The following is a 49,859-nucleotide window of genomic DNA, read 5'->3' on the forward strand; positions in this document are numbered from 1 at the left end:
AACGCTTGTGCCTTACTTTTTGCAAGAACATAAGAATATTCTAGAAGCTTGGGTAAATTCTTTGCCAGAAATCTCCTAAGTGTTCTCTCCCTTTTTACCCCTTTGAAAAAACAAAGTCTATACTCTGGCAAAGTATAAAAATGAAAATCGGCTGAGAATGAACTAAAAGTTTTCTTGCTGAAATATCAGCATTTCAGACTGAGATTCATAGAAATTAATCATTTTGAGATCGCGCCTTCCGGCAACAATCGTCTTTGTGGCCAACAAGAATGGATGCCAAGGAGAACTCTCATGTCACTTGAAGGTAAAGTTGCACTGATTACGGGCAGTAGTCAGGGAATTGGTCAGGGAATTGTTTTACGTTTGGCACAAGAAGGTGCTGATGTTGTCATCAACTATCGCTCTCATCCAGAAGGTGCCGAGGAAACTCTGGAAAAGGTGAAAGCGATCGGTGGCAAATGCTACATGGCAGAGTGCCCACACTCTCGTGGTCATACAATCCAAGCCGATTTAGGCAGTGTGGTGATGGTACGGGAGCTCATCACAGAAAGCATTGAGCATTTTGGCAAGCTAGATATTTTGGTGAACAATGCTGGCATCGAAAAACACGCGCCCTTCTGGGAAGTCACTGAAGCCGATTACGATGCGGTGCTGAATGTCAATTTGAAAGGCGTGTTTTTTGCCACGCAAACCTTTGTGCAGCATCTGCTTGCAACCAAACGCCCTGGAAAGGTGATCAATATCAGTTCCGTGCATGAGGATTTACCCTTTCCCAATTTCGCCGCGTACTGCGTTAGCAAGGGTGGCATGAAAATGTTTACCCGAAATCTGGCAGTGGAATTGGGTGCACTGGGCATCACGATTAACAATGTGGCACCTGGGGCAATTGAGACACCCATTAACACTAAACTGCTCAATGACCCTGAAAAGTTGGGTGCATTGCTCAAAAATATTCCGTTGGGTCGGTTGGGGCAACCACAGGATGTTGCTTCTCTGGTGTCATTCCTGGCTTCATCCAATGCTGATTACATCACAGGCAGCACGTTTTTTGTGGATGGTGGGTTGCTTTGGAATTATCAGGAGCAGTAGTCATGGCAAATGCTCCTTTGTTTATTCCTGTGATTCTTGGCACTCCTCGCCAAGGTCGCCAGAGTGAATATGTTGCTAACTTTCTCGTGGAGCAGATTAGTCTACGAGAAGATGTGGAAACCGAATTGATTGATATTCGTACGATCGCGATCGTCACCGATGATGCAGGCGAGTCAATCAAAGATCCCCAGTTCTCTGCCACGATGGAGCGAGCTGATGGCTTAATCATTGTTGTACCAGAGTACAACCACGGCTATCCTGGTTTGCTCAAGCATGTCCTCGATACTTGCCTAAAGGAATACATTCACAAAGCCGCTGGTTTGTGCGGCGTTTCCGCCGGTCCCTTTGGTGGTACGCGAGTGATTCAAAATCTGTTACCTGTGATGCGCGAGTTGGGGCTAATGACCATCTTCTATGACCTCAACTTCGGCAATGTGCAAAAGCTGTTTGATGAATCTGGCAATTTAATCGACAAGCCGACCTACATTCGTCGCATGGAACGGTTCATGGAAGAACTGGTTTGGATGTCCACGGTGCTTCGCTATGGACGACAGGAAGTGGATTTAAGTAAGAAGCCTGCTGAAACAACGATGATTCATCATGCCAATAAACCCTGTCCTGAGCTAGCTGCTCGCACGGGGCCTGATGCCATGGATACGGTGCTTCAAGTCAGCCAGTCTACCCAAACTGACAAGGTGGAAACTACGCCATGAATGTTTTACGCCGCCATTATCCGGAATATTTGATGGAAGCTGCGGGTTTGGGACTTTTCATGATTTCTGCAAGCGTGGTCACAGCCATCCTAGAGCATCCAGCTTCATTGGTTCATCAGGCAATTACTAACCCATTGTTGCGCCGTTTGATCATTGGGGTGGCGATGGGATTAACCGCGATCGCCATCATCTATTCCCCGTGGGGTAAACAATCTGGAGCACATATCAATTCAGTCGTAACCCTTACCTTCTTCCGACTGGGCAAGATTAAACCCATGGATGCCCTCTTCTATATCGTGGCGCAATTTTTCGGTGCCTTGCTGGGAGTGCTATTGGCAGCAAGAATTCTGGGAGATGCGATCGCCGATCCAAACGTGAGTTATGTTGTCACGGCTCCTGGGGCGGGCGGCGCAGGCATTGCCTTTCTGGCAGAACTCATCATTTCCTTTGGGGTCATGATGATGATTCTAGTGGTTTCCAACACACCCAAACTGGCTCGCTTCACTGGGGTATTTGCAGGGATACTCATTGCAACCTACATCACGTTGGAGGCTCCGCTGTCGGGTATGAGCATGAATCCAGCCCGGACACTAGCATCGGCAATTCCGGCTCACAACTGGACAGCCATCTGGGTCTACTTTACGGCACCGTTGTTGGGGATGTTGTCAGCGTCTGAGGTTTATGTTCGGTTGAGGGGATGGAGCGCAGTCCGGTGTGCCAAACTCCACCATCATAACAATAAACGCTGTATTTTCCGCTGCGGCTATCGAGCACAGAGTATGGGTAATGGCTCGCAGCTATTGAGCGACAAATTGGTGTAGAGGTTAGTCATTTGTCGCCTGTTCTTAAATTTTCCAATGATCACTGGATGACCACCAACCAAGTATTCATCAGGAGTGAAGTATGTTTGAAAGTCTGGGGAGCATTCAGAATCCATTCGCCAGAAGTTTAACCGCAGCATTTACAACTCTCTCAGTGATTACCCTCACTTCTGCGATCGCCATTGGCGTAACAAAGTCAAAAGATGAATCTGCTTATAAGGCAGCGTTATATTCTTCCTTAATTGGGGCAGGGTGCGGTGCAGTATTTGGTTTAGCGTATACAAATCGGGGGAATCAGCCAAAAACTGCACAAGCTTTACCGGACGAACAAGCGAATCAATTGGTTGAGAATACTACCTGGAGGGATTGGCGTAACTTTGTCGTTGTTCGCAAAGTCAAAGAAAGTGAGGAAATCACATCATTCTACTTAAAACCAGAAGATAAGGGTGAAATTCCAAACTTTCAACCAGGGCAATTTCTGACGATTAAGTTAGAGATTCCTGGACAGACAAGACCTGTCATTCGTACCTATTCATTATCGGACTATCCCGAACCTTGCGATTATTACCGTTTATCGATTAAACGAGAACCGATGCCTCCAGGCTTAGATGTGATGCCAGGAATTGCCTCAAATTTTATGCATGATCATGTTCATGAAGGTTCGGTGATTCCGGCAAAGCCATCCAGCGGTAAGTTTATTCTAGAAGTGCAAACGTCTATACCCGCAGTGCTCATCAGTAATGGTGTCGGTATTACACCGATGATGAGCATGGCAAAAGCGGTGACTCGTCTCAATCCACAGCGACCCCTTTGGTTTCTGCATGGGGCGCGGGATGGCAGCTTTCATGCCTTTCGAGATGAGGTCAGGGCGATCGCAGAGCAAAACCCAATTTAACCATTCATTTTGCCTACAGTCGTCCGAGAGAGGAAGATACTGGTCATTATCACCGCACTGGCTATGTGGATGTTGACTTAATTCAATCCTTGGTCATAGAAGAAGCAGAGTATTTCCTATGTGGTTCTCCCCCATTTCTAGAATCGATTCGCGCAGGCTTAAAAGATGCTGGTGTACCCGAAAGTCAAGTCTTTTTTGAGCTGTTTACAAAGGCAAGTAAGACAGCCAGCGATCGCCCAGATGCTGAAGTTAATGGTGACAACGTTAAAGTAGCGGAGATTGTCTTTGCCCAATCAAATCAAACCATTACCTGGCAAGCTGACACAGAAAGTCTTCTCGAATTTGCTGAAGCCAATGGTTTAAACCCTCCCTACAGTTGTCGTCAAGGAATCTGTGGCACCTGCGAGTGCAAACTTCTAGAGGGTGAAGTGGAGTACCAAACAACTCCCACAGCAACCGTTGAGGACGGTTCGGTACTGATTTGCATCTCTAAACCAAAAACCGCAAAAGTTGTCCTTGACCTATAGGAGCAGGTTTAGACATCTGAGCAAAACTCTCAGCCAGCCTTCAACTTTCAATCAGATAGATCAATCATACTGACCCATCATTTCCATCTTTACTCGTGATTCTCTTCAATATGGAGCACATAAAATGGCTACAAATAACCATTACGATATCATTATCATTGGGACTGGAGCAGGGGGCGGCACCCTGGCTTATCGCCTAGCTCAAAGCGGCAAAAAAATTCTCGTACTGGAACGCGGTCCCTTTTTGCCCAGAGAGAAAGAGAACTGGGACGTGAAAACTGTGTTTAATAGCGATCGCTATCATAACTCTGAAGTCTGGTATGACAGAGACGGAAACGAACTTCACCCCGGCATGAGTTACTTTGTGGGTGGCAACACAAAAGTCTATGGTGCAGCCTTGTTTCGGCTGCGGGAAAAAGACTTTGAAGCATTCCAGCACTGCGATGGCATTTCACCAGCATGGCCCCTAAAGTACAAAGATTTTGAACCCTACTATGTAGAAGCGGAGAAACTTTATCAGGTACATGGTAAGAGTGGGGAAGACCCCACTGAGCCCTTCCGCAGTGAAGAGTTTCCCTATCCCGCTGTCAGTCATGAAACACGCATTGAAGAAGTTTCAGAGGTCTTAAAGTCTAAAGGTCTGAAGCCTTACCATACGCCCGTTGGTATTCACTTGAATGAAGCACAGCGCTATCTCAGCCAGTGTATTCGATGCAATACCTGCGATGGGTTTCCGTGCCTGGTTCATGCTAAGTCAGATGCCGAAGTCAGTACGGTTCGTCCCGTTATGGGACAGGAGAATGTGACGCTACTGACAGAAGCAAGGGTGCTGAAACTGCACACTAGCGCTTCTGGACGCGAAATCTCTAGCGTTGAGGTAGAAGTCCGTGACCCCGAATCAAGGCAGGTACAGGTGCAGCAGTTTTCTGGTGATATTGTGGTGATCGCCTGTGGTGCGGTCAACTCCTCGGTTCTCTTGCTCAAATCTGCGAATGAACAGCATCCCCATGGACTCGCTAACAGTTCTGATCTGGTCGGACGCAATTTTATGAAACACGTCCTGGGTTCCATCATTGGTGTCAGTAAAAAACCGAACCCGACCAAGTTTCAAAAAACCCTCTCCATCAATGATTTTTACTGGGGTGAGAGCGATTATGAATATCCAATGGGACAAATTCAAACACTGGGTAAAGTCAGCAAAGAAGCCTTGGAAGGCAATGCAGCCGCCTACGCACCGCTGACTCCTGAAGAGGTTGCCACGCATTCAATCGATTGGTGGCTCACGGTGGAAGATTTGCCTGATCCCAACAATCGCATTCGGGTGGATGGTGACCAAATCATTTTGGAGTATACCGAAAATAATTCGGAATCCTACGATCGCTTAGAACAGCGCTGGATCGAAATCCTCAAGTCGATTGAATGCGGTCAGTCCATTATGCCAAACTGCTCTTACTTTGTAGATGCAGGTCAAACTTATACAGGCAGACTGCCACTCAGCGGCGTTGGACATCAGGTTGGCACCTGTCGCTTTGGCGACGATCCCACGACCTCAGTGCTGGATCTCAATTGCCGCACTCACGATATTGACAACCTCTACATTACAGACGGTAGCTTCTTCTGCTCCAGTGGTGCTGTCAACCCTACTCTAACAATCATTGCCAATGCGTTACGAGTGGGCGATCATCTGATCGATCGCATGCAATAGGACATCACGGTATGGCAATTGCTTTTGGTTGGCTTACAATTTTACAACATAGTATCCTTCTTGAACTTGCGGCTGAAACTACTGTTAGCCCAACGTTGGGTCTGACTCGTTCCTCAGAAAGCTTTTTACAGGAATTCGCACTGTTTTTAAAGATTGTTCTGGAATTCATTGCCATCCTGATTATTGCCGTTTCATTGGTGGTGGCACTCCAAAAGCTGATTCGCCAAAAGCAGAAACGGTTTCAATCGACGCAGCAGGCAATTCGCTTAGAGCTTGGCATCTCTCTAGCACTTTCGCTAGAGTTTCTTCTCGCCGCCGATATCGTGAGCACAGCGGTTTCGCCAAGTTGGGATGCGATCGCACGTCTGGCTGCGATTACAGGTATCCGTACATTTCTCAACTTCTTCCTACAGAAAGAAGTGAAGGAGCTACAGGCAATGGATCAACGGCTACTGCAACAGAAGCATGAGTTGAACGCGCAAGAAAATGGTTAATCAATGGAGTCATAACAATGAAAGCATGGCAGACGATCGCTAAAATTCCTCCTGATGCATTAGTCGAAAGTAGGCTGCAACTGCATTATGCCATTCAGTTTATTGCAGCTACAGGCACGGCATTGGCAGAACCACTCCCAGACTATAGCCATACCAGTTTGGCATGGCATCCGGTTTTAGAAGTGTTTGTTGGCTCTGCCATTCAAGCACCACAGCCGTTCCAAGTGGCACTTGATCCAGTGAGACTCAAATTAATCCTCTTGAATCAGCAGAGCGAAACGATCGCTGCTTTACCATTGCCTGGAAAAACAATGGCAGCAGGGTTGAACTGGCTTCAACAAGAGCTTTCTCAACTGGGTGTCGATGGCAACAAAATTGCGTTTCTGGATTATCCCCCTGATGACTTTCCTGATCATCCCCTTGCTTACGGTGCTTCCTTTGATATCCATCAGGCATTGGCGTTGGGTGAACTGGCAAATTACTACGCCAATACCGCTCCGCTCTTTGAGGCAATCATTGCTACGACCGAGGATGCGACTGCTACCCGTATTTGGCCGCATCACTTTGATATGGCAACGCTCATCATGCTTCCCGGTATTAAAAACGGCAGCCCACTCACAGTCGGAGTGGGCTTATCGCCTGGAGATACCAACTACAACGAACCGTATTGGTATGTATCTCCCTACCCGTATCCAGATACAGCCAGCCTTCCTGCCCTCGATCGTGATGGCTTTTGGCACACTCAGCATTGGGTGGGGGCTGTACTGCCTGCTTCTCGACTCGCTGAGTCTATCAGTGCTGAAGCCCAACAGCCACAGGTTGAGGCATTCTTACAGGCTGCATTGAGAACATCAATTGCCCTCCTGAAGTCCGAATCGCCTGCTGAGGTTTGACCATGCCGACACAATTCACTAAAACATTCAAACGATTGCTCCTCGCTGTGGTTGCCTTTGCCGTGATTGTTGCAGCACCGCAACTTGAGGCAGGCTCCCAGACGTCTCGGCAGAGCGCTGCCATTCCGACTCAATTAGCTCAACTACAGACAGTGCAGAACGCTGTCGTTGCTGTAGAGTCTGTGGGCATGACGGTTTCGGATATGGATCGGGCCGTTGATTTCTACTCAAATGTCTTGTCCTTCAAGAAGATCTCTGATGTGGAAGTTCTGGGCACAGAGTATGAGCAATTGCAAGGGCTATTTGGGGTGCGGCTGCGAGTGGTAAAACTGCAACTCGGCAATGAATTGATTGAGTTGACGGAATACCTGACACCGAAAGGGCGACCGATTCCCATTGACTCACGCAGTAACGATCGCTGGTTTCAACATATTGCGATCGCAGTGAGCGATATGGACAAAGCCTACCAACACTTACGCAAATACAAAGTACAATATGCGTCCACCGCTCCCCAGCGCATTCCTGATTCCAACAAAGCTGCCGCAGGCATTCGTGCGTTTTACTTTAAAGATCCAGACGGGCACAATTTAGAGATTATTTACTTTCCGCCTGGAAAGGGCGATCCGAAATGGCAGAAACCAACAAAGCAGATCTTTTTGGGCATTGACCACACGGCGATCGTGGTCTCCAACACAGCCGCCAGCCTCAAGTTCTACCGGGATTTGCTCGGTCTACAAGTGGCAGGGGAAAGCATGAATTACGGCACCGAGCAGGAACATCTCAACAATGTGCAAGGCGCACAATTACACATTACCGGGCTGCGCTCTCCCGCTGGACCCGGCATTGAGTTTTTGGAATACCTGGAACCAAAGGATGGGCGATCGCTCCCTATAGATGCCAAACCGAATGATTTGCTGCATTGGCAAACGACGTTGGTGGTGAAGGATATAGAGGCGATCGCCCAACGGTTACGCCTGAACCAATCCACTTTTGTTTCTCCCAGCATTGTCACTATTCCGGAAAAAGCCTTGGGTTTCAAAAAAGGAGTTCTCGTTAGAGACCCCGATGGTCATACGATGCGATTGGTTGAGAAGTAGAAAAAGGGGTTTTTCCAATAGGAAATGTCTGTCAAATGGCTTCTTCCTATTTAATATCAGCTTCTCATTCCTTCTTCAGCAAAGCTTTAGCTAATCCATTCTTGTTTTCAGGCGAGTTTCAGATAGTTGGAATTTAATCATAGTCAGACTTCAAGCAATACGCTCTTCCAAGGAGATGACTATGCAATTTCGCAACCTTGCCATTGGCACAGTTTTAGCGATCGCTACCGCCGTAGGCACCCAATCTGCTGCCTTATCCTTTAACTTCCGAGTACCCACTCATCCAACTTTATCTGAAGTTGCCGCACCGAGGGCAAACATGCCCCAGACAAGCAACGCCACTCGATTCAAAGTTCGCATTGAAAACATCTCAATCACGAATAGCTTTACCGCTTCCAACGGGGCAAAGTGGACACTCGACTTCTCTCCTGGGGTCTGGTTGATCTCAAACAACGATGCTCCGCTGTTTACAGTGGGTCAGAAAGACCGAGGACAGGGCATTGAAGCGATCGCGGAAGATGGCGATCCAACGAATCTGGCAAAAGCGTTACAGAGCCAAAAGGGTGTGCAATCCAGCGGTATCTTCAACACCGCAGTGGGTGCCGCAAAGGCGGGTGGCATCCGTCCTGGTCAAGTATTTGAGTTTACGGTCACAGCATCCCCAGGGCAAAAGCTATCGCTTGTCACTATGTTTGGACAATCCAATGATTGGTTCTACGCGCCACAATCAGGAATCGCGCTCTTTGATGCGAGCGGTAAACCCATTCAGGGTGACGTTACCCCCCAAATGAGTCTCTGGAATGCGGGCACCGAAGTGGATGAAGAACCTGGCATTGGACCCAATCAAGGTCCCCGTCAAAAGGCTCCCAATACAGGCGTAGATGAAAATGGCATGGTGCAAGCAGTACAGGATCAAGCTGCCTATGCACAGACGAGTCAAGTGATGCGGGTCACCATCACACCAGAACGCTAAGGAATGAGAATTAAATAAGATACGGATTTGTCGTAGGGGCGCACGGTTGTGCGCCCTCCGGCGAATCTAATTTGTGGAAGTTATTTAATTCGTGATCCTAAGCAATGCAGATTGATGAAGCTGGGCATTCTCGTGCGAGTACGACATAAGAATGCCCATGCACAGAGTTTGCATTCCCGAAGCTATTTAATTCAAACCTTTGATCATACCGAAATAGGAGCTATTCATCATGAAAACGCTGATTCATGGCATTGCAGTGGCACTGGCTTTGTCTACATTCGTTCCGACTATTCACGCTCAAGTGCTCAATAGTAGAGAAACAGCGATTGTGGCTCAGGCTCAAGTTGTCAATAAGAAGGCGCTGACCTTGGAAGGCGCGAAGACCGTGATTGCAGCTGCGATCGCGGCTGCCAAACAAAAGCAAGCACCCGGAGGCGCGATCGCCGTTGTTGATGATGGTGGAACCTTAGTTGCGCTAGAACGGCTAGACAACACCTTTGGAGCGGCAGCGAATGTTTCCATCGGCAAAGCCCGTACCGCTGCAATTTTCAAACACCCCACCAAGTTTTTTGAAGATGCCATCAGAAATGGTCGCACTTCACTGGTTGCGATGGCAGACTTCACACCATTGCAAGGGGGGGTGCTGATTGAAGTGGATGGTCAGATCATTGGCGCGATTGGAGTCAGTGGTACTGCCAGTGCTCAACAAGACGAAGACATCGCGATCGCTGGTGCCAATGCCATCAAGTAATCGTTGATCATGGGTCGCAATACATTTTTTGATTACTGGAGATTGATTATGAAACATCGAATTCCATTTCTCTTGCTTTCCATTATGACGGCATTGGTAGTTCAATCTGCTAGAACTGTTGCCCAAGTCACGGCTGATGTCCCGGCGGGAAATCCGGTCGCTGTGATTAATTTAGCAACATCCGCAGGCACGCAATTGATCAAAGGTCAGTGGCGTTATAGCGATGCCAACATCGTCCCGGCTGATTTCCGAGGTCCCGGTGCAGATCGCAAAGCATCAGGAGCACCGAATAAAACCTACGACATTACGCCTCATGCGGGTGTGATGAATTTTGATGATTCTCAATGGGAAGCGATCGCTCCTGATACCCTTGATCAGCGCCGCTGCGCTGGAAAACTCTGTTTCAATTGGTATCGCCTTAACCTGACCATTCCACAAAAAGTTGGCAACTTTGATCCCACAGGCGCTGATATCGTGTTTGAAATTGTGGTCGATGACTATGCCGAGGTCTGGGTCAACGGACAATTACCATTGGTCTTGGGGCAAACGGGTGGGTCACTAATCAAGGGCTACAATGCACCGAATCGAGTCTTGGTGGCACGTAATGTCAAGCCAGGACAGCAGTTTCAGCTTGCGGTGTTTGGTGCCAATGGTCCTCTTTCCAATCCACCAAGCAATTTCATCTGGATTCGATCGGCGACTCTAGATTTCTACAAGCCCTCGGTGATTGGCAAACTTCCAGACAATGCCAGCCTTAAAATTGATCGACTGGATCCGGCATTGGATGCGATCGTCCCCCCCAACACCAAGCTCGAAAAGCTCGCCACTGGCTTTCAATTCACCGAAGGTCCAGTTTGGATAAAGGATGGCGGCTACCTGCTGTTCAGTGATCCAAACGCGAACACGATTTATCGCTGGTTAACCGATGGTCAAGTTTCCGTCTTTCGCACCAAAAGCGGTTATACAGGGGTAGATATCGGTGAATATAAACAACCTGGCTCTAACGGGCTGACGCTCGACAAAGAGGGTCGGTTAACCATCAACGAACATGGCAATCGGCGCATCACCCGCTTGGAAAAGAATGGGGTGCTAACGGTACTTGCCGATCGCTACGAAGGAAAACGTCTCAACAGCCCGAATGATCTGGTTTATCGCTCAGATGGTGCCCTGTTCTTTACCGATCCACCGTTTGGCTTACCGAAAGTGTTTGAAGATTCCCGTAAGGAGCTACCTTACAGCGGTGTGTATTGCCTCAACAATGGCAAGCTCAAACGACTCACCAAAGAGTTGAATGGGCCCAACGGCATTGCCTTCTCACCCGATGAGAAGTATCTGTACGTGGGTAATTGGGATGAGAAGTTCAAGGTCGTCATGCGGTACGAGGTTAATCCCGATTGCAGTGTGTCCAACGGCAAGGTGTTCTATGACATGACGAAAGCGCCAGGGGAGGACGCGATCGATGGCATTAAAGTCGATCAGCAAGGCAACCTCTATGTTTCTGGACCTGGCGGCTTGTGGATTTTATCACCCCAAGGAAAGCATCTGGGCACGATCGTCGGTTCCGAACATCCTCACAACCTTACCTGGGGTGATGCCGATGGCAAAACGCTGTATTTAGCAGCCCAAACCAGCATCTACCGGATTCGGTTAAATATTCCCGGCATTCATCCCTAGAATGTCTTTAGAACAAATGTGAAGAGTGCTTGCTTTTCAGCAATCAATCAACAATATTGAGCTTGTCTAAGCTATAGAGCTTATCTGAGCCGGACTAAGCAATGGTTACGATCCCGGGCTATCAAGTTGTTGAGCAGTTGTATGAAAGTCCCCGATCGTTCATCTACCGGGGGGTGCGCGAATCCGATCGCCTCCCGGTGATCTTGAAGACACTGAAGCAAGAGTATCCCTCTCCAGAGGCGATCGCGCGCTTGCGGTTGGAATACACTATTACCCACAGCCTGGATCTGGCAGGGGTGGTTAAAGCCTATAGCTTGGAGTCTTACGCTCGTGGACTGGCGATCGTTTTGGAGGACTTTGGGGGTGTCGCTCTGAGTCACTTGCTACAGCAGCGATCGTTTACCCTGGTCGAGGTTCTCAACCTGGCGATTCAAACCACCCAAATCCTGGGTGACATCCACCCGAAAAACATCATCCACAAGGACATCAACCCATCTAACATTGCTTTCAATCTAACGACAGGACAGGTCAAAATCATTGATTTTGGCATTGCCGCTATCTTGTCGCGAGAAAACCCGACTTTGAGTAACCCTAAGGTGATCGAGGGCACCCTCGCCTATTATGTCTCCAGAGCAAACGGGTCGCATGAACCGGGTGATGGATTACCGCACGGATTTCTATTCCCTGGGAGCCATGCTGTATCAGTTGTTATGCGATCGCCTACCCTTTGTCACCAACGATGCCTTGGAAATGGTGCATTGTCACATTGCTAAACAGCCAATGCCACCCAAGACAATCAACCCCGCAATCCCGGTAGTGGTCTCTGACCTGGTGATGAGGCTCCTGGCAAAAGTTGCCGAAGATCGGTATCAGAGTGCCTGGGGCATTCAGGCAGATTTGCAACGTTGCTTGCAGCAGTTGCAAACTCACGGCAAGGTTGCTGCCTTTCCCCTGGCTGAGCACGATCGGTCTGACCGCTTCCAAATTCCCCAAAAGCTATATGGCAGAGAAGCAGACGTAAAGACGTTGTTGACAGCTTATGAGCGGATTGCCAACGGCAGTTGTGAACTGATCCTGGTATCTGGTCATGCAGGCATTGGCAAGTCAGCCTTAGTCCAGGAACTTTACCGACCCATGACCCAGCAACGGGGTTATTTGATCGCTGGAAAATTCGACCCGTTTCACCGCGACAAACCTTATACCTCCCTGATTGCAGCTTTTCGTGACCTGATTCGTCAACTCCTGTCTGAAACGGCAGAGGAGATTACCCGCTGGCGAGAGCACCTATTACTGGCTCTGGGAGACAATGGTCAGATCATCATCGACGCAATCCCTGAAGTGCAGCTCATTCTGGGTGAACAGCCTGCTGTGCCCGATCTGCCTCCAACCGCAGCCGAAAATCGCTTTAATCTTGCCTTACAAAATTTTGTCCGGGTGTTTACTCAACCCGATCATCCCCTAGTCATTTTTCTGGATGATGTACAGTGGGCTGATCTCGCCTCTCTCAAGTTGATTCAGCGCTTGATTACCGCTCCAGATCGTCAATACCTGATGGTGATTGGTGCCTATCGAGACAATGAAGTCACGGCAAGCCATCCCCTCATGACAACGCTGAATCAAGTCCAACAGGCAGGAGTTTCAAGCCATGCCATTACCCTTTCAGCATTGCAGATTGCCCATGTGAATCAACTGATTGCTGATACGGTCAACTGTGAATTAGCGGAGGCATTGCCTCTGGCAGAACTGCTGATGCAAAAGACGGATGGCAATCCATTTTTGTCGAATGAGCTACTGAAATCCCTTTACCAGGAAGAGTACCTTAATTTTGATCCACAGCAGGGGCGATGGTTGTGGGATCTGAATGCAATTCAGGCTGCCCAGCTAACAGATAATGTGGTGGAGTTGATGGTTGGTAAAATTCAAAAGCTACCATCCCTTGCTCAACAACGCCTGACGTTGGCGGCTTGCATTGGCTACCAGTTTGATTTAGGGACTCTAGCGATCGTCAGTGAACAGTCCCTCACGGAAGCGGCGGCTGATCTGTGGGACGCGCTACAAGCTGTTCTGATTGTGCCGATCGGGAATGATTACAGGCTCTTCCAGTCGGTCAATCTCATGGAACATGAATCGATCAATGGGCTGAAGCAGCAGACAAGTTTCCATTCCTCTCCCGCCTATCGCTTTGCCCACGATCGGGTGCGGCAAGCAGCCTATGCGCTCATTTCTGAAGCTCAACGGAAACCAATTCATCTCAAAGTGGGACAATTGCTGTGGCAAGCCACGCCAGCAGACGGCTTAGAAAGCAACGTTTTTGACATTGTTAACCACCTGAATGTTGGCTTAGATTTAATTCTGGATCAGACCCAGAAGCATGAATTAGCCGCACTCAATTTACTGACGGGTCAGTCTGCTCAGGCATCCGTCGCCTATGAAACTGCTGCCAACTATTTAACGATTGGTCGTCGCTTGCTAAGTGCCACCAGTTGGAGTCAGGCTTATGAGTTGACGCTGGCTCTGTATGTGACCTCGACAGAAGTTGCCTACCTGTGCAGCGACTTCGAGCAAATGGAAGCGCTGGCAGCAGTGGTGTTGCAACAGACCAACGCCCCACTCGATCAGGTGACGATTTACCAAATCCAAATGCGGGCTTGCATCACCCAGGGCCGCATGGCGGAGGCGATCGCGATCGCCCTCAAGGCGCTGAGCCTTCTGGACGTTCCTATTCCACCTAATCCTGCGCTGACCGACATTGTGGAACAAGCCACGCAAACGAAACGGGCCTTGGCAGGAAAGGCGGTTGAAGATCTGCTTCAGCTACCCAAGATGACTGATCCGCTGAAACTGGCTGCCATGAAGACGATCGCTTGCGTCTGCACACCCACTTACTTCACCGCGCCTCATCTGTGGCAACTGATGGTGTTCCAAAAAATGCAGCTCTCCCTGCAATATGGCAACGCACCGGGTTCAGCCTTTGGCTATGCCGACTATGGCATGGTGCTTTGTGGCGTTGAAGATAACTTGGATCAAGGCTATCAGTTTGCTCAGCTGGCATCCCATCTCCTGCCCCAACTGAATGCTAAAGAATTTGTTCCCAAAACCTTGCTTCTGGTCAATATCTACCTGCGCCATTGGAAAGAGCATCTTCGGGAAACCCTAGACCCGCTCTTGGATGCCTATCAGCAGGGCTTAGAAACGGGAGATTTGGAATACGCTACGGCGGCGATCGCCTTTCGGTTTTACCATGCCTATTTAGTGGGCAAGCCGTTGCCAGAGCTGGACGCGGAAATGGCTACCTATGCAGAGACAATTCGTCAGTTCAACCAACCACGGGCTGTGAATTTAACCAGCATTTACCATCAAGCCATTTTAAATTTGATGGAGCGATCCGCGCATCCCTGTGCTTTAGTCGGTACCAGCTATAACGAAATTGAACAGTTGCCCCAGCATCTTGCCAGAAACGATCGAAGTACGCTGTTTCATCTGTATCTCAACAAGCTGATGCTGCATTACTGGTTTCAGGATTATACCCAGGCGACTCAAGCTGCCGCCACTGCAACCCAACTTTTAAGCGATGGGGCGATGGGTCTGCTGGTGGTTCCCATTGCTTACTTTTATGATGCCCTGGCGCATCTTGCCATTTTTGCAGATGGCTCCCCAGATGAACAACAGCAAATCCTGGACAAGGTTGCCAGTAATCAGCAGAAAATGCAGCATTGGGCAGACCATGCGCCGATGAACTATCAGCACAAGTTTGAACTCGTAGAAGCTGAACGCTACCGCATTCTGGGAAACCCCCTGGCAGCGATGGAAGCCTACGATCGTGCTATTGACCTGGCTACTCAGCATCACTATCGCCAGGAAGCAGCCCTGGCGAACGAATTAGCGGCTAAGTTCTACTTAGACAGAGGACAAAGCAAAGTCGCCCCAGTTTACTTACTAGAGGCTCACTATACCTATCAGCAATGGGGAGCTGTTGCTAAGGTCAAGGATTTAGAGCAACGCTATCCCCAGCTTTTGAGCGATCGTCCCACACGCAGCCAATCCAGTACCCTCAGTCAGGTTCGAGCTACTTCGCCAGACACCTCCAGCAGCACCGAATCTGCCGTTCTGGATCTGGACACGCTTATGAAAGCGGCTCAAACGCTTGCAAGTGAAATTGTGCTGGATCAATTGCTGGCCAATTTGATGAAGATTTTGCTGGAAAATGCTGGTGCTGAGCGGGGCTACTTAATTTTAGAAACCCAGGGCAAACTGCTGATTGAGGCCGAGCGCGTGATCCATCATGCGGCTACGGCAGATACGCCTCAAGAACAGGTGGCGGTCTTACAATCCCTTCCACTTGAAGATGCCATCACCTCACATCGTCCTCTTGCCATCAAAATTATCCATTATGTGGTTCGTACCCATGAAAGCGTCGTCCTCAACCATGCGACTCAGGACGGTACGTTCACCCAGGATCCCTATATCATCCAGTATCAGCCCAAGTCTATCCTCTGCACTCCGTTGATGCATCAGGGCAAACTCTCCGGTATTCTCTATGTGGAAAACAATCTCACGATCGATGCCTTTACGCCTGAGCGTCTGGAGGTCTTACAACTCCTTTCAGTCCAGGCGGCGATCGCGCTTGAAAATGCTCGCTTGTACCACCAGTTAGAACAGCGGGTACAGGAACGAACGGCAGAACTCTTCCGAGCCAATCAGCAACTCCAGGAAAATGAGCAGCAAATCTTGCAAGCTCTGGAAAAAGAGCGGGAACTCAATTTGCTCAAGTCGAAATTTGTTTCCATGGTGTCCCACGAATTCCGCAATCCCATGACGACCATTGGCGGTTGTGCCAAGGCGCTGCAAAATCCCAATCGTCATCTGCAAGAAGCCCAGAAAGAGACTTACTTTAAACTGATTCAAGACTCGATCACTGATATGCTGCGACTGCTGGATGAAGTTCTGGTACTGGGTAGAACCGAAGCCGGAGGGCTGCAATACAACCCGAAACCTATGAACCTGAAACAGTTCTGCCAGGGACTGACCGAAACTCTACAGGTAAATCTCAGCGAACAGCAGACTCTGACCCTCACCTATCAGGGAGAAGACAACCAGGTCACGATGGACAGTACCTTGATGCAGCATATCCTGAGCAATCTACTCTCCAATGCTATCAAGTATTCTCCCCAGGGTGGGCAGATTCGCTTTGATGTAACCTGTGAGAGAACGATGGCAACCTTTCAAATTCAGGATCAGGGCATTGGTATTCCGTCTAAAGACCAGGAACGATTGTTTGAAACCTTCCACCGGTCCAGCAATGTTGGCGAAATTCAGGGAACAGGGTTAGGACTCGCGATCGTCAAACGATGCGTTGATTTGCACCAGGGACAAATTCATCTAGCCAGTGAAATGAACGTTGGCACAACTGTGACAGTGATGTTGCCAGTCGCTTCCGATTGACAAGAGTCATGCTTTCAAGCGGTTGCATTGCCCAAGCCTGGACAGTTGCAGAAGTATTGCGCGCCTGATTTGCAACCAAGAAAGTTTAGGAGTGGAAATAGTCTAGCTTCCACTCCTTTCTGCTCTTTCTATGCCCGCTGCGGCATTTCACTCACAATTGCACCGTTGCATTGCCGTTCATCAAATTCTAAGCTTGCCCTCAGTCTTTCTACTGATTTATGAGTCGATACTTCAGTTAGCAAATGACTCTGCTAACCGAATCCCTGAGCATGGAGTACTCCCCGCTATGGCAACTACAACCGCAGAAGAGCAACGATTAGAAGCAGCGGTCGCCCACACCGCCCACTGGCGCAGATGGGGACCCTACGTGAGCGATCGCCAGTGGGGAACGGTACGCGAAGACTATAGCCCTTATGGTTCCGCCTGGGACTACTTCACGCATGAACAGGCACGTTCGCGGGCGTACCGCTGGGGTGAAGATGGCTTATTGGGTATTTCCGATAACCATCAACGACTCTGTTTTGCGATCGCCCTTTGGAATGGGGAAGATCCCATCTTGAAAGAACGCCTGTTTGGGCTGACAGGCAATGAAGGCAATCATGGAGAGGATGTTAAAGAATACTATTTTTATCTAGACAATACTCCAACACATTCCTATATGAAAGCGCTTTATAAGTACCCACATAAAGCCTTTCCCTATGAGCAACTGGTAGCAGAAAATCGTCGCCGCGATCGTCATCAACCAGAGTTTGAATTGCTTGATACTGGAGTGCTTGATGAAAATCGCTATTTCGATGTGTTTGTGGAATATGCCAAGCGATCGGCTGAGGACATGCTGATCCAAATTACCGTCATCAATCGCGGGTCAGAAGCAAAAACGCTGCATTTGCTACCAACCCTCTGGTTCCGCAATACCTGGTCGTGGAATAGTGAACTAGAGAAGCCAACCTTACAAGCACTTCATTCTGATGATGATGGCACGCTGATTGAAGCCTTTCATCCTACGTTAGGGAAACGATGGTTTTATGCTCAAGGGAACGCAGACGTTCTCTTTACAGAAAATGAGACCAATCATGAGCGCCTCTTTGGACTGCCAAATGCTTCTCCCTATGTGAAAGATGGCATTAATGATTACGTTGTCAAGGGTTGTAAGGGGGCAGTGAACCCCAACCAAATCGGTACAAAGGCTGCTGCACATTACATCTTCACACTTTCCCCTGGAGAGACAAGGGCGTGGTTCAAATGAAGGTAACAGATTGGAAGAACTCGGTGTAATGTGAAGGGTCGTCTCCTTAGCCCTAAGTTGAACCCATCGCATGAGTCTCAGCCGATCAATCGCAGCCAGCCTATCCCCTGATACCCGCCAGAAATTGGCGATTGAGGTCTTGGCAAAATCGCAGCCCGTTAGCCAACTTGCGGCTGCACATCAAGTCAGTCGCAAGTTTCTGTACGAGCAAGGTCAAAAAGCAAAGACGGCAATGGATGCGACCTTTGAGCGGACATCCAGCGACGACGACGTGCTATTCCATCTGCCCGTGACGAAAACTTGGTTGTCTCAGCTCATCCTGGGATTGGTGCTGATCTGCCATAGTTCCTATCGCGGAGTCGTCGAACTGTTGCGCGATCTATTTGACGTATCCATCAGCGTTGGAACGATCCACAATCGCCTTCAGTCCGCTGCGGCAACGGCATCTGAGATCAATCAAGGACAAGATTTGTCTGGAATCCAGGTCGGACTTCACGACGAAAGCTTCCAAGGGTCTCAACCGGTGTTGGCTGGAGTTGATGCCGCCTCAACTTACTGCTACTTACTTCAAGGTGTGGAACACCGCGATGGAGAGACTTGGGGCTGGCATTTGCTCGATGTGATGGAGCAAGGATTTCAGCCCGATTTCACGATTGCAGATGCTGGGGCAGGATTGAGAGCCGGTCAGAAAGCCGTTCTGCCTGATATTCCTTGTCATGGTGACGTCTTTCATCTTCAGCAACAGTTTGAAACCGTTGTTAACATCCTGAACCGACAAGCCGCTGGAGCTACGTCTAAACGATTAAAACTTGAGCAGAAGCTTGCCCAAGCTCAACTTAAGGGTCAGAACACTCGTTCTCTCCAAGGCAAGTTGAACGTCGTGCATCAACTTGAGCAGAAGCTCGTCCGGTTGGCGACTGAGGTCAAAACCTTGTTGCAGTGGATGTCGCATGATGTCCTTGAACTCGCGGGTCCACTGTTGGCAGTCCGCCAGGAACTGTTTGACTTCATCGTCACTGAACTCCAACAGCGGGAGTGTAAAGCGCATCCTCAGCTTCAGACGCTGTGCAAATCCTTACACCATCAGCGGGATCAAGTACTCGCGTTTGCAGGTCTGCTCGACCAAAAGCTGGCGAAGATGGCGCTGGGCTTTGACGTGCCGTTGCAAACCGTGCGCGATGTTTGCTTGCTCAATCGTAAATCGCCCACCTCGAATCCTTACTGGGAGCGTTGGAATCAATTACACGCTCAACTCTCGGGGAAATTCCACGCGGTGATGGAGGCAGTGAGTGCAGCGCTCAAACAAATCCCCAGAGCCAGTTCTCTGGTCGAAAATCTCAATTCTCGCTTACGCGACTACTTTTTCCTGCGTCGAACGTTGGGTAAACCTTATTTGGGATTGCTCCAATTTTTCCTCAACCACCGCTGTTTCATCCGCAGTGCAGTCCCGGAGCGAGTCGGCAAAAGTCCGAAGCAGTTGATGACGAGTGCGAGTCATCCTCACTGGCTGGAGCTGTTAGGGTTCCAGATCTTCCGACAAGCTTAACTCGACCAGCCCATGCGATTCAGAGCATCCTCGAAATGAGGGTCTAATTTGTGGTGCCACTGCTACCTTAAAACTGCCATTTTTGAACCATGCCCAGAAACACAAGTTTGCTGGCATCCGCACCCAGGTGAGAAAGCTCTTGCTGCAGCCAGTGAAGCCCCTCCACCATTGTTTTTCCAGCCAACGGTAAGGTGATGGTCGTTTCACTCTGCTGATCCAACAGCATTAATGTGAGACTGACTGGATCAAGTGCCACTTGAAAGGGTGTTGTTGCTCGAATCGCAGCACCAACAAAGACGTCTAAACCCGAATGCCATGCCAAACTGGTGTGGCTATAGTCTGGGAGTGCTTCTGCCAAGGCTGCACCCGTTGCGGCAAGCAATTGAATGGCATAATGCAGTTGCAGCCTACTTTCTACTAACTCGTGAGGAGAGATTTTAGCGATTGCCTGCCATGTGTTCATTGTTTTTACTCCGTTGATTCATCATTTTCTTGCGCTTCCAATGCATGTTTCTGTTGGAGTATCCGTTGATCCATCGCCTGTAGCGCCCGCACTTCTTTCTGTAGAAGAAGTTGAGAAATGTCCGGATACCTCTGATGCTAGCCAACTTGGCGATCGCGTCCCAACTGGGTGAAACTGTTGTCCCCACCATAGCGGCAGCGAGTAGAAACGCTAACGCTAGTACACACTCTTAACACGGTTTTCGGCTCGACTACTCATGCCACTCCGTTCTTCTAATCTGCACTCTGCACTCTGGTGCTACGATGCCGTTGGGGTCAAGAAAAGCGGTTCCAGCAGGAATCTGTTGCTTGTTCTGATCAGGAGAAACGCCCCTCAGTGTTGTGCTGCTGTCTTGTAGGAGCCCGAATGAAGCCTCTAAAAATTGCCCTCTGGAGTGAGTTGAGCGATCGCAAACCCATCCCGGTTCTGGTTGAAGGCATCGACCTGGTGATTATCCGTTGGGATGAGCAGGTGTCTGTGCTGTACGGACGCTGCAAACATCGCGGCGCGCTCATGGCGGATGGCGTGGTCGAGGGCGACAATATCATCTGCGGCGTTCACGGGTGGGACTATCGCCTGGCCAGTGGAGTGAGCGCTTACAACAACAGCGAAGCGCTGGACAAGTTTCAGTCCTGGGTTGAAGCTGATGGACTGTATGTGGATGTGGATGAAATCCTTGCCTGGAAGCATCAGCATCCCCAGCCCTATGATCGCACCGCCTATCAGGGAGCCTACGCCGACCTGCACGGCACGATCGAGGAACCCAGCACCCAGTACATTCATCAACTTGCCAGGGAGGGATTGAGCAAAGTTGGGCATCATGGCCCGGTGGCGGCGATGGGCGTTCCGGCACCGACCTTGCCGCAGTGGGATGACTTACAGTTTGTCACCGCCCAACTGGCTCGCCTGCCTCAGCTCGATGATGTCAGTGTTGGCACAGAACTGGTGATTGGTCCCAGGGCGAAGCAACCGCTGAAACTGGACATCCCCCTCTTTGTGTCGGACATGAGCTTTGGGGCGCTATCAGAGGAAGCAAAAGTTGCTCTGGCAAAAGGCGCAGAGCTAGCAGGCACGGGCATTTGTTCTGGTGAAGGGGGGATGTTGCCAGAGGAACAGGCAGCAAATGGTCGTTATTTCTATGAACTGGCTTCGGCACTAGGGCAAACGCACACGTTTCTTAACACGCTAGGGGTAACACAATCTATACCTACGCAACGCTAAAGCCGTCAATTTTGTTCGCAATAAGCTCTGCTTGATGAGACCATTTGCAATAAAGTAGCCAGAATTGGCGCTTATTGAGATATGTACTTTTGTATGCGTTCGCCCTAGCTTCGGCACGGTTTGGCTTTTCGCTGGACAAGCTAATGCAAGTGCAAGCGTTTCATTTCAAGTGTGGTCAGGGTGCCAAGACGGGCACGGGCGGACATCTCCCTGGGAACAAAGTGAAAGGTCGCATTGCGGCAGTGCGGGAGTTGCCGGAAGGACAAGCGGCCGTGTCGCCACCGCGCTTTCCCGATTGGGACTCGGTGACAGACTTTAAGAAATTTGCGGCGACCGTGCGCGATACCACTGGTGGGATTCCGATCGGGGTGAAGCTTTCGGCTCAACACATCGAATTCGACATTGATGCGGCGCTGGAAATCGGGGTGGATTACATCATCCTGGACGGACGCGGCGGTGGCACGGGGGCGGCTCCCCTGCTATTCCGCAACAACATTTCGGTGCCCACCATTCCAGCTCTCGCCCGTGCCCGTCGTCATCTAGACAAGCGTGGTGCCAAGGACGTGACGCTGATTGTGACCGGAGGGCTACGCACCCCTGCGGATTTTGCCAAAGCACTGGCACTGGGAGCCGATGGCGTTGCCCTCTCGAATGCCGCAATTCAGGCGATCGGGTGTTTGGGCATGCGGGCGTGTCATACAGATAATTGTCCAGTGGGGATTGCCACGCAGCAAGAGAGTTTGCGATCGCGCCTGATCATTGACGAAGCGGCTCAGCGCCTCGAGCGCTTTTTCCGTGCCTCGACTGAACTGATGCAAGTCCTTGCCCGTGCCTGTGGACATACTCACCTCAACCAGTTCTGCGCCGATGACCTCACCACCTGGCATCGAGAGATGGCGTACCTGTCTGGTGTTTCCTACGCCGGAGTCACGCCGTTGTCGTAGAACGTTGTCGTAGAAATTGTCAGCCTACTCGCGCGAGGATCTCCCCATGACCGCACCCTCCACTCAATGGTTTCGAGTTGCAGCTTTGGATGAACTCCCCGAAGGACGGGTGAAAACCGTCGTTGCCGGACATAAAAGTCTGGCGCTGACCCACTATCACGATCAGTATGGAGCGCTCGATAACCGCTGCCCCCATCAAGGTGGTCCGCTCGGCGAAGGCGCGATTGAAAACGGACTGTTGCGCTGTCCCTGGCATGGCTGGGACTATTGTCCGCTCACTGGAAAGCCGCCTGGAAACCTGGCGGTGGATGATGCCCTCGAAACCTTTCCAGTGGAAGTGCGGACCGATGGCATCTACGTTGAACTTCCTGACGAAGCGCCTCACCTTCGCACCATTACCGACGTGATGGCAGAGACCATGGTGAACTGGGGCATTACCCATGTGTTTGGCATGGTCGGTCACTCTAACTTGGGCTTAGCCGATGCCTTGCGACGACAGGAACAGCAGGGAAAATTGACCTTTATCGGCATTCGCCACGAGGGCGCGGGTGCCTTTGCTGCGTCTGCCTATGCCAAGCTCACAGGTAAGCCTGCTGCCTGCCTCACGATCGCTGGTCCCGGTGCCACCAATCTGCTCACGGGTCTGTGGGATGCCAAGGTCGATCGCGCTCCAATTCTGGCGCTCACGGGTCAGGTGAACTCTCAGGTACTGGGCACTGGCAACTTCCAGGAGTGCGATCTAGCCGCTGCCTTCAGCGGCGTTGCTGCTTGGAGTAGCACCGTTCTCAGCCACAGCCAGCATGCCGAGTTGATGACGCTTGCCATCAAACACGCCCTGCTGGAACGCGATGTCTCGCACCTGATCTTCCCGGATGAGATCCAAACCCAGCCTGCCGCAGAAAAGGCCAAAGCCTCCAATCCGACCGGTCGCATCACCCCGCTGCAAATCGCGCCACCCCCGGATTCTCTGGCGAGTGCTGTGGAGCACCTCAAGCAAGCCAAGCGTCCGGTGATCATCGTCGGCCATGGGGCGCGGTTCAATATGCCTGCGGTCATTGCACTGGCAGAACGGCTCCATGCCCCCGTTTTGACTACCTTTAAGGGCAAAGGGCAGATTTCCGATCGCCATCCCCTCGGTTGTGGCGTGCTGGGTCGCAGTGGCACGCCGATCGCCAGTTGGTTTATGAACGAAGCCGACCTGCTCTTAGTCTTTGGTGCCTCGTTCTCAAACCATACCGGCATCTACCCCGGTAAACCGATCATCCAGGTTGATTTTGATCCATTGGCACTGGGTAAATTCCATCCCGTTACGGTGCCCGTCTGGGGCGAAATTAGCATCGTCGTAGAGCAATTGAAGGTGGCACTCGAAGGTAAAACCCAAACAACCGATCAACGCGCCGAGGTGGCGGAGCGCTGGGCCCTTTGGCGTGCCGAAAAGCAGCGTCGGGAAGCCGATGACCGGGGCAATGGCGTTAACTCCGCCAGCATCTTCGCCGCCATGACGCGCCAGATCCCAGGCAATGCGGTCATTTCTGTAGATGTAGGCAACAACACCTACTCCTTTGGTCGCTATTTTGAGTGCGAAGCCCAGTCTGTGTTGATGTCTGGCTATCTGGGGTCGATCGGGTTTGGGTTTCCAGGTGCAATGGGAGCCTGGGCTGCCGCAGGGCACGAGCGCCCGATCGTCTCAGTCTCCGGTGACGGCGGCTTTGGTCAGTACATGGGCGACTTCAACACGGCTGTGAAGTATGACATGAACATCGCCCACATTCTGCTCAACAACAGCCAACTCGGTAAAATTAGCAAAGAGCAGCGGGCAGGCGAATGGGAGGTGTGGCAAACATCACTGCACAATCCAAACTTCTCGAACTATGCTGAGATTTGCGGTGGCTTTGGCCTTCGAGTGACACAAAAGGCTGCTCTCGATGACGCGATCGCTCAGGCTCTCGCCTACAAGGGTCCCGTGATCGTCGAAATCATCGCTGACCCAGAACTAATTTAACGGTGACTCGCGATTCGAACCAGAGAATGAGGCATGACACCGTTCCTGTCCATGAAGTACCACATCGCTTGAAACCTTTCCCCCACAGTTGCTTCAGACTGTGATCTTGCCTATTTTAGTCAAAGCTGATGCACAAAAATCGCTGCAAGCGTGTTGAGGCAGAGCGTGATTGATCACTTCTACTCATCTTCGTGGCCCTTCTGTTGCGCGGGGCAATTAACCACGACACTTTGACAGCTCCACCGGGAGTGGTGAAGCCGGTAGAGGCTGAAAAGCCACAATCGCAGCCGCAATCGTAATGCTATCAGGGCTTACGGCGTTTCCTGGTCAAACGGGAGAGCCAACTGGTCTTGTGCCGCCAAGCGTTGACGTTTTTGCGCTGTTTCGACCTGGCGTCTGGCTTTAACCTGGCTTTAACCTGGTTTAAGACCTGTTTGATATAAGCGATCCCTTCCGCCTGGGTCATCTTTCTGGTCTCTGTCTGGCTCAAATCCCCTAAGGGAAGGCTATTACACCCGATCGCGAGTGATTGCCCACTTTCCAAAGCTCTAGAACCCTCATCGGACAGCGTATTAGGGGTCTGTTTTGGTCTCAGTGGTGTCTGTTTTGGCCTCAATGACCGCCTGAATCTCCGTCGGTACATCGGAGAGAAAGTTATAGCCCGTAAGCTTTTCCAGGTCAGCTACGGTTGTCAGGTATTCCGTATAGTGCTTATTCTTAATGCCCGTGATGTTCGGCATATTCACTGCAATCACGCGCGTTGTTTTAGTCACACCCCGCACGCCTAACCCTGGCTTGTCGAGCACAACCACAATTTTCCAAAGCCTTTCTGGAACCGCGACTTCATTTTTGCCAATTTTAGTCATCGGTCCTTTGAGACCTTTGCCACCCTCGCCCAATGGTCCCGCAATGATGTAAAGCTCTTTGCCCGCGATCGCCAGTTCTCTAGACAGGTTTTCTAGCTCTAACCACGGCCCTTCATTGTTGTCCTGGGTCTGGGGCACAATGTTCGTCGTGTAGAAGGTGGCGCAGTTGTCTGTCGTATTGGCAGTGCGATCACCCGAACGGGTCATGTGTCCACGACTAAAGCCGCTCCCGGTGTAGTCTGTCGTGACCACCCGCTTAAAGTCAGCAGGCAGGGTTGGATCAGGACTAAACCCACTGCAACGATCGACTGGACCTAACCAGGAGGCATTCAATTGCCAGCTGACCCAGTTGGGCGTCCCCTTGCTGTTGTTATAGGACGTGGCATACTGGCGCTTAATTAACAAGTAATCATCGCGGTTCGTGCCATCGGGAGAGCTGCTGGGCGTGCCCATGAGCAACTGCACACTGCCATAGTTGCGTGCCTGGGAAACGGTGCCAGAAGTGATCACCAGTAGGGACGAAAGCACGCCGACCCATTGCCATTGACGAAACGGTTGGTTTAACTGACTGCGCTGCTGCATGGGACGTGACTCCTGCTGATGGCTTGTAGCCGCATTTTATACCTCTAGGAGCAAATTCCCAGGTAATCTACTAAACAGTGGCAACCTTTGAGTCTTGGATACGCTACCGCCGTTGATGCTTTGGTAACGCTTAAGCCTTAAATGCGTATGAACCCACAATCAGCCGATCTTTTGACCCAACTGCAAGCGGCGACCGCAGGCTTGCTGTGGCTAAGCGAGATGGATGCACCCTTTCAAGTAAAGCATTGGTCGTATCCAGCAGACACGCCGCTGACCACTGAAGCCTTACTGCAACTGACCAAGCAGCCACCTAATGCCCTCGTGAAAGCGCTGGCGGTAGATGATTTCTTTGCTGGAGCCACGGAAGACCAGGACTGGTTTGGGGAAGAAGAGAAAGCGATCGCGGCTCGGTATCGTGAGTTAGTCGCCTTACTCAAACAGCACCTCAGTGACCTGACCGTTTACCAGGTGGGTGAAGTGACGCTGGACATCTATGTTGTCGGTCGGACACCAGAGGGAGAACTGGTGGGCTTGGCAACCCAAGCATCAGAGACCTAGCCAATATCTTTGTCACAATTTCTTGGTGTTTGCCAAATCACGTTGGGGTGAGGAGTCGGCGTGATTCAATCAATAGCAAGGTCTACCAGGAATCCTCATGCTGCACTACCTGCCCAGACTCCCCAGAGCGTTTCGCACCATCTTGCTGTCCACGCTAGCAACCTTACTGGTGGTGGTCGCCTGCCAGCAACCGCCCCAGCCACCCCAGCAGGCGAATCAGGTACACAACGTGGTCGTTTTCGTCACGGATGGGTTACGACCAACGGCAGTGAATGCCACCGATACCCCAACCCTGGAAGCGATTCGCGAGCAGGGAGTCAACTTCGTCAACAGCCATTCGCTGTTTCCTACCTTCACCACTGCCAATGCATCTGCGATCGCAACCGGGCATTATCTGGGCGATACGGGCGATTTCAGCAACACGATCAACGTCGGCTTTCCGGTGCAGAGTGCGAACAGCAGTCCGGTGCCCTTCCTGGAAAATAATGCCGTCATCCGGCAGATCAATGCCAGGTTTGGGCAGAACTTTCTCAATGAGCAGAGCCTTTTAGCCGCTGCCAGGGATGCCGGACTGAGCACTGCGGCGGTCGGTAAGGTGGGTCCCACCCTGATTCAAGATGTCACGCAACAAACTGGAAATGCCACTCTCATTGTGGATGATGCCACTGGCTCGGAGACCGAAATCCCCTTGAGTGCCGAGTTCAAAACCCTACTGCAACAAAACAACCTACCGCTCTCTGCACCGTCACGGGGAGACAACGGGAAACCTGGTAATAGCACCTCACCCGGTGCCAAAGTGCCGAATACAGAGCAGCAGCAGTACTTTGCCGATGTGATCACCAAAGTCATCCTGCCTCTCTTTAAGCAACGGCAGAAGCCGTTTGTACTCGTCTGCTGGTCGCGCGATCCCGATGGCACGCAGCACAACCAGGGCGATAGCCTTAACTCCCTGACACCAGGGATTGATGGCCCCACTGCTAAAGCCGCTCGGCAGAATATGGACAAAAACCTGACCCAGATCCGCACTGCCCTCAAGGATCTCGGTCTGGAGGCAACCACGAACCTGTTTGTCACGGCTGACCACGGCTTTTCGACGATCAGCAAGCAAAGCCAACAGAGCTACGCCGCCTCACTGTCCTATCCTGATGTGCCATCTGGGTTTCTGCCACCAGGGTTCCTCGCGATCGACCTGGCGCAGGGTCTCAAGCAGCCGTTGACGGACCCAGACAAGCAAAATGCAGCGGTTGATCCGAAGCGGGGTAAGTTCACGAAAAACGGTCTGCTGGGTCAGACCAAGACAAAGCCACCAACCGTCGTCGTGGCCGCGAATGGTGGCTCTGATTTAATCTATCTACCAGAGTCCTCTAACCGCAAAGCGCTGGCAGCCAAAATTGTCGCTTTTCTGGTGCAGCAAGATTATGTGAGCGGGCTGTTTGTCAACGACGCCCTGGGACAGCCACCCGGTAGCCTCCCCTTCAGTGCGATTAACTTACGCGGTGCCGCTCGGACTCCTACCCCTGCGATCGTGGTGAACTTCAAGTCCTTTGATACGGGTTGCGGCACTCCGACGGCCTGCGGTGCAGTCGTCTCGGATACGCCCTTGCAGCAAGGGCAGGGGATGCACGGCAGCTTTAGTCGCGCCGACACCTTCAACCTCATGACCGCGATCAGGCCTGACTTCAAGCAAGGGTTTGTTGATCAGGCTCCGGTTGGGAATGCCGATGTGCCTTTAACCTTGGCAAACTTGCTGCACTTGAAATTAGCCACGAAAGGCAAGTTGGTTGGTCGTGTGCTGAGCGAAGCCCTGGTTAATGGACCCGCAACGGTGGCAGCAAAGGCTGAGATCTGGGAGTCTAAACCCGCCGCTAATGGCTTACAGACGCTCCTCAAATACCAGACGGTAGGACGAACACGCTACTTTGACGTGGCTGGCTTCAAGGGGCGGACGATCGGGCTTTAGTGAACCGTACTCCAGACACCATATCCCGCTTTCACCACCCGTCATTTACCCCGCTACATCAATCGCTGGGTGAATGATGGTTCAGTGACCAGGGGGTGAGGGAGTCCGAGGCAACGTGACCTTTACCCCAGCGATTGGGACATGATCGCGCCGACCTGAAAGCACTTTACCCCGTCCGCCATCTACGGTTTGAGCAGCTACCGCCAAAGGCACCATGACGGCAAACGAGAACGTCGAGGGTCGTTACGGCTTGAGGACATCTAATAGAGCAGCGCCTAGGACACTTGCAAGCTGTCTCATCGGACACTCAAACGATGCTGTTCGTTGGCATTATCGATCGCCTGTATTAGGCATCGATCGCCTTTCATAGACGTTCGGTTACATGGGTGCAATCCCGCCCTTTAAGACATCCTTGCTTTCCTCTACAGCTCAAAGCTCGGTAGGTTCCGTCACTCCATCATTTCCTTGTCCAGACTCATAACAGCACTTGCTAAAAGACCAATCCTATCAAGACCCAATGACAGGTGAAGTCTTCTTAAGCTATCCCTGAAAGATTCGAGAATATTATAAAATCCGATTAGTTTAAAACTATAGAAATCGTCGTTATATTTTGAGTAGATAGGGTGCCTAAACGCTTTATTTGTTAATGCTTTCTCTTTGCAAAACTCTGGCTCATGTAGCCCAAATCACAATGATGTTAATATGCTAACCGCATTTCAAAAACGGAAGTTGATGAAGCTATTTTCCATGTATGACGCACAGAATCTTGGGGTCTTAAAGCTTGCTGATTTTGAGCAGTTGGCTCAACGTCTTGCGGCCTTACGGGGATGGAAGCCAGGTACGCCAGCTTACGAAAACAATCTCAGCCAATATCTCTTGCTGCAATGGAATCGGATGCGTGCTGCGATCAAACAAAAATTACATCATGCAAAAGATAGCTGTGTGAGTTTAGAAGAGTGGTTTGCCTATTACAACATTGTGCTCAACGATAAAACCTACCAGGAAGAGCTAAAGCTTTTGACTGAAGCCGTCTTTTATGTGGTCGATGCTGATGAAAGCGGGCAGTTAGACAAAGGCGAATGGACGGCCCTGTTTCGGGTTTACAATCTGCCAGTCATCTACGTTGACGAAACGTTTGCCAGGATTGATCGAGATGGAGACGGAGTTTTAAGCAAGGAGGAAGTGCTGTCTACGTTTCAAGTGTTTCTCTACAGCAATGAGCCTGAACAAGCTGGGAATTATATGTTTGGACCCATTTAAGCGCCTTTGCTCGTTGGATTCAGTTTGTCTTTGCCAGGGGTGTTAATGCTCGATCAAAGGTACTGTCATTCTCTAGATTCTTTCGCTTTGAAGTTTGTAGCGAGGGTTGTTCACGGAGCAAAAAAGTAACCTTGTCTGCTAAAGCTTCTACCTGTCTTTCTAAAAAGACGATTCTCTGATCAATGCGACTGTCTATCCGTCCCCAGTCTAAGGCCGTTAATGCCACTGGCTGATCATCTTGTACGTTCTCTCGAATAAGGCTCAGAAGCCAATCTTCTAAAGTTTTTTCATCTTGAGTAGCCTTGAGTTTTGCCGCTTTTAATAAAGCAGGGGGTAACAGGAGACTGACTTTCATATCGGTTGTCTTTGACATAATCTATTCATGCTAGTAGGGGCAATTTAAGCATTACTTCAGTCGCGTTCAACCCTTCATGAAACGAGATTGAAGCGAAACAGCTTCTCAATTCTCTTCCTCTATAAGGGAACTGCGCACAGGAACCTTTGTCAAAAACACACAAAATTTATCAAGGTCGCTTGAGTCTTCATAGGGTTCCCAAAAAACGGGTGTGCTACCACAACTTCGGCAAGGCAAAACTGATGGTGCTTAAACAGTGGCGCTCGCCTGCTCTCGCCTCAATGCCATACGTGCCCATAGCATCCGTTTGCCCCCAAGAACCACGATCGCAGTAAGGAGCCTCATGGTGATGGCAGAGAATGAAACGGCTGCTGCAAGCGCTTTTCTGGTTTGTGGTCTTGGTAGACTCGGTCAGTATTGCGCGGTGTTGCTCAAAGAATTTGGGGTCAAAGTCAGCGGCATTGATCAGGTGGAGGCGCAGCACTGGGAGCTGCCAAAACTGCGCGAACGGTTGGATGCGGTGGTGATTGGTGATTGCCGTCAAGTGGAGATCCTGGAACAGGCAAAGATCCGTGAGTGTCGGGCTATTTTGCTCGTCACAAACGACGAGCGGGTGAATGTTGCCGCTGCGTTTGCCGCGCGATCGCTCAACCCTAACGTGCGACTTGTCCTGCGATCGGCGCAGGAAAATTTGAATGCTTTACTGAGCGAGCATCTCGGAAACTTTGTCGCCTATGAGGACACCCAGCTTCCCGCCGCTGCGTTTGCTCTGGCAGCGTTAGGCGATGCCAATCAGGGCTTTTTCAACTTTGAGGGCTATTTGCTGCGGGTGGTGAAGGAAACGATGTCGCCCAGTCATCGTTGGTGCGGCTGCCGTCAACTTTATGAACTCAACACGGCCTCCCGGCAAGTCTTAAGCCATACCTGCGGCCATGCGCCCTTACAGGATGCGTTTTACCAATGGGACCCGGAGGCTAGAGTGCAAGAGGGGGATATCCTGACCTACATCGAAGCGACCGAAAGGCTTGCCAGTGAATCGATGCCGTCTACTGGTCGCACGCAACCGCTTTGGCGGACGATCGCGCCTACCCTCAGATGGCGCAACCTCAAGCGCACCTTACAGAGCGTCTGGCAAGACAGCAACCAGACTCAACGGGCAGGCATCCTTTCCAGCGCGATCATGCTCGGCTTATTTCTGGGAGGCACAGCACTCTACAAGCTGACCTATCCGGATGCAAGTCTTTTGGATGCGCTCAATCTTGCTTTAGTGTTGGTTTTAGGTGGCTTTGACAATCTGTTTGGCGGTGGGTTGAAACTGTCCTTCCCGATTCCCTGGTGGCTGTATCTCTTCAGCGTCACGATGACAGTTGCCAGCACTGTTTTTATTGGTATTCTCTATGCCACGCTGACGGAATGGATTTTAGCGGCGCGGTTTCAATTCATGCGGCGGCGTCCCCCTGTACCCAAAGCCAATCATGTGGTGCTGATTGGCCTCGACCAGATGGGACAGCAGGTTGCCAACCTCATACAGACCCTGAAGCAGCCCCTGGTTGGCATTGGAGCAGTGCCCCTAGACCCAGAGCGTTTGCCCCAAATGCCCTTTGTGGCTGGCACGATGAGAGAGGCGCTGAAGCGGGTTAACCTGGCTACAGCCAAGAGTGTGGTGGTGGTCACTGACGATGAAGTGGTCAATCTGGAACTGGGGCTGATGGCAAGAATGGCCAATCCTCGCTGTCAGTTGGTCATTCGTGCGGCGGATCCACGTTTTGGGGACAATATTGCGCGGTTGCTGCCGGAGGCTCGAGTGTTAGGGACTGACGCTCTAGCCGCAGAAGCGTTTGTCGGAGCGGCGTTTGGCGAAAATATTTTGCATCTCTTCCACCTCAACGAGCGCACTATCCTGGTCACTGAGTATCACATTGAAGCTGGGGATACCCTCAATGGCCGCCTGCTGGCAGAAATTGCCTATGGCTACGGGGTTGTACCCCTGTTCCACCAGAAGGACGGCCACCAGTTTGCGAAAGTCACGCCGTCGGATGATGTACGCCTGCACATTGGCGATCGCTTAGTCGTTCTAGCCACCATTGAAGGGCTACAACGGGTCGAACAGGAAAAGACGCTGAAACGCTCCTGGCTTGTGCATGTAGAGAAAGCCATCGTTCCAGGTGCCGTCTTTGAAGGCGCAACCACGCTCGCTCGTATTTCTGGCTGCGCGATCGGTACGGCTCGAACTGTCATGGATCAACTGCCGCAAACGCTCCCCTATCCGCTTTACAAGCACCAGGCGCTCCGCCTTGTCCGAGAACTCAGCAAAGTGCGGGTCATCGGGCACTTAGTTGCAGCCGATGATTGAGTGGAGTCGTTGGTTGATGCTGAGAGGAGCGGTAACAGGAGCTTTCGCGTTGCCTCAAGCAGGCAGCAACCAGGACGTTGGCATCGTAGACAACATCAGTTCGGTAAAGCCTGGGAGCAAACAAAGGTAACGACTCGAGTTTCTGTCCTTGCCTGATTCATCCCGCTATGCAGCAATGCGTCTACCGAACATGGATAGACTTTAACGGTTTGGGTACACAGCTGCTGTTGATGCTTAAGCAACGCCTGAGCTTGATATTGCCAAAGCCTGGTGTTTGCTCAATCACGTTGGTCTCAGGAGTAAGCGTGGTTCAATCAAACACAAGGCACGCTAAGCAACCCAATGCCAGTCAGTGCTATTTGTGCTTTCTCCTTGCTCCTATTGAATAACGTCTGTCTGGTATCGTCATTTGTGAAAAAAGTATGTATGTGCGATTCCAGATTCGTGCCGTGACTCAACCAGGTGAAGCAATTGTTCTGGTTGGCTCCATTTCCGAGATGGGTTTATGGGATGTGGTGCAAGGTGTTCGGTTACACACGAACGCTGCTGACTATCCACTCTGGTGGGTTGACATTGAACTCAATGACGATGAAGCTATGCCACGTAGCGATCGCCGTGTGGCATACAAGTATGTGCGCGTTTGTTTGAACGGCAGAGTGGCATGGGAGGCGTTCGGTGTAAACCGTTGGGTGCCCCTTGAAGCGAAACCGCTACCCAGCCCCATCATCGCTAAAAGATGGCTTGTTTTCTGAGCAATTGCGGAATTGTCATCCCAGGCTGTGGTGCACCCGCAAAGACAGTGCCAGCTTTAGCATCATAAAAATGCACCGAATTCATGTGATAAGCGCCCTCAGGCAGGGGGAAATAGTCCGCTTCCTTGACAAGTTCTTCGGTGTGACCGAGGTAATACTCAACAAACGCTTTCACGTTTGGGTTGACCTGGGCAGACTGAATATTGACATAGAGGAGAAGAGGCCGAGAAAAGGGTTGATAGCGTGTATTGTTGACCGTTTCGACAGACGGCAACACGGCTCCTTTGCCGCTATCGATAGCAAGTGGCTTTAGATGATTGGTGTTGGTTCGGTAAGCGCCATACCCGAAGTATCCAAGTGCCGCAGGATCATCGCCAACTTTTCGAGCGAGCACGCGAGCATCTGCGTCGCCGATGTAATCAGAACGAATGCCATGTTCTGGAAGCCCCAGAGCGAGCGCAAAATAATCAATCGTTCCAGAGTTTTTGTCTGGTCCATAGAGATGGATGGGTTGGTTGGGCCAGCCAGCCCGAATTTGATTCCAGGTTTTGATTTTGCCCTCTGCCGCAGGATCCCACAGTTTTTTAAGCTCTGCAGTCGTGATGTCGTTGGCCCACTGGTTTTTCGCATTGACCACAACGGTCAGCGCATCAAACGCAATCGGCAGTTCAACGTATCTCACATTATTTTGTTTGCACGCATCGATCTCCCTCAGCAAGATTGGCCGAGAAGCGTCATTGATGGCGGTTTCACCAGCACAGAACGACTTAAAACCAGCTTCTGTACCCGCTTGCCGAACCGTCATGCTCACATGGCTTAATTCGCCCGTGTTAAATTTCGTGACTGCTAATTGAGTAATGGGATAGACCGTAGAGGAGCCATCGATTTGCACAGAATTCTGACTGGCTTGACTGTTTATCGTACAGCCTGCGGTTAAACTCAGCGTCCCTGAGACAAAAAGTAGCATGACGTTTTGGCGTAAAGACTTGTGGCATAACAGCATATTCGTTAAACCTCGCTAAACCCAAAGATAATATTCTGTTAATCTCTCGATCTTAATTCTTCTGTTGTGTTTGGCAGAGGAAAAGGCTAAAAGCCATGCAATTCGTTACAGGAATCTTGCTTTTTCGTTACCTTTGATCAGCGAGCAACGGGAGATTCGTGCTGGCTATGTGAACTCAGAGGGGTGCCAAAACTGAACTGGAAATCATCCTCACAAGTTCCTCATACTTTTACTCTTCAATCTCAGATGGAGCGGTTTTGTTCGAGGATCGAAATCTGTATTTAACACAGTTGTAGGAGCGTATTTATGCTGGCAGATTCTCCAGCACATACATCAACCTTCGCCAATGAATCCGATATCGTTTTGCACGCCCGACTGAAAGCACTGTACTATGGCAAATTTTTAGCGCTACGTCAGATTGATTTGCCGATTTATAAAAATACCATCACGGCGTTTATTGGTCCTTCTGGTTGTGGTAAAAGCTCATTATTGCGCTGCTTTAATCGTCTGAATGATCTTATTCCAGGAACCCGTCTAGAGGGACAGGTGTTCTTTCAAAATACCGATATTTACCATCCAGAGATTGACCCGATCGCGCTTCGTGCCTGCATTGGCATGGTGTTCCAGCGTCCAAATCCTTTCCCGAAATCGATTTATGAAAATGTTTCCTTTGCCCCTCGAATTCAACTGTTTGAGGGGCTTTTAGATGAGCATGTTGAACAAGCGCTCCGGCGAGCCTATTTGTGGGATGAGGTCAAAGATAAGCTTCAGGAGAGTGCCCTTGATCTTTCTGGCGGACAGCAACAACGGCTGTGTATTGCGAGAGCACTCGCTGCCAATCCAGAAGTCATTTTGATGGACGAACCTTGTTCGGCTCTCGATCCATTGGCAACCCGACTAATTGAAGAATTGATGATCGATCTCAAGCAGCAGCACACCATTGTGATTGTGACTCATAACATGCATCAAGCTGCACGGATATCGGATATGGCCGCCTTTTTTAATCTTGAGATGCAGGAGGGTAGCCGTACAGGTGAATTAGTAGAGTATGACCATACGCATGTCATTTTTGATCATCCGCAGAATGAGATCACCCGGCAATATGTCGAAGGTCGCTTTGGCTAATAGAACGAATCTTTAAGCCAAAAAAAGCACGATCGTCTTAACCTTCAAGATTGGTTGATAGGTTGTCGAAGTAGTAATGTAGGTGTGGTTTCATGAAGACTCAGGCATTTGATGCTTCGATCAAGCTCGGTGAGTATGGTTATCAAATCATTAGTCAAAATTTTCAGAAATTTGTCGAACAAGAAGACGCTGTTCTCAAAGATAAGAATCCTGAGCCGTTGCATCAGATGCGAGTTGGCATGCGACGCTTGAGAATAGCCGTTCAAGTCTTTCACACCGCGATCGTACTGCCCAAAACAATTCGTGATGCATCGATTGGGAAAATGGCTAAAGGATTGGGAGAAACACGCGATTTAGATGTGTTGCAGCAAGAGCTAAAAACTCACTATCAGCCGTTGTTGCAAAAATCGGAACAGTCAACGCTTGATGAGGTTCTCAAGCAGTTACGCCAAACCCGTAGCGAGAGCTTTTCGCATTTGAAAAAAACGCTGCACGGCGCTCGCTATCAAGCACTAAAGCAGTCCATACAAGCCTGGATAGACCATCCTGTTTATACCCCAATGAGCGCTGTATCCATCGTGCAAATTTTGCCCGATCTACTATTGCCCCTGGTCTGCCAACTGTTTTTCCATCCAGGTTGGCTCGTGGGAGCAACGGTTCAAGGGGGCGCTGTAACGCTCATACCCATCGAAAATGCAGAGGCTTTGAATCAACAATTGCACACGTTTGGTGATCTCCTACACGGCTTGTGTAAGCAGATGAAAGGCGTTCGTTATCAGGCAGAATTTTTCTCTGCTTTTTATGATGCGTCCTATCTCCAAAGAATTGAAGAGTTTAAATCAATCCAGGATATTCTGGGTCAGCTTCAAGATCAGGTGGTGCTGCGTCAGTTTTTAGAATCTGCTCTCAAAGCGGATCTGGCAGATGTGTTACCGACCATCGATCAAGTGATGCAGCAGAATGCAGTGGCCTTTTGGCAACATTGGCAACCGCTTCAGCAACGTTATCTTGCGCCAGACTTTCGTGAATCGGTGCGATCGTTGCTCACCAACCCAACCGTGCCAGTGCCTTCATCGCCCCAAAGCCGCAAAAAGAGCATTAGAAGCAATAAACCAGCCACAACAAGACCCTAAATACTGCCTGCAATCGGTTTGCAAGCAGATGTTTTTGGTTTGCAAGTAGATGGTTTGGACATTCTACAGCGCTTTATCTTCGAGAGAAAAATTTCAATACAAGGGGCCTTTTATGCTTAGCTCAACGTCAGAAAAGCCAGTTGATCCGCTGAATCTTGCTGATCCCCATGTCTTGCTATCCACGCTACAAGCGCTTCGCCAGACGATTGAAGGCGAAGGCCAATCGATGTTTGAGCAATGGCGATCGCACATTCAGCGAGCCGATTTTCTGTCGAGTGCCTTGAATTTAGCGGAGTATCTCGCGCTCCGTCGGCACGATCTACGTGAGCTTCAGGCGGCACTGATGCCCTGGGGCTTGTCTTCCTTGGGACGTATCGAAGCCCGCGTGATGCCCAATCTGGATGCGGTGATTGCCACGCTGGCACTGATTTGTGGCGCTGAGTCTGCCCAACCTTGCAACCATCCGCCAATTGAGTCTTTTTTTGAAGGCGATCGGTTACTCCAACAGCACACGGAAGCCTTGTTTGGTCACCCCCCAGCCCAGCGTCGCGTCAGGATTATGGTGACGTTACCGACGGAAGCTGCCACTGACTACGACATGGTGCGAGCCATGGTGCAACGCGGGGCGAACTGTGTCCGGATTAACTGTGCTCACGATACTCCCGAAAGCTGGCAGGGCATGATTGACCAGGTTCATCGAGCAGCCCAGGAGACCGGAACACCCTGCAAAATCATGATGGACTTAGCGGGTCCCAAAATCCGCACGGGGACTGTGCTGGCACCCCTGGGGAAAAAACGGGTCTTTCGAGGCGATCAGATTCTACTGTCCCAGTGCCAGCTTGAACCTGAAAGTAACGCGGCCTCCGATGAAGCGATTCCATCGCCTGTAGACCAGTTCCAAACCTGCTGCACAGTTCCCGAAATTCTCGCGTTGCTGACGGTTGACACCCCTGTGTATATCGACGATGGCAAAATTCGGACGCGCGTAGTGGAGACTCAGCATTCCCTGCCCGATGGGCGATCAGGACTCTTGCTACAGGTGACGCACGCCAGCCCTAAAGGGGTCAAACTTCGTCCTGAAAAGGGGTTGAATTTTCCCCATACGGTTTTACCGCTGAGTCCGCTCACCGAAAAAGATTTACACGACTTAGACTTTGTGGCGAGGCATGCGGATATCATTGGCTACTCGTTTGTACAACGACGTGCGGATATTGAGCGATTGCAGCAGGAATTGGCTCAACGCTCTGAGGGAAGACCCCTCCCAGAGATCGTGGCCAAGATTGAAACGGCGATCGCCGTCAGCAACCTACCTGAACTCATCATTCATGCAGCGGGCAAGCAGGCGTTTGGGGTCATGATTGCAAGGGGCGACTTGGCCGTTGAAATTGGCTACCAGCGCTTAACCGAGATCCAGGAAGAAATTCTCTGGCTGTGTGAGGCAGCGCATGTGCCCGTGATCTGGGCCACTCAGGTGCTCGAAAGTCTGGTGAAAAATGGTGCCCCTTCACGGGGTGAGATGACCGATGCCGCGATGGCTGAACGTGCGGAATGTGTGATGTTGAATAAAGGCCCGTTTATTGCCGAAGCGATCACCATTCTGGATGATGTGCTCACGCGCATGGAAGCCCACCAATCGAAAAAAACGCCCCAATTGCGGGCACTCCACTCTTGGTAAGGCGTGTCATCCATCGTTAAAGCGCGCAGAACGTAGGGAGGGGTTGAGCCGAGATAAAGGCAAAAAGGTGCCAGATGGCTAGAAGCATTGTCTGGAGGGAGTTTGGAAGAAGCAAGTATCTGTTGCTTGTAAATCAGCACTGCTGCCGCTCCCGCAGCAGTCCCGATACTGAGCCTCACTGCGACAGATGCTCTGCAACTCAATCTAGATAAGGCTTTTCAGCTCATGTTGCACTTTTTTGCCCGTATATGGACTAGCGGGCGCATCCATGCAGAAAGTTACGGTTTCAATGTGTCAGGAAACTTAGAACTGACCCTGTAAACTGATTTTGCTTGCTTGATGAGTTTTCTTGTGCTGATTAAGACCTCATAGCGGCTAAAAGCTCGGCGCAAAGAAAACGGTCGTTCTTCTAGCTGCTCCCTTTATGGGAAATGAAAGCCCTATAGAACAAAGCTTTCAGCCGAAACCGTAGGTTTCTGTTCAAATGCGCGCGCTGGTCCAATCTATCGAAGAGAGGCTCAGAATCAGCACTTCTGCTGCGCGGGGCAATTAACCACGACGCTCTGACAGCTCCACCTGGAGAGGCGAAACTGGTAGAAGCTGAGCCGCACCAAGCGCAGCAAGAGCGTGAGCGCGCGCTGGAGTGACAGCGTTGCAGCTGCAGTGCTACCAGAGCTTACGGCGTTTCCTGGTCAAAGGGGAGTGCCAGTTGGTCTGGTCCCGCGAAGCGTTGACGTTTCTGCGCTGTTTCGACCTGTCGTCTGGCTTTAACCTGGTTCAACACCTGTTTGATGTAAGCAATCCCCTCCTCCTGGGTCATATTTCTGGTCTCTGGCTGACTCAAATCCGCGATGGGAGCGCTATTACACCCGATCGCCCATGATTCCAGACTTTCCAAAGGGCTAGAAATCCCTTCAGGCAGCATATTACACCCATTCTCACCCAATAAGTTTGTGTGCCTGTTGGAGTCGGATGCTGCCCACGGGCAATCCGGCTCCAACAGGCACTCTGGGGTTCTTTGCTGTCATCACGTTGAGAGCATCATTGGGATCAATGGTTCAGCAGCGCCAAAATTTCTTCAAAGCAAAACTCCTCTACCATGTGGGTTAAAGTTGTTGCCATGTGAGCGTTTGAAGACGGAATTTGCTCAATGAGGGTGAGCAGGCGTTTGGTGTTTGCGCGACTAGCGGCTTGGTGCAATTGATCTAACCAATCTAGGGGCATGACCGCCAGATCCGCCGTTGTCAAAGGGGTCACGGGTGAATGATCGCTGAGGTATGACTGGCTTACCTCAGTGATCTTTTTGTCTGTTTCTGTCTCGGCATAGACATAGCAGACACCCAAAAATTCTGCCATCTTGTCAAAAATGATCTCCGTCTGAAAGGGTTTGCGGACAAAATCGCTGCATCCCGCTGCCAACGCTATTTTCCGATCTTCTTCAAAAACGCTACCCGTGAGGGCAATAATGATGGGAGATGGATAGCTGAGTCGATCTCTGGCCGCTTTAATGCGTTTAGTTGCTTCGTAGCCATCCAGCACCGGCATCCGAATATCCATCCAGATCAGATGGGGTTGCCAGCTTTCCCAGACCGCGATCGCCTCTAACCCATTCACAGCCTCCCGCACCTCAAACCCCACAGAGGTCAGCAACGTCTGTAAAATCTGGCGATTTTCGGCTTTGTCATCTACGGCTAGAATCCGGTAGGTGGGCTGATCCGGAGCCAAGCCAACGACTGTAGGACGGGGAGCGGTTGCCAGTTGGGCTGGGTTATTCACGATCGCGGTTTGAACTGTAAAACGGAACGTTGTACCCATACCAACGGTACTGCTAACGGTAATTTCGCCGCCCATCAAGTTGACAAACTTCTGGCTAATCGCCAGTCCCAACCCTGTACCCTCCTGGGACTGTTTTCCACTGTCTGTCTGCACAAACGGCTGAAACAGACGGGGAAGATCGGCTGAAGCAATGCCAGGTCCCGTGTCCTCAACTTCGAACAGAAGGGTTGTGGAAGGAGGATGGGTAGAAAAGTTAGGAGGATGGGGGTGCTCTTCCTTGGTTTCGTGTGCGGCTTCTGCCAGCTTGACGCGCAGGGCGATCGCGCCATCCTGGGTGAATTTCACCGCATTGCCAACGAGATTCACTAACACCTGACGCAGCTTACTTTCATCGGCGTGAATGAATTGGGGCAGATCAGGTGTCTGCTCCAGCAACAGTTGCAAACCTTTTGCCTGGGCTTTCATCTGAAACATCTGGTAGAGCCAGTTGAGCAGCCCGTAGAAGTCCAGATCCGTCGGGTTGAGACTCACTCTGCCCGCCTCAATTTTGGACATTTCCAGCACATCGTTAATGAGCGTCAGCAAATGTTCACCACCCCGATTGATGATATCCAGGTATTCTTGCTGTTGCGCATTGAGGTCTCCACCGCGCAACAATAACTGGCTGAAGCCCAGGATGACATTGAGCGGCGTACGTAATTCATGGCTCATGTTTGCCAGAAACACGCTCTTGGAGCGGTTGGCTGCTTCTGCGGCGGCAACACTGCTGCGGAGGGCTGCTTCTGCATGTTTGCGATCGGTAATATCGCGCACAATCACGAGCACTTCATCATCCAGTGTGGGCACAATTCGCACCTCTTCATCTAGCGGCTCGCCTTCAATGATGAGCTGTTGTTCATAGATTTGGAGTTCTCTGGTTTCTAGGGCTTGTTGCATATAATGCAAACGCCGCTCAGCAAGCTCGAGCGGTAAAGAATCATAGACCGTAGTGCCAACCGCCAGTTGCAGTGCGCTAAACACTTTGAGGCGATCGTTGCTGAGTACATCCAAATAGGTTCCGTCGCGTTGAATCCGAAACAGCAAATCAGGCATGGCGTCAATCAGGGCGCGATTGGTGGCTTCGCTCTGGCGTAACGCCGCTTCTGCCTGCTTGAGTTCCGTAATATCGCGCGCCACCCAGAGAACAGTATTTTCGGACAGCGGTGAAACGCTGGCAGACGTCCACATGAGCTGATCAGCGATGGTTAAGCTGTACTCGACGTTGGTCAGCGGTTGCTGCGTTGCCAAGACCTGCTGAATGGTGCGGTGATGCAAAGCTGCCAGTTCGGGTGGGTGAACATCGTAAACGGTGCGGTTGACCTGTTCTTCACTGGGTTTCACCAGTAATTGAGGGTTCGTTGCCACTAGTTTCAGGCAACGACCCGTGTGGTCAAACACCAGAATGACATCTGGCATGGCGGCGAATAACCCATGCAGTTCGTCTTCAATGCGTTTGCGATCGCTAATATCAGCAATCACCCCATCGACACAACCAAATGCCTGATCGAGACGGGCAGAGAGTAACCCCCAAAATTTAGAGCCATCTCGCTTCAAAAATTGGGCTTCAAAGTTATGCAGTGCGCCACTCTCATACAACTGTGCCCGTGCCCGTACCCGATCCTCAGGATGCACATAAAAATCAGTTGTCCGCTTTTGCATGATTAAGTCTGAGGGTTTATAACCAGTCATGGCAATGAACTGCTGATTGGTATCTAAAATCAAGCCGTCTTCCATGCGGGTCCGAAAAATTCCTACTTGAGAGTTTTCAAACAGGTTGCGAAACTTGCTTTCACTTTGCTGTAGCGCTGCCACCGCCTGTTGGCGTCTTTGTTCGTAAGCTTCCAGGTCTGCCAGCATCGTGTTGATGCGAACCGCCAGATCGGACAGTTCATCGTGTCCCAGTTCGGAGACGCGACTTGAAAGGTTGTCGCGGCTGATGGCGCTCACTTCAGTACTAAGCTTTGCCAACCGGGATAAGGCCAATCGCTCTAGCAACAGCAGCGTGACTACGCAAAGAACAAGCCCAATGCCTAAAATAGACCCACTCAAAAACCGGAGGGTTACCTGCCCTTGCTGGTAGATCGTACGATCGCTTTCGGTTTTGAGCACAATCGCGGGTTTGCCATAGATATCGTTCAGCAGCGCATAGCCGGCGATCGTCGCGTCGCTTAAGGGATGCACCGCAACGGCAGCAGTCTCTGCGATTGGAGCCTGTTGCCAGGATTGTAAACGAGCTGGCAACTGTGCAGTTTCAACCGGTTGGATGGAGAGCGGCAAGCGGATCAGTTTTGCGAGTCGATTCACTTCATCCTGATCCAGGTAGCGCCCCACTAAGAGCGTGCCGCGAATGGGACCACCTCCCTCACTCGTCAGGATGGGGCGAGACACAATCATCATGGCACCTTCTGGCAGAGACACCACACCAGAGATGGTGCTCGTCAAAGCGGGATGTTGCAGCAGTCGATCGCCGGGTACGAGATGACGCTGTAAACTTTTGGGAATGGGTGTTTTGTGTTTGGTCGCGAGGTCAAAGCCAGTACCAAAAACAATGCGACCAGAGGGCTGAATGAAGGCGATGAAATTGATTTCATTCGTTTCCAATTGAGCCTCAATCAAGTTGGAGCGAATAAACTCAGGGTTTCCATCTTTTACAAAGGTATAAGCATCATCCCAAATCGCCCAATCGGAAAAATTTCGGTTGAACTGCGCTAGCGATTGCTTGAAGACGCTCAAAACGCTGTTGATCTGTTTACGGGTGTCTTGTTCTTCGGCTTGCCGGGCGTTGTTCAGCAGCAGCGTGGAGGCGATCGCATACGAGACCAAATTCAGGGCTACTGCTGTGAGGCCAATAATCAAGAGTATGCGCTGTCGCAGCGTCATAAGACATCCACTCGTTTTTCACTGATGGTATGATTACATACAATCGCTGCGGTTGCGCCAACGGATGTACTTAAACTCAAAATAGCCCCAAGACCTTCTGAGTATGGACTCCAGCTCGCCCCCTAAAGGCAATATTCTCCTTGTTGATGATACGCCCGATAATCTGCGGTTGCTGTCAGCCATGCTAACGGATCAGGCCTATGAGGTTCGGAGTGTCAGGAGTGGTTCAGCCGCTCTTATGGTGGCGCAGGCTGAGCCACCTGACGTGATTTTGTTAGACATTAATATGCCAGGGATGAACGGCTATGAAGTCTGCCAGCGCTTGAAAATCCAGCCAGCAACGACTGACATTCCCATCATTTTTATTAGTGCTCTTAACGAAGTCTTTGATAAGGTGAAAGCCTTCTCAGTTGGCGGGGTTGATTACATTAGCAAGCCGTTTCAGGTCGAAGAAGTGCTGGTGCGAGTCGAGAATCAACTGAAACTACACCGCTTGCAACAACAGCTTCAGGAACGCAATCAGCAACTTCAAGAACGCAACCATCAGCTTCAAGTCATAGAAGCGGAACTCCGCCGCTCTCTGGCACAGGAACAGACGTTGAATCAGCAGATTGAAGCCTTAGCAGCCATTGCCGAACGACACCGGATTGCCCGTGATATTCACGATTCCCTCGGACACGCTCTTGTTGCCCTCAATATTCAAATGGAGACCGCGCTAGATCTCTGGCAAGAAGCGCCCGATGAAGCCTATACCCTCTTGCAAGAAGCAAAAGCGTTGGGTTCTAAGGCACTGCGATCGGTACGAGAATCTGTCTCTGCAATTCGGACAGATCCGCTACAAGGGCTATCGCTGGTAGAGGCGTTAACCCAACTCACTCAGGAATTTCAAAATACAACCGGTATTCCGGTTGATCGCCAGATTTGCCTGCCTCCTGTACTTTCGCCCCCAGTGAGTGCCGCCATCTATCGGTTGGTGCAAGAGGGCTTAACCAACATCAGCAAACACGCTAATGCCACCGCTGTGCACCTGCAATTGCACTCAACGGATGCTGGTTTTCAAGTCATGCTGCAAGACAACGGCAAGGGCTTCCAGGTTGATGCTAACCGCAGTGGTTTTGGTTTGAAAGGAATGCAAGAGCGAGTAGCTGAAACGGGAGGACACCTCCAAATTGCCAGCCAACCAGGCACTGGCTGTCAACTGATAGCCGTCTTTCCTGACAGAAGGGTTAGTGAAGTATGATTCGCTTACTGCTAGTGGAAGATCAGGAAATTGTGCGTCGGGGGCTGAAAACCCTGTTGCAGCGCAAGCCCGACTTTCAAGTTGTGGGAGAGGCGGGAAATGGACAGGAGGCGATCGCGATCTTGCAGTCTCTCTACGGCACCCCGCTCCAACCTGATGTCGTGTTGATGGACATCAGGATGCCCGTCATGGACGGCGTGGAGGCCACGCAGCAGATCTGCCAGCAATTTCCAGAGGTGAAGGTTTTAGTCCTCACGACGTTTGACGACGCGCGCTACATCACAGAAGCGCTCCGGGTCGGGGCAAAAGGGTATGTGTTGAAAGACACCCCTTCTAAAGAACTGGCAGACATGGTTCGTTCAATTCATCGCGGCTATACCCAGTTTGGACCCGGCATTTTAGAAAAAATGATCGCGGTTGCCCCAGAACCAGAAGACGATGGCACCCCGCAACCGGAACCACAATCACAGCCACAGCCACAGCCACAATCACAAGACACCGTTCCGCAACCGTTAGAACTGCCACCTGGGTTTACTGAGCTGACCAGCCGTGAACGGGAAGTGTTGTGTTTGATCGTCGCTGGACGAAGTAACAAAGAAATTGCTCAACAACTGTGTGTCACAGAAGGAACGGCACGAAACCATATCTCTCACATCTTGACGCGTCTCAATGTGCGCGATCGCACGCAAGCAGCGGTTGTTGCCAGCACCTTTTTGTCCTGGTTAGAGAACCCTGAAGCGATTTCTTAAGCGAAGTTTGTTGGCATCAATCGTGAATAGCCGCTTTCACGTTCCCGTTGGTGTGCAGCGAAAACTTACCAACTCTGGCAAGTGAGATTCTGGTGATGGAGCGATCGACCGAGGCGATCGCGGCAGCCCTGATGCCCACATACACCAAGGCATCGGTCATTTAGCCGTTTGGGTGGTAGGACGTTCCCAGTCACAACGCCATGATTCATTTATTCAGAGCATGACATCTGTCATGCTCTGAGCAGCGCATCGCGACAAAAATTGTGCTTACAAGAGATGACATCTATCAGATGTAGGAACCCATCGCCTGAGAGTAGATTGAATACATTCAAACGAGGAAGTCGCAAGCTGAAACGCTTACCAAAAGGGGCAAATGACTTGCAACCTCAGTTGAATAAAGTACCCAACTGCCACCTTTCATCAATCTCTAAATAAAGGAACGTCAATCATGCAACTTACATACCGTGGACAGGGTTACAACTACACCCCCGCAACGTTACTACCGGTTGCCACGACTGGGGTAACTCGCACCCTCTTCTATCGTGGTTGTGCTTACCAATGCTCCTGCCCAGCCTTGCAGCCAAGTCGGTTACCAGGCGCAATCAACTGGCGCTTTGCTGGCAGGACTGTCTTTCAAACCAAGCGCTTGAGCCCAGCTCACTAAGCGACATAACGCTTTTGCCTACAGCCTCTTTACTGCTACTGCCTGCATTCATTGCTGTCTGCATGCATAAATGCCCACTGAACCACAACTCATCGTCACGCCCCACCAAAAGGAATCTTAACCATGCAACTGATCTATCGCGGTCAAGCTTTCAACTATAGCCCTTCGCCTGCACCTTCCACTCCAGTTACAACCGGGGTATACCAGACTCTCTTCTACCGCGGTGCAAGCTATCGCTGTCAGTTGGCAACGATGCAACCGACCCAGTTACCCAAAGCAATCAACTGGCGCTTTGCGGGTGCGTCTGCAGCCCCCAAGCAGTACATGAAGCCTGCTCACTAAACTACGCCTAGAGTGCTTCCCCACAATACTTTTACTATCACTGTCAAATAGATGTGCCACGCGTCCTTTCAAACCACGAGGCGCTTCACAGACACAGCTCATCAACCTTCGCCCCCAAAGGAAACACCAACCATGCAACTGATCACACCTCTTAAGACTGCTGCCCAATCAACCCCCTCTAAGCAAGCGCAGCCCCGACTCGAAGCGGCAAGACAAAAGCTCCTCGCTCCGCATGTGCCTCCCCTCTTGCGCATGACTGCCTTTCTCAGACTTTCTTGCTCCACACTGGAAGCGCCAGGAGCATACTCCCAACTGATGCAGGCGCTCTTCAGCCACCACCCGACCTGGTGGCAAACCTGCGAAGTTACTGCAGCAGGAGCATTACAGTCTTCTGATCCAGAAATACAGCTGCTTTTGGCGGTCGTATCACAGTTGCATGCCCCTCAAGACCTTCTCCTCGCGGCCTAAGTCGCTGGATGCCATATTCCACTCAAAACAACAATGATCAAATCCAGCGAACAACGTGATCAACCGTTTTAAAGATTGAGACGAGCTATGGCAATGTGCAGAGTGTTGTTCGCGGAGCGTGTGTGAAGCACGTAGGACTGTAGGCTTGTCAGCGGCTTCCCGCTGGTGTGCCGGGGCTCGCAGCAGGCTTGTTTCCAGGTAGACGCCCAAACAGATTGAACATTGCAAAGCATTGAGGCACAACACCTGACTGGCATTCAGCAACGATCCATTCATGGAGGGCATAACGTTTGACTGGTTCTAATCAGATCAACGCTGCACCACACGGTGATAACTGACAGGCAGACAAGAGATGACATTGATCCGCGGTGGGACTTCATACCATCAGATCAAGTTGAACATCTCTTAGCAGGGAAGCCGTAAATTCATAGCTGCATCACAATTCCAAGCGATACCGTGAATCAACCCAGGAGATCGTCATGCTTTCACGCCCTGTGGGACAGAGTTTTCACACCATCACTCCTTCTCCAAGCTCCATTCCAACAACGCATGAGAATAGCGCGATTGCAACAGGGGTGATCGCGCTACTCCTGCCTTTAATTGTTGCCCTTAGTATCGTTGCCAGACGGCATTACCATCAACGAGTGATGCGGCAACGGATTGCCAAATTAGAACGATTGTGGCAGCTCCATTACCGTCAAAACATACATTGAACGATCGTCCATGTAGCGCGCTTCGGGAGATCTCTCGCTGATGAGGCGTTTGTGATTGGCTTCACAATGGGCAATGATCGCCAAACGAATTGGTTACACAGATTTTATTTAAATTGATCTCGTCTAGCGTGTATCCCCAAAAATATCGCTTCTCCTGGAAAGACTTTCAATCTTTTGATGCAGGCTTTGTCTACGGTCGATCGATTCAGGTTAGAAACTTGAATCAAGTTAACTTTAGTGTCTATCAAAACGAGCCTCTCACCCACGTCAGACAATGGTTTGGAGTGTGTGAGCAGCCGACATAGAACGGTTGTCATCTCACCATATATTCGGTTGATTAATCAAACGTTTACTGCGTCTATATTTCGTCACTTTATTTACTGATTGGTTCTAAAGCCCCCAAAAGCACTTATGAATAAGCTAAACAGCTCCCTCCACTTGCCCACGAAACTGCCGTGGTCAGATAGAATCAGTCATTTCTTTCAGTTTGAGCAGCTAGGCACCAACTACCGTATTGAATGGCTGTCCAGCCTGACCACCTTCATGACCACGGCTCCCATTCTGGTCGTTAATGCTCACATCTTGGGGAATGCGGTTTTTTTGAACCAGCCGGGAGATCTTTTTGAGCAAATTTTGGTCGCGATCGTGCTTTGCTCTGCGGTTGCCAGCATGATGATGGGGCTATTGGCTAATTATCCCTTCGCGCTGGGACCTGGCACTGGTACTGCTGCCTTGTTTGCCTTTTCGATCGTACTGGGCATGGGGATGAATTGGCGCTTGGCCTTGACCGCTGCTCTGGTAGAAGGCACGCTCTTTACCGTTTTGTCTATGAGTCGGTTTCGTCGTCAACTCAATGATGCCATTCCCAACTCGCTCAAACAGGCAATGGTGGTTGGCTTAGGGCTATTTCTGTCTTATATCGCCTTGTCGGGTAAAGCGGCTCCTCCCAATTTTGGCACGGGTATTATTGTTGCCGGCACCGCGACAACGACCGCCTTAGGATCGCTCAAGCACCCTGCAACGCTCATTGCTATCTTCGGCATTTTGCTCACCGCGATGCTGACGGTTCGACGGGTGAAGGGGGCTTTGCTGCTAGGTATTTTCGGGACGGCAACTCTTGGATGGTTGTGCGGCGTTGCCCCCTTACCGAAAGGCATCGTGACTCTACCGCAGTTACCGCTTGATTTAGTTGGGCAGGCGATCGCTGGAGTGCACTATCTCACCTGGTCACAACTAGGAAATTTTATTGCGGTTGTCTTTATTCTGCTCTTTGTTTCCATGTCAGACACCATCAGCGCACTCAACGTTTTGGGACACCAAGTAGACCGCTTGAAGCCCGATGGAGAATTACACCGTTCGAAGCAGGCTTTGCTCTCCCACACAGTCAGTACGATGTTGGGTGCCTTGATCGGTAGTGTGCCTGTGATTCCCTATCTAGAATCCGCCTCTGGCATTTTTGAAGGCGGACGCAGTGGCTTTGTCTCGGTCGTGGTTGCCCTTTTATTTCTGGTCTCAGCCCTGTTTGCGCCCTTGTTTGCTGCTATTCCAGCCTTTGCAACGGCTCCTGTACTGATTATGATTGGCGTTTTGATGATGAGTTGCGTTCGCTTTATCGACTGGAATGACCTATCAGAAGCCATTCCTGCCTTTCTAGTGATCTTAATCATGCCGCTCACCTTCTCGGTCGCTGATGGCATGGCAGCGGGACTCATTGCCTACCCATTAGTCAAAGCGGCACAGAGGAATGGACAAACCACGAAACGCATCAGCCTCTTGCTTGCATTGCTATCTCTCATGTATTTCACATTTACGACTCTGCAATCTTAGCCAGGTTGATCACAACTTTGAATATTTTCCAATCAGGCTTTTGACCCATTTGGGGGTCTAGCACCGTTCTTGGCTATTAAGTATCACATCGGCTAGAACCCTTGCTAGAAAGCAATTTCAACAATCAATTTTCTACCAAAATGGGTGGTCTGACGACATTTGAGCGGTGATGGGGTTGAGGCGACAGACGACCCTAAAAGTGCAAGTTGGGCTGGAAAGCCTTACTTGGATTGAGCTTCAGAAAATCTATCGAAGAGAGTCTCTGAATCAGCCCTTCTGCTGCGCGGGGCAATTAACCCTGATTACCGCGCAATGATGGCTAGCCAATCAGAACATGAGTCGAAGTGATCAATCGCGCTCTGCCTCAACGCGCTCGTAACCGCCTTGCTGATCCATACAGCGACAAAACGATTCACGCCGATCTCATGCTTGACCACTGAGAGCTTTATGCCGCAAGCGTTTAACGCCTATCGTGACACCAAATTACACGAATGGGTCTGTGCGACTCGTTCCCGTTCAAGTCAAGCCCTTCCATAAGGTTTGAAATAAAACGGGGTCAGGGTGAAAGAACCTTGATAACTCAACTTCTGTATGGTGAGTCCAATCAGGACAATTCCAATTCCCCAAGTGCTGGGGTAACAGCGTATCCCTCAAACGCGCGACTGACTCTCAATCGTTTGAAGCAGGGATAAAAGGCGGTCACTCAAAACCCAATTGAGAATCCCGTCGAGCATAGCTGGATAAGGCTAACGAAAGTGAATCCACGTTTGAACCATCGTCATCGTGAACAAGCCTACATGGGTTAATAGGCTTGCCCAAAATGGGAAAGGATAAAACGGCAGGCAGTTGGAACCCCTGACCTGCAAGCACTCGTAACACACCCGGTGGAGAGTGGGAGCCTACGTGCAGCGTAAAACGGAAGTTGGGAACGAAGTCATCATGCACTGCGTGCACCACCACGCATGAAAATATGGTAGATTCACGCCCAAGACTGACCTTGAGGT

At 50.7% G+C, this 49,859-nt stretch carries 43 protein-coding genes; 34 read left to right on the forward strand and 9 right to left on the reverse strand.

Annotation, left to right across the window (positions count from 1 at the left end; translation table 11 throughout):
• Window positions 1-291 precede the first annotated feature (291 nt).
• The 16 genes from C7B82_RS03145 to C7B82_RS03215 all read left to right on the forward strand — a co-directional run bounded on the left by C7B82_RS03145 (window position 292) and on the right by C7B82_RS03215 (window position 19,866).
• Window positions 292-1,089, forward strand: a complete 798-nt coding sequence (locus C7B82_RS03145) for an SDR family NAD(P)-dependent oxidoreductase (RefSeq protein ID WP_106254861.1) — start codon at window positions 292-294, stop codon at window positions 1,087-1,089.
• Between the two features lie 2 nt (window positions 1,090-1,091).
• Window positions 1,092-1,802 (forward strand): NADPH-dependent FMN reductase, encoded by a 711-nt coding sequence (locus C7B82_RS03150; RefSeq protein WP_106254862.1) that lies wholly within the window; start codon window positions 1,092-1,094, stop codon window positions 1,800-1,802.
• On the forward strand, window positions 1,799-2,623 hold the full coding sequence (locus tag C7B82_RS03155; protein WP_106254863.1) for an MIP/aquaporin family protein: 825 nt from the start codon (window positions 1,799-1,801) through the stop codon (window positions 2,621-2,623). The genes C7B82_RS03150 and C7B82_RS03155 overlap by 4 nt, the downstream gene beginning before the upstream one ends.
• Before the next feature lie 82 nt (window positions 2,624-2,705).
• The gene (locus C7B82_RS33545; protein WP_245939708.1) at window positions 2,706-3,518 is read left to right on the forward strand and encodes an FAD-binding oxidoreductase; all 813 of its coding nucleotides are present in this window, start codon (window positions 2,706-2,708) and stop codon (window positions 3,516-3,518) included.
• 65 nt (window positions 3,519-3,583) lie between these two features.
• The gene (locus C7B82_RS33550) at window positions 3,584-4,045 is read left to right on the forward strand and encodes a 2Fe-2S iron-sulfur cluster-binding protein (protein WP_245939709.1); all 462 of its coding nucleotides are present in this window, start codon (window positions 3,584-3,586) and stop codon (window positions 4,043-4,045) included.
• 124 nt (window positions 4,046-4,169) lie between these two features.
• Entirely contained in the window at window positions 4,170-5,750 is a 1,581-nt protein-coding gene (locus C7B82_RS03165) for a GMC oxidoreductase (protein WP_106254864.1), read from the forward strand.
• Window positions 5,751-5,761: 11 nt separating this feature from the next.
• Complete coding sequence (locus tag C7B82_RS03170; RefSeq protein WP_106254865.1) at window positions 5,762-6,244, forward strand: DUF1622 domain-containing protein; 483 nt, start codon at window positions 5,762-5,764, stop codon at window positions 6,242-6,244.
• Between the two features lie 17 nt (window positions 6,245-6,261).
• Entirely contained in the window at window positions 6,262-7,137 is an 876-nt protein-coding gene (locus C7B82_RS03175) for a hypothetical protein (protein WP_106254866.1), read from the forward strand.
• 2 nt (window positions 7,138-7,139) lie between these two features.
• Window positions 7,140-8,234: a VOC family protein gene (locus C7B82_RS03180; protein WP_106254867.1), complete on the forward strand. Its 1,095-nt coding sequence runs from the start codon at window positions 7,140-7,142 to the stop codon at window positions 8,232-8,234.
• A 181-nt stretch (window positions 8,235-8,415) separates the two neighbouring features.
• Window positions 8,416-9,207, forward strand: a complete 792-nt coding sequence (locus tag C7B82_RS03185; RefSeq protein WP_106254868.1) for a spondin domain-containing protein — start codon at window positions 8,416-8,418, stop codon at window positions 9,205-9,207.
• A gap of 229 nt (window positions 9,208-9,436) precedes the next feature.
• Window positions 9,437-9,958 (forward strand): GlcG/HbpS family heme-binding protein, encoded by a 522-nt coding sequence (locus tag C7B82_RS03190; protein ID WP_106254869.1) that lies wholly within the window; start codon window positions 9,437-9,439, stop codon window positions 9,956-9,958.
• A 48-nt stretch (window positions 9,959-10,006) separates the two neighbouring features.
• Complete coding sequence (locus tag C7B82_RS03195; protein ID WP_219903971.1) at window positions 10,007-11,632, forward strand: SMP-30/gluconolactonase/LRE family protein; 1,626 nt, start codon at window positions 10,007-10,009, stop codon at window positions 11,630-11,632.
• Between the two features lie 101 nt (window positions 11,633-11,733).
• Window positions 11,734-12,405 (forward strand): serine/threonine protein kinase, encoded by a 672-nt coding sequence (locus C7B82_RS33555; RefSeq protein ID WP_106254871.1) that lies wholly within the window; start codon window positions 11,734-11,736, stop codon window positions 12,403-12,405.
• Between the two features lie 61 nt (window positions 12,406-12,466).
• Window positions 12,467-17,074 carry an AAA family ATPase gene (locus tag C7B82_RS03205; protein ID WP_245939711.1) on the forward strand — a complete coding sequence of 1,536 codons (4,608 nt, stop codon included), beginning with the start codon at window positions 12,467-12,469 and terminating at the stop codon, window positions 17,072-17,074.
• 286 nt (window positions 17,075-17,360) lie between these two features.
• Window positions 17,361-18,320 (forward strand): hypothetical protein, encoded by a 960-nt coding sequence (locus C7B82_RS03210; RefSeq protein WP_281258916.1) that lies wholly within the window; start codon window positions 17,361-17,363, stop codon window positions 18,318-18,320.
• Between the two features lie 70 nt (window positions 18,321-18,390).
• Window positions 18,391-19,866, forward strand: a complete 1,476-nt coding sequence (locus C7B82_RS03215; RefSeq protein ID WP_106254873.1) for a hypothetical protein — start codon at window positions 18,391-18,393, stop codon at window positions 19,864-19,866.
• A 67-nt stretch (window positions 19,867-19,933) separates the two neighbouring features.
• Here C7B82_RS03215 and C7B82_RS03220 read toward each other — a convergent pair whose 3' ends face one another.
• Both C7B82_RS03220 and C7B82_RS34955 read right to left on the reverse strand, forming a co-directional pair.
• On the reverse strand, window positions 19,934-20,329 hold the full coding sequence (locus C7B82_RS03220) for a hypothetical protein (RefSeq protein WP_106254874.1): 396 nt from the start codon (window positions 20,327-20,329) through the stop codon (window positions 19,934-19,936).
• Window positions 20,304-20,519 (reverse strand): DUF1622 domain-containing protein, encoded by a 216-nt coding sequence (locus C7B82_RS34955; protein ID WP_106254875.1) that lies wholly within the window; start codon window positions 20,517-20,519, stop codon window positions 20,304-20,306. Before C7B82_RS34955 ends, C7B82_RS03220 begins: the two co-directional genes overlap by 26 nt.
• Before the next feature lie 215 nt (window positions 20,520-20,734).
• Here C7B82_RS34955 and C7B82_RS03230 point away from each other — a divergent pair, with 215 nt between their 5' ends.
• The 3 genes from C7B82_RS03230 to C7B82_RS03240 all read left to right on the forward strand — a co-directional run bounded on the left by C7B82_RS03230 (window position 20,735) and on the right by C7B82_RS03240 (window position 24,535).
• On the forward strand, window positions 20,735-21,589 hold the full coding sequence (locus C7B82_RS03230) for a glutamate synthase-related protein (RefSeq protein WP_106254876.1): 855 nt from the start codon (window positions 20,735-20,737) through the stop codon (window positions 21,587-21,589).
• 89 nt (window positions 21,590-21,678) lie between these two features.
• Window positions 21,679-22,533, forward strand: a complete 855-nt coding sequence (locus C7B82_RS03235) for an FMN-binding glutamate synthase family protein (protein ID WP_281258918.1) — start codon at window positions 21,679-21,681, stop codon at window positions 22,531-22,533.
• 46 nt (window positions 22,534-22,579) lie between these two features.
• Complete coding sequence (locus C7B82_RS03240; protein ID WP_106254877.1) at window positions 22,580-24,535, forward strand: thiamine pyrophosphate-binding protein; 1,956 nt, start codon at window positions 22,580-22,582, stop codon at window positions 24,533-24,535.
• Between the two features lie 572 nt (window positions 24,536-25,107).
• Here the strand turns inward: C7B82_RS03240 and C7B82_RS03245 are convergent.
• On the reverse strand, window positions 25,108-25,983 hold the full coding sequence (locus tag C7B82_RS03245) for a DNA/RNA non-specific endonuclease (RefSeq protein ID WP_106254878.1): 876 nt from the start codon (window positions 25,981-25,983) through the stop codon (window positions 25,108-25,110).
• A 147-nt stretch (window positions 25,984-26,130) separates the two neighbouring features.
• On the opposite strand from C7B82_RS03245, the gene C7B82_RS03250 reads away from it, so the two are divergent.
• The 3 genes from C7B82_RS03250 to C7B82_RS03260 all read left to right on the forward strand — a co-directional run bounded on the left by C7B82_RS03250 (window position 26,131) and on the right by C7B82_RS03260 (window position 29,761).
• Window positions 26,131-26,541 carry a nuclease A inhibitor family protein gene (locus C7B82_RS03250; protein WP_181357328.1) on the forward strand — a complete coding sequence of 137 codons (411 nt, stop codon included), beginning with the start codon at window positions 26,131-26,133 and terminating at the stop codon, window positions 26,539-26,541.
• A 97-nt stretch (window positions 26,542-26,638) separates the two neighbouring features.
• Window positions 26,639-28,501: an alkaline phosphatase family protein gene (locus C7B82_RS03255; RefSeq protein ID WP_106254880.1), complete on the forward strand. Its 1,863-nt coding sequence runs from the start codon at window positions 26,639-26,641 to the stop codon at window positions 28,499-28,501.
• A 732-nt stretch (window positions 28,502-29,233) separates the two neighbouring features.
• Window positions 29,234-29,761, forward strand: coding sequence for an EF-hand domain-containing protein (locus C7B82_RS03260; RefSeq protein WP_181357329.1), 528 nt, complete (start codon window positions 29,234-29,236; stop codon window positions 29,759-29,761).
• 19 nt (window positions 29,762-29,780) lie between these two features.
• Here C7B82_RS03260 and C7B82_RS03265 read toward each other — a convergent pair whose 3' ends face one another.
• Window positions 29,781-30,134 carry a hypothetical protein gene (locus C7B82_RS03265; RefSeq protein ID WP_146141035.1) on the reverse strand — a complete coding sequence of 118 codons (354 nt, stop codon included), beginning with the start codon at window positions 30,132-30,134 and terminating at the stop codon, window positions 29,781-29,783.
• 331 nt (window positions 30,135-30,465) lie between these two features.
• On the opposite strand from C7B82_RS03265, the gene C7B82_RS03270 reads away from it, so the two are divergent.
• Complete coding sequence (locus C7B82_RS03270; RefSeq protein ID WP_106254896.1) at window positions 30,466-32,469, forward strand: NAD-binding protein; 2,004 nt, start codon at window positions 30,466-30,468, stop codon at window positions 32,467-32,469.
• A 422-nt stretch (window positions 32,470-32,891) separates the two neighbouring features.
• Complete coding sequence (locus C7B82_RS03275; protein ID WP_106254883.1) at window positions 32,892-33,221, forward strand: CBM20 domain-containing protein; 330 nt, start codon at window positions 32,892-32,894, stop codon at window positions 33,219-33,221.
• Here C7B82_RS03275 and C7B82_RS03280 read toward each other — a convergent pair.
• Window positions 33,199-34,188, reverse strand: a complete 990-nt coding sequence (locus C7B82_RS03280) for a PstS family phosphate ABC transporter substrate-binding protein (protein WP_106254884.1) — start codon at window positions 34,186-34,188, stop codon at window positions 33,199-33,201. The two genes, C7B82_RS03275 and C7B82_RS03280, sit on opposite strands and share 23 nt — an antisense overlap.
• Before the next feature lie 342 nt (window positions 34,189-34,530).
• Here C7B82_RS03280 and pstB point away from each other — a divergent pair, with 342 nt between their 5' ends.
• The 3 genes from pstB to C7B82_RS03295 all read left to right on the forward strand — a co-directional run bounded on the left by pstB (window position 34,531) and on the right by C7B82_RS03295 (window position 38,157).
• Window positions 34,531-35,349 carry a phosphate ABC transporter ATP-binding protein PstB gene (gene pstB, locus C7B82_RS03285; protein ID WP_106254885.1) on the forward strand — a complete coding sequence of 273 codons (819 nt, stop codon included), beginning with the start codon at window positions 34,531-34,533 and terminating at the stop codon, window positions 35,347-35,349.
• Window positions 35,350-35,441: 92 nt separating this feature from the next.
• On the forward strand, window positions 35,442-36,482 hold the full coding sequence (locus tag C7B82_RS03290) for a CHAD domain-containing protein (RefSeq protein ID WP_106254886.1): 1,041 nt from the start codon (window positions 35,442-35,444) through the stop codon (window positions 36,480-36,482).
• A 112-nt stretch (window positions 36,483-36,594) separates the two neighbouring features.
• A complete protein-coding gene (locus C7B82_RS03295; RefSeq protein WP_106254887.1) occupies window positions 36,595-38,157 on the forward strand; it encodes a pyruvate kinase in 1,563 nt (520 codons plus the stop codon).
• Between the two features lie 676 nt (window positions 38,158-38,833).
• Here the strand turns inward: C7B82_RS03295 and C7B82_RS03300 are convergent.
• The gene (locus C7B82_RS03300; protein WP_106254888.1) at window positions 38,834-39,082 is read right to left on the reverse strand and encodes a hypothetical protein; all 249 of its coding nucleotides are present in this window, start codon (window positions 39,080-39,082) and stop codon (window positions 38,834-38,836) included.
• A 125-nt stretch (window positions 39,083-39,207) separates the two neighbouring features.
• Entirely contained in the window at window positions 39,208-42,852 is a 3,645-nt protein-coding gene (locus tag C7B82_RS03305; RefSeq protein WP_106254889.1) for a CHASE4 domain-containing protein, read from the reverse strand.
• 103 nt (window positions 42,853-42,955) lie between these two features.
• Between C7B82_RS03305 and C7B82_RS03310 the strand changes: the two genes are divergently transcribed.
• Together C7B82_RS03310 and C7B82_RS03315 are read left to right on the forward strand one after the other, a co-directional pair.
• Window positions 42,956-44,092, forward strand: a complete 1,137-nt coding sequence (locus C7B82_RS03310) for an ATP-binding response regulator (RefSeq protein ID WP_106254890.1) — start codon at window positions 42,956-42,958, stop codon at window positions 44,090-44,092.
• Window positions 44,089-44,841 (forward strand): response regulator transcription factor, encoded by a 753-nt coding sequence (locus C7B82_RS03315; RefSeq protein WP_106254891.1) that lies wholly within the window; start codon window positions 44,089-44,091, stop codon window positions 44,839-44,841. Before C7B82_RS03310 ends, C7B82_RS03315 begins: the two co-directional genes overlap by 4 nt.
• Window positions 44,842-44,857: 16 nt before the next feature.
• On the opposite strand, the gene C7B82_RS31900 is transcribed toward C7B82_RS03315, so the two are convergent.
• The gene (locus C7B82_RS31900; RefSeq protein ID WP_181357330.1) at window positions 44,858-45,001 is read right to left on the reverse strand and encodes a hypothetical protein; all 144 of its coding nucleotides are present in this window, start codon (window positions 44,999-45,001) and stop codon (window positions 44,858-44,860) included.
• 288 nt (window positions 45,002-45,289) lie between these two features.
• On the opposite strand from C7B82_RS31900, the gene C7B82_RS03320 reads away from it, so the two are divergent.
• The 5 genes from C7B82_RS03320 to C7B82_RS03335 all read left to right on the forward strand — a co-directional run bounded on the left by C7B82_RS03320 (window position 45,290) and on the right by C7B82_RS03335 (window position 48,855).
• Window positions 45,290-45,505 carry a DUF4278 domain-containing protein gene (locus C7B82_RS03320; protein WP_106254892.1) on the forward strand — a complete coding sequence of 72 codons (216 nt, stop codon included), beginning with the start codon at window positions 45,290-45,292 and terminating at the stop codon, window positions 45,503-45,505.
• Window positions 45,506-45,628: 123 nt separating this feature from the next.
• Window positions 45,629-45,847, forward strand: coding sequence for a DUF4278 domain-containing protein (locus C7B82_RS03325; protein ID WP_106254893.1), 219 nt, complete (start codon window positions 45,629-45,631; stop codon window positions 45,845-45,847).
• Between the two features lie 132 nt (window positions 45,848-45,979).
• Window positions 45,980-46,315: a hypothetical protein gene (locus C7B82_RS03330; RefSeq protein ID WP_106254894.1), complete on the forward strand. Its 336-nt coding sequence runs from the start codon at window positions 45,980-45,982 to the stop codon at window positions 46,313-46,315.
• A 479-nt stretch (window positions 46,316-46,794) separates the two neighbouring features.
• Window positions 46,795-47,028, forward strand: a complete 234-nt coding sequence (locus C7B82_RS31275) for a hypothetical protein (RefSeq protein WP_146141036.1) — start codon at window positions 46,795-46,797, stop codon at window positions 47,026-47,028.
• 438 nt (window positions 47,029-47,466) lie between these two features.
• Window positions 47,467-48,855: an NCS2 family permease gene (locus C7B82_RS03335; protein ID WP_219903973.1), complete on the forward strand. Its 1,389-nt coding sequence runs from the start codon at window positions 47,467-47,469 to the stop codon at window positions 48,853-48,855.
• Window positions 48,856-49,554: 699 nt separating this feature from the next.
• Here C7B82_RS03335 and C7B82_RS32960 read toward each other — a convergent pair.
• The coding region (locus tag C7B82_RS32960; RefSeq protein ID WP_219903975.1) for a hypothetical protein at window positions 49,555-49,859 on the reverse strand (305 nt) is incomplete at its 5' end.

It is taken from the genome of Stenomitos frigidus ULC18 (genome assembly GCF_003003795.1).
Taxonomy (GTDB): Bacteria; Cyanobacteriota; Cyanobacteriia; order Leptolyngbyales; family Leptolyngbyaceae; genus Stenomitos; species Stenomitos frigidus_A.

What these genes read in the sequence shown, in the direction of transcription:
- C7B82_RS03145 (WP_106254861.1), top strand. Translation starts at nt 292, where the DNA reads ATGTCACTTGAAGGTAAAGTTGCACTGATTACGGGCAGTAGTCAGGGA.
- C7B82_RS03150 (WP_106254862.1), top strand. Translation starts at nt 1,092, where the DNA reads ATGGCAAATGCTCCTTTGTTTATTCCTGTGATTCTTGGCACTCCTCGC.
- C7B82_RS03155 (WP_106254863.1), top strand. Translation starts at nt 1,799, where the DNA reads ATGAATGTTTTACGCCGCCATTATCCGGAATATTTGATGGAAGCTGCG.
- C7B82_RS33545 (WP_245939708.1), top strand. Translation starts at nt 2,706, where the DNA reads ATGTTTGAAAGTCTGGGGAGCATTCAGAATCCATTCGCCAGAAGTTTA.
- C7B82_RS03165 (WP_106254864.1), top strand. Translation starts at nt 4,170, where the DNA reads ATGGCTACAAATAACCATTACGATATCATTATCATTGGGACTGGAGCA.
- C7B82_RS03170 (WP_106254865.1), top strand. Translation starts at nt 5,762, where the DNA reads ATGGCAATTGCTTTTGGTTGGCTTACAATTTTACAACATAGTATCCTT.
- C7B82_RS03175 (WP_106254866.1), top strand. Translation starts at nt 6,262, where the DNA reads ATGAAAGCATGGCAGACGATCGCTAAAATTCCTCCTGATGCATTAGTC.
- C7B82_RS03180 (WP_106254867.1), top strand. Translation starts at nt 7,140, where the DNA reads ATGCCGACACAATTCACTAAAACATTCAAACGATTGCTCCTCGCTGTG.
- C7B82_RS03185 (WP_106254868.1), top strand. Translation starts at nt 8,416, where the DNA reads ATGCAATTTCGCAACCTTGCCATTGGCACAGTTTTAGCGATCGCTACC.
- C7B82_RS03190 (WP_106254869.1), top strand. Translation starts at nt 9,437, where the DNA reads ATGAAAACGCTGATTCATGGCATTGCAGTGGCACTGGCTTTGTCTACA.
- C7B82_RS03195 (WP_219903971.1), top strand. Translation starts at nt 10,007, where the DNA reads ATGAAACATCGAATTCCATTTCTCTTGCTTTCCATTATGACGGCATTG.
- C7B82_RS33555 (WP_106254871.1), top strand. Translation starts at nt 11,734, where the DNA reads ATGGTTACGATCCCGGGCTATCAAGTTGTTGAGCAGTTGTATGAAAGT.
- C7B82_RS03205 (WP_245939711.1), top strand. Translation starts at nt 12,467, where the DNA reads ATGAGGCTCCTGGCAAAAGTTGCCGAAGATCGGTATCAGAGTGCCTGG.
- C7B82_RS03210 (WP_281258916.1), top strand. Translation starts at nt 17,361, where the DNA reads ATGGCAACTACAACCGCAGAAGAGCAACGATTAGAAGCAGCGGTCGCC.
- C7B82_RS03215 (WP_106254873.1), top strand. Translation starts at nt 18,391, where the DNA reads ATGAGTCTCAGCCGATCAATCGCAGCCAGCCTATCCCCTGATACCCGC.
- C7B82_RS03220 (WP_106254874.1), bottom strand. Translation starts at nt 20,329, where the DNA reads ATGAACACATGGCAGGCAATCGCTAAAATCTCTCCTCACGAGTTAGTA.
- C7B82_RS34955 (WP_106254875.1), bottom strand. Translation starts at nt 20,519, where the DNA reads ATGGTGGGGACAACAGTTTCACCCAGTTGGGACGCGATCGCCAAGTTG.
- C7B82_RS03230 (WP_106254876.1), top strand. Translation starts at nt 20,735, where the DNA reads ATGAAGCCTCTAAAAATTGCCCTCTGGAGTGAGTTGAGCGATCGCAAA.
- C7B82_RS03240 (WP_106254877.1), top strand. Translation starts at nt 22,580, where the DNA reads ATGACCGCACCCTCCACTCAATGGTTTCGAGTTGCAGCTTTGGATGAA.
- C7B82_RS03245 (WP_106254878.1), bottom strand. Translation starts at nt 25,983, where the DNA reads ATGCAGCAGCGCAGTCAGTTAAACCAACCGTTTCGTCAATGGCAATGG.
- C7B82_RS03250 (WP_181357328.1), top strand. Translation starts at nt 26,131, where the DNA reads ATGAACCCACAATCAGCCGATCTTTTGACCCAACTGCAAGCGGCGACC.
- C7B82_RS03255 (WP_106254880.1), top strand. Translation starts at nt 26,639, where the DNA reads ATGCTGCACTACCTGCCCAGACTCCCCAGAGCGTTTCGCACCATCTTG.
- C7B82_RS03260 (WP_181357329.1), top strand. Translation starts at nt 29,234, where the DNA reads ATGAAGCTATTTTCCATGTATGACGCACAGAATCTTGGGGTCTTAAAG.
- C7B82_RS03265 (WP_146141035.1), bottom strand. Translation starts at nt 30,134, where the DNA reads ATGTCAAAGACAACCGATATGAAAGTCAGTCTCCTGTTACCCCCTGCT.
- C7B82_RS03270 (WP_106254896.1), top strand. Translation starts at nt 30,466, where the DNA reads ATGGCAGAGAATGAAACGGCTGCTGCAAGCGCTTTTCTGGTTTGTGGT.
- C7B82_RS03275 (WP_106254883.1), top strand. Translation starts at nt 32,892, where the DNA reads ATGTATGTGCGATTCCAGATTCGTGCCGTGACTCAACCAGGTGAAGCA.
- C7B82_RS03280 (WP_106254884.1), bottom strand. Translation starts at nt 34,188, where the DNA reads ATGCTACTTTTTGTCTCAGGGACGCTGAGTTTAACCGCAGGCTGTACG.
- pstB (WP_106254885.1), top strand. Translation starts at nt 34,531, where the DNA reads ATGCTGGCAGATTCTCCAGCACATACATCAACCTTCGCCAATGAATCC.
- C7B82_RS03290 (WP_106254886.1), top strand. Translation starts at nt 35,442, where the DNA reads ATGAAGACTCAGGCATTTGATGCTTCGATCAAGCTCGGTGAGTATGGT.
- C7B82_RS03295 (WP_106254887.1), top strand. Translation starts at nt 36,595, where the DNA reads ATGCTTAGCTCAACGTCAGAAAAGCCAGTTGATCCGCTGAATCTTGCT.
- C7B82_RS03300 (WP_106254888.1), bottom strand. Translation starts at nt 39,082, where the DNA reads ATGCTGCCTGAAGGGATTTCTAGCCCTTTGGAAAGTCTGGAATCATGG.
- C7B82_RS03305 (WP_106254889.1), bottom strand. Translation starts at nt 42,852, where the DNA reads ATGACGCTGCGACAGCGCATACTCTTGATTATTGGCCTCACAGCAGTA.
- C7B82_RS03310 (WP_106254890.1), top strand. Translation starts at nt 42,956, where the DNA reads ATGGACTCCAGCTCGCCCCCTAAAGGCAATATTCTCCTTGTTGATGAT.
- C7B82_RS03315 (WP_106254891.1), top strand. Translation starts at nt 44,089, where the DNA reads ATGATTCGCTTACTGCTAGTGGAAGATCAGGAAATTGTGCGTCGGGGG.
- C7B82_RS31900 (WP_181357330.1), bottom strand. Translation starts at nt 45,001, where the DNA reads ATGACCGATGCCTTGGTGTATGTGGGCATCAGGGCTGCCGCGATCGCC.
- C7B82_RS03320 (WP_106254892.1), top strand. Translation starts at nt 45,290, where the DNA reads ATGCAACTTACATACCGTGGACAGGGTTACAACTACACCCCCGCAACG.
- C7B82_RS03325 (WP_106254893.1), top strand. Translation starts at nt 45,629, where the DNA reads ATGCAACTGATCTATCGCGGTCAAGCTTTCAACTATAGCCCTTCGCCT.
- C7B82_RS03330 (WP_106254894.1), top strand. Translation starts at nt 45,980, where the DNA reads ATGCAACTGATCACACCTCTTAAGACTGCTGCCCAATCAACCCCCTCT.
- C7B82_RS31275 (WP_146141036.1), top strand. Translation starts at nt 46,795, where the DNA reads ATGCTTTCACGCCCTGTGGGACAGAGTTTTCACACCATCACTCCTTCT.